Source organism: Gordonia marina (assembly GCF_052036135.1).
Classification (GTDB): Bacteria; Actinomycetota; Actinomycetes; order Mycobacteriales; family Mycobacteriaceae; genus Gordonia.
Map to the genome: position 1 here is coordinate 44,876 of NZ_JBPSDN010000001.1, position 57,149 is coordinate 102,024.

Annotated in this window: 50 protein-coding genes and 1 tRNA gene; 24 read left to right on the forward strand and 27 right to left on the reverse strand. The window is 70.3% G+C overall.

Features of this window, described 5'->3' with window-relative positions; genetic code table 11:
• Window positions 1–103 precede the first annotated feature (103 nt).
• Together ACSEEN_RS00125 and mce are read right to left on the reverse strand one after the other, a co-directional pair.
• On the reverse strand, window positions 104–1,069 hold the full coding sequence (locus tag ACSEEN_RS00125) for a hypothetical protein (RefSeq protein WP_247867211.1): 966 nt from the start codon (window positions 1,067–1,069) through the stop codon (window positions 104–106).
• A gap of 99 nt (window positions 1,070–1,168) precedes the next feature.
• Window positions 1,169–1,651 (reverse strand): methylmalonyl-CoA epimerase, encoded by a 483-nt coding sequence (mce, locus tag ACSEEN_RS00130; RefSeq protein ID WP_440711911.1) that lies wholly within the window; start codon window positions 1,649–1,651, stop codon window positions 1,169–1,171.
• Between the two features lie 82 nt (window positions 1,652–1,733).
• Here mce and ACSEEN_RS00135 point away from each other — a divergent pair, with 82 nt between their 5' ends.
• From ACSEEN_RS00135 to ACSEEN_RS00150, 4 genes are all read left to right on the forward strand, one after another.
• On the forward strand, window positions 1,734–2,927 hold the full coding sequence (locus tag ACSEEN_RS00135; protein ID WP_440711912.1) for an acetyl-CoA C-acetyltransferase: 1,194 nt from the start codon (window positions 1,734–1,736) through the stop codon (window positions 2,925–2,927).
• Window positions 2,924–3,541: a DUF3817 domain-containing protein gene (locus ACSEEN_RS00140; protein ID WP_283255284.1), complete on the forward strand. Its 618-nt coding sequence runs from the start codon at window positions 2,924–2,926 to the stop codon at window positions 3,539–3,541. Before ACSEEN_RS00135 ends, ACSEEN_RS00140 begins: the two co-directional genes overlap by 4 nt.
• A 91-nt stretch (window positions 3,542–3,632) precedes the next feature.
• Window positions 3,633–4,517: a tetratricopeptide repeat protein gene (locus ACSEEN_RS00145; protein WP_440712010.1), complete on the forward strand. Its 885-nt coding sequence runs from the start codon at window positions 3,633–3,635 to the stop codon at window positions 4,515–4,517.
• A 263-nt stretch (window positions 4,518–4,780) separates the two neighbouring features.
• Window positions 4,781–6,670 (forward strand): HNH endonuclease signature motif containing protein, encoded by a 1,890-nt coding sequence (locus tag ACSEEN_RS00150; RefSeq protein WP_440711913.1) that lies wholly within the window; start codon window positions 4,781–4,783, stop codon window positions 6,668–6,670.
• Here ACSEEN_RS00150 and glgB read toward each other — a convergent pair.
• Genes glgB through ACSEEN_RS00170 form a run of 4 tightly spaced genes read right to left on the reverse strand, consistent with a single transcriptional unit; the run spans window position 6,667 to window position 12,435 of the window.
• Window positions 6,667–8,508: a 1,4-alpha-glucan branching protein GlgB gene (gene glgB, locus ACSEEN_RS00155; protein WP_440711914.1), complete on the reverse strand. Its 1,842-nt coding sequence runs from the start codon at window positions 8,506–8,508 to the stop codon at window positions 6,667–6,669. The genes ACSEEN_RS00150 and glgB overlap by 4 nt on opposite strands.
• Complete coding sequence (locus ACSEEN_RS00160) at window positions 8,505–10,538, reverse strand: ATP-dependent DNA helicase (RefSeq protein ID WP_440711915.1); 2,034 nt, start codon at window positions 10,536–10,538, stop codon at window positions 8,505–8,507. The genes glgB and ACSEEN_RS00160 overlap by 4 nt, the downstream gene beginning before the upstream one ends.
• Window positions 10,535–11,122, reverse strand: a complete 588-nt coding sequence (locus ACSEEN_RS00165) for an isochorismatase family protein (RefSeq protein ID WP_440711916.1) — start codon at window positions 11,120–11,122, stop codon at window positions 10,535–10,537. Before ACSEEN_RS00165 ends, ACSEEN_RS00160 begins: the two co-directional genes overlap by 4 nt.
• Window positions 11,119–12,435, reverse strand: a complete 1,317-nt coding sequence (locus ACSEEN_RS00170) for a nicotinate phosphoribosyltransferase (protein ID WP_440711917.1) — start codon at window positions 12,433–12,435, stop codon at window positions 11,119–11,121. Before ACSEEN_RS00170 ends, ACSEEN_RS00165 begins: the two co-directional genes overlap by 4 nt.
• 19 nt (window positions 12,436–12,454) lie before the next feature.
• Here ACSEEN_RS00170 and clpS point away from each other — a divergent pair, with 19 nt between their 5' ends.
• The 6 genes from clpS (at window position 12,455) to ACSEEN_RS00200 (ending at window position 16,712) form a co-directional block, all read left to right on the forward strand.
• The gene (gene clpS, locus ACSEEN_RS00175; protein WP_247867219.1) at window positions 12,455–12,757 is read left to right on the forward strand and encodes an ATP-dependent Clp protease adapter ClpS; all 303 of its coding nucleotides are present in this window, start codon (window positions 12,455–12,457) and stop codon (window positions 12,755–12,757) included.
• Entirely contained in the window at window positions 12,757–13,338 is a 582-nt protein-coding gene (gene aosR, locus ACSEEN_RS00180; RefSeq protein WP_247867220.1) for an oxidative stress transcriptional regulator AosR, read from the forward strand. Before clpS ends, aosR begins: the two co-directional genes overlap by 1 nt.
• Complete coding sequence (locus tag ACSEEN_RS00185; RefSeq protein WP_440711918.1) at window positions 13,332–14,414, forward strand: P1 family peptidase; 1,083 nt, start codon at window positions 13,332–13,334, stop codon at window positions 14,412–14,414. Before aosR ends, ACSEEN_RS00185 begins: the two co-directional genes overlap by 7 nt.
• Window positions 14,415–14,479: 65 nt before the next feature.
• Complete coding sequence (locus ACSEEN_RS00190) at window positions 14,480–15,058, forward strand: rhomboid family intramembrane serine protease (RefSeq protein WP_298441026.1); 579 nt, start codon at window positions 14,480–14,482, stop codon at window positions 15,056–15,058.
• The gene (murI, locus tag ACSEEN_RS00195; protein WP_247867222.1) at window positions 15,055–15,849 is read left to right on the forward strand and encodes a glutamate racemase; all 795 of its coding nucleotides are present in this window, start codon (window positions 15,055–15,057) and stop codon (window positions 15,847–15,849) included. Before ACSEEN_RS00190 ends, murI begins: the two co-directional genes overlap by 4 nt.
• Before the next feature lie 83 nt (window positions 15,850–15,932).
• Window positions 15,933–16,712 (forward strand): cyclic nucleotide-degrading phosphodiesterase, encoded by a 780-nt coding sequence (locus ACSEEN_RS00200; RefSeq protein WP_440711919.1) that lies wholly within the window; start codon window positions 15,933–15,935, stop codon window positions 16,710–16,712.
• A 28-nt stretch (window positions 16,713–16,740) separates the two neighbouring features.
• Here ACSEEN_RS00200 and ACSEEN_RS00205 read toward each other — a convergent pair whose 3' ends face one another.
• Complete coding sequence (locus tag ACSEEN_RS00205; RefSeq protein ID WP_440711920.1) at window positions 16,741–17,139, reverse strand: HicB family toxin-antitoxin system; 399 nt, start codon at window positions 17,137–17,139, stop codon at window positions 16,741–16,743.
• A 47-nt stretch (window positions 17,140–17,186) separates the two neighbouring features.
• Window positions 17,187–17,396 carry a type II toxin-antitoxin system HicA family toxin gene (locus tag ACSEEN_RS00210; RefSeq protein ID WP_440711921.1) on the reverse strand — a complete coding sequence of 70 codons (210 nt, stop codon included), beginning with the start codon at window positions 17,394–17,396 and terminating at the stop codon, window positions 17,187–17,189.
• 325 nt (window positions 17,397–17,721) lie between these two features.
• Between ACSEEN_RS00210 and rph the strand changes: the two genes are divergently transcribed.
• Together rph and rdgB are read left to right on the forward strand one after the other, a co-directional pair.
• Window positions 17,722–18,477 carry a ribonuclease PH gene (rph, locus tag ACSEEN_RS00215; RefSeq protein WP_298440937.1) on the forward strand — a complete coding sequence of 252 codons (756 nt, stop codon included), beginning with the start codon at window positions 17,722–17,724 and terminating at the stop codon, window positions 18,475–18,477.
• Between the two features lie 7 nt (window positions 18,478–18,484).
• Window positions 18,485–19,105, forward strand: coding sequence for an RdgB/HAM1 family non-canonical purine NTP pyrophosphatase (gene rdgB, locus ACSEEN_RS00220; protein ID WP_440711922.1), 621 nt, complete (start codon window positions 18,485–18,487; stop codon window positions 19,103–19,105).
• Between the two features lie 16 nt (window positions 19,106–19,121).
• On the opposite strand, the gene ACSEEN_RS00225 is transcribed toward rdgB, so the two are convergent.
• The 3 genes from ACSEEN_RS00225 to ACSEEN_RS00235 form a co-directional block, all read right to left on the reverse strand.
• Window positions 19,122–19,475, reverse strand: a complete 354-nt coding sequence (locus tag ACSEEN_RS00225; RefSeq protein ID WP_247867227.1) for a DUF3817 domain-containing protein — start codon at window positions 19,473–19,475, stop codon at window positions 19,122–19,124.
• Window positions 19,472–19,894: a transcriptional regulator gene (locus ACSEEN_RS00230; protein WP_247867228.1), complete on the reverse strand. Its 423-nt coding sequence runs from the start codon at window positions 19,892–19,894 to the stop codon at window positions 19,472–19,474. Before ACSEEN_RS00230 ends, ACSEEN_RS00225 begins: the two co-directional genes overlap by 4 nt.
• A gap of 95 nt (window positions 19,895–19,989) precedes the next feature.
• Window positions 19,990–20,607 (reverse strand): LysE family translocator, encoded by a 618-nt coding sequence (locus ACSEEN_RS00235; RefSeq protein WP_440711923.1) that lies wholly within the window; start codon window positions 20,605–20,607, stop codon window positions 19,990–19,992.
• A gap of 99 nt (window positions 20,608–20,706) precedes the next feature.
• On the opposite strand from ACSEEN_RS00235, the gene ACSEEN_RS00240 reads away from it, so the two are divergent.
• Window positions 20,707–21,168, forward strand: a complete 462-nt coding sequence (locus ACSEEN_RS00240) for an Lrp/AsnC family transcriptional regulator (protein WP_298440944.1) — start codon at window positions 20,707–20,709, stop codon at window positions 21,166–21,168.
• A 38-nt stretch (window positions 21,169–21,206) separates the two neighbouring features.
• Window positions 21,207–21,291: transfer RNA gene (locus ACSEEN_RS00245), tRNA-Leu, on the forward strand.
• Window positions 21,292–21,317: 26 nt separating this feature from the next.
• Here the strand turns inward: ACSEEN_RS00245 and ACSEEN_RS00250 are convergent.
• Both ACSEEN_RS00250 and ACSEEN_RS00255 read right to left on the reverse strand, forming a co-directional pair.
• A complete protein-coding gene (locus ACSEEN_RS00250; RefSeq protein ID WP_440711924.1) occupies window positions 21,318–21,725 on the reverse strand; it encodes a cupin domain-containing protein in 408 nt (135 codons plus the stop codon).
• Between the two features lie 20 nt (window positions 21,726–21,745).
• Window positions 21,746–23,413: a hypothetical protein gene (locus ACSEEN_RS00255; RefSeq protein ID WP_440711925.1), complete on the reverse strand. Its 1,668-nt coding sequence runs from the start codon at window positions 23,411–23,413 to the stop codon at window positions 21,746–21,748.
• A 127-nt stretch (window positions 23,414–23,540) separates the two neighbouring features.
• On the opposite strand from ACSEEN_RS00255, the gene ACSEEN_RS00260 reads away from it, so the two are divergent.
• A complete protein-coding gene (locus tag ACSEEN_RS00260; protein ID WP_440711926.1) occupies window positions 23,541–25,043 on the forward strand; it encodes a DUF7782 domain-containing protein in 1,503 nt (500 codons plus the stop codon).
• A gap of 629 nt (window positions 25,044–25,672) precedes the next feature.
• On the opposite strand, the gene ACSEEN_RS00265 is transcribed toward ACSEEN_RS00260, so the two are convergent.
• The 3 genes from ACSEEN_RS00265 to ACSEEN_RS00275 all read right to left on the reverse strand — a co-directional run bounded on the left by ACSEEN_RS00265 (window position 25,673) and on the right by ACSEEN_RS00275 (window position 29,995).
• Entirely contained in the window at window positions 25,673–26,899 is a 1,227-nt protein-coding gene (locus ACSEEN_RS00265; RefSeq protein ID WP_440711927.1) for a trans-sulfuration enzyme family protein, read from the reverse strand.
• Window positions 26,814–28,079 (reverse strand): OpgC domain-containing protein, encoded by a 1,266-nt coding sequence (gene opgC, locus ACSEEN_RS00270; RefSeq protein WP_440711928.1) that lies wholly within the window; start codon window positions 28,077–28,079, stop codon window positions 26,814–26,816. The genes ACSEEN_RS00265 and opgC overlap by 86 nt, the downstream gene beginning before the upstream one ends.
• Before the next feature lie 128 nt (window positions 28,080–28,207).
• Entirely contained in the window at window positions 28,208–29,995 is a 1,788-nt protein-coding gene (locus tag ACSEEN_RS00275; RefSeq protein ID WP_440711929.1) for an AMP-dependent synthetase/ligase, read from the reverse strand.
• 132 nt (window positions 29,996–30,127) lie between these two features.
• Here ACSEEN_RS00275 and ACSEEN_RS00280 point away from each other — a divergent pair, with 132 nt between their 5' ends.
• Entirely contained in the window at window positions 30,128–31,885 is a 1,758-nt protein-coding gene (locus ACSEEN_RS00280) for a DEAD/DEAH box helicase (protein ID WP_298443682.1), read from the forward strand.
• A gap of 162 nt (window positions 31,886–32,047) precedes the next feature.
• On the opposite strand, the gene ACSEEN_RS00285 is transcribed toward ACSEEN_RS00280, so the two are convergent.
• Entirely contained in the window at window positions 32,048–32,632 is a 585-nt protein-coding gene (locus tag ACSEEN_RS00285) for a TetR/AcrR family transcriptional regulator (RefSeq protein WP_298443680.1), read from the reverse strand.
• A 90-nt stretch (window positions 32,633–32,722) separates the two neighbouring features.
• Here ACSEEN_RS00285 and ACSEEN_RS00290 point away from each other — a divergent pair, with 90 nt between their 5' ends.
• Entirely contained in the window at window positions 32,723–33,808 is a 1,086-nt protein-coding gene (locus ACSEEN_RS00290) for an ABC transporter permease (RefSeq protein WP_247867238.1), read from the forward strand.
• On the opposite strand, the gene ACSEEN_RS00295 is transcribed toward ACSEEN_RS00290, so the two are convergent.
• The 5 genes from ACSEEN_RS00295 to ACSEEN_RS00315 form a co-directional block, all read right to left on the reverse strand.
• A complete protein-coding gene (locus ACSEEN_RS00295; RefSeq protein ID WP_371308066.1) occupies window positions 33,801–34,544 on the reverse strand; it encodes an NAD-dependent deacylase in 744 nt (247 codons plus the stop codon). The two genes, ACSEEN_RS00290 and ACSEEN_RS00295, sit on opposite strands and share 8 nt — an antisense overlap.
• Entirely contained in the window at window positions 34,541–34,744 is a 204-nt protein-coding gene (locus ACSEEN_RS00300; protein WP_247867240.1) for a hypothetical protein, read from the reverse strand. Before ACSEEN_RS00300 ends, ACSEEN_RS00295 begins: the two co-directional genes overlap by 4 nt.
• A gap of 58 nt (window positions 34,745–34,802) precedes the next feature.
• Entirely contained in the window at window positions 34,803–35,219 is a 417-nt protein-coding gene (locus ACSEEN_RS00305; RefSeq protein WP_247867241.1) for an HIT family protein, read from the reverse strand.
• Between the two features lie 73 nt (window positions 35,220–35,292).
• Complete coding sequence (locus ACSEEN_RS00310; RefSeq protein WP_247867242.1) at window positions 35,293–35,682, reverse strand: DUF4189 domain-containing protein; 390 nt, start codon at window positions 35,680–35,682, stop codon at window positions 35,293–35,295.
• Window positions 35,683–35,715: 33 nt separating this feature from the next.
• Window positions 35,716–36,516: an LppX_LprAFG lipoprotein gene (locus ACSEEN_RS00315; RefSeq protein WP_247867243.1), complete on the reverse strand. Its 801-nt coding sequence runs from the start codon at window positions 36,514–36,516 to the stop codon at window positions 35,716–35,718.
• A gap of 298 nt (window positions 36,517–36,814) precedes the next feature.
• Here ACSEEN_RS00315 and ACSEEN_RS00320 point away from each other — a divergent pair, with 298 nt between their 5' ends.
• From ACSEEN_RS00320 to ACSEEN_RS00330, 3 genes are all read left to right on the forward strand, one after another.
• On the forward strand, window positions 36,815–46,024 hold the full coding sequence (locus ACSEEN_RS00320; RefSeq protein WP_440711930.1) for a fatty acid synthase subunit beta domain-containing protein: 9,210 nt from the start codon (window positions 36,815–36,817) through the stop codon (window positions 46,022–46,024).
• Complete coding sequence (acpS, locus tag ACSEEN_RS00325; protein WP_440711931.1) at window positions 46,021–46,410, forward strand: holo-ACP synthase AcpS; 390 nt, start codon at window positions 46,021–46,023, stop codon at window positions 46,408–46,410. Before ACSEEN_RS00320 ends, acpS begins: the two co-directional genes overlap by 4 nt.
• A 64-nt stretch (window positions 46,411–46,474) precedes the next feature.
• Window positions 46,475–48,124, forward strand: a complete 1,650-nt coding sequence (locus ACSEEN_RS00330) for a hypothetical protein (protein WP_440711932.1) — start codon at window positions 46,475–46,477, stop codon at window positions 48,122–48,124.
• A gap of 4 nt (window positions 48,125–48,128) precedes the next feature.
• Here the strand turns inward: ACSEEN_RS00330 and ACSEEN_RS00335 are convergent, their stop codons facing one another.
• The 3 genes from ACSEEN_RS00335 to ACSEEN_RS00345 form a co-directional block, all read right to left on the reverse strand.
• Window positions 48,129–48,749 (reverse strand): TetR/AcrR family transcriptional regulator, encoded by a 621-nt coding sequence (locus ACSEEN_RS00335; RefSeq protein WP_298446450.1) that lies wholly within the window; start codon window positions 48,747–48,749, stop codon window positions 48,129–48,131.
• A 26-nt stretch (window positions 48,750–48,775) separates the two neighbouring features.
• Window positions 48,776–49,249 (reverse strand): thioredoxin-dependent thiol peroxidase, encoded by a 474-nt coding sequence (bcp, locus tag ACSEEN_RS00340; RefSeq protein WP_440711933.1) that lies wholly within the window; start codon window positions 49,247–49,249, stop codon window positions 48,776–48,778.
• 156 nt (window positions 49,250–49,405) lie between these two features.
• The gene (locus tag ACSEEN_RS00345) at window positions 49,406–49,693 is read right to left on the reverse strand and encodes a hypothetical protein (RefSeq protein WP_440711934.1); all 288 of its coding nucleotides are present in this window, start codon (window positions 49,691–49,693) and stop codon (window positions 49,406–49,408) included.
• Between the two features lie 3 nt (window positions 49,694–49,696).
• Here ACSEEN_RS00345 and ACSEEN_RS00350 point away from each other — a divergent pair, with 3 nt between their 5' ends.
• The gene (locus ACSEEN_RS00350) at window positions 49,697–50,437 is read left to right on the forward strand and encodes an LGFP repeat-containing protein (protein WP_440711935.1); all 741 of its coding nucleotides are present in this window, start codon (window positions 49,697–49,699) and stop codon (window positions 50,435–50,437) included.
• A 313-nt stretch (window positions 50,438–50,750) separates the two neighbouring features.
• Here ACSEEN_RS00350 and ACSEEN_RS00355 read toward each other — a convergent pair whose 3' ends face one another.
• A complete protein-coding gene (locus ACSEEN_RS00355) occupies window positions 50,751–50,972 on the reverse strand; it encodes a hypothetical protein (protein WP_440711936.1) in 222 nt (73 codons plus the stop codon).
• 928 nt (window positions 50,973–51,900) lie between these two features.
• On the reverse strand, window positions 51,901–53,124 hold the full coding sequence (locus ACSEEN_RS00360) for a hypothetical protein (protein WP_440711937.1): 1,224 nt from the start codon (window positions 53,122–53,124) through the stop codon (window positions 51,901–51,903).
• 753 nt (window positions 53,125–53,877) lie between these two features.
• Here ACSEEN_RS00360 and ACSEEN_RS00365 point away from each other — a divergent pair.
• From ACSEEN_RS00365 to ACSEEN_RS00375, 3 genes are all read left to right on the forward strand, one after another.
• On the forward strand, window positions 53,878–54,078 hold the full coding sequence (locus tag ACSEEN_RS00365) for a helix-turn-helix domain-containing protein (RefSeq protein WP_440711938.1): 201 nt from the start codon (window positions 53,878–53,880) through the stop codon (window positions 54,076–54,078).
• Between the two features lie 169 nt (window positions 54,079–54,247).
• Window positions 54,248–55,063: a hypothetical protein gene (locus tag ACSEEN_RS00370; RefSeq protein WP_440711939.1), complete on the forward strand. Its 816-nt coding sequence runs from the start codon at window positions 54,248–54,250 to the stop codon at window positions 55,061–55,063.
• A complete protein-coding gene (locus tag ACSEEN_RS00375; protein WP_440711940.1) occupies window positions 55,060–56,235 on the forward strand; it encodes a hypothetical protein in 1,176 nt (391 codons plus the stop codon). Before ACSEEN_RS00370 ends, ACSEEN_RS00375 begins: the two co-directional genes overlap by 4 nt.
• Window positions 56,236–57,149: the final 914 nt, after the last annotated feature.

Here is a 57,149-nt window from a genome sequence, read left to right on the forward strand (position 1 = left end):
CCCCCCCCCCCCCCCCCCCCCCCCCCCCCCCCCCCCCCCCCCCCCCCCCCCCCCCCCTTGTCCCGGGTTCCCCGGGAGCGAGCCGGTCGTCGCGGATGGGCCGCTAGGAAGCGCGGGCGCCGGGCTCGTCGTTCGCGGGGCGGATCAGTGCCTCGGGCTCGTCGTACTCGTCGTCGAGCGCATCGAGCACGTCGGTGGTGTCCAGGCCCGGCCGGTAGGCCTCCGCCTCGAAGCGGTCGCGCCCGGCGAGAGTGCGGTTGAGCAGTTCCAGGTCGTCGGTCTCGGTGAGCCCGACCAGCGCCTGCTCGTCGTCGGACAGTTCCAGCGCGTCGGGGAGCGCGGTCAGGTGCTCGCGCAGTGCGGCGAGGTGATCCAGGATCTGCTGGTGCGCGTCGTGGGCGACACCGGCCAGATCACGCGAGCGGGCGAGCCGTGCGGCGGCGACGTGGTGGGCGGCCCCGCGCAGCCCGGCGGCGTCGGCCTCGGCGGCGGCCAGGAGGCTCCGGGCCTGCTCGCGGGCATCGGACATCAGCTCGGCGATCTCGCGCTGCGCCTCGGCGCGGTCGCGGGCCGAGTACTCCTTGGTCTCGGCGGCGGCCTCGTCGATCACGGCCGCGCGGGCCTCCGCATCGGTCACCAGCTTGTCGGCCTGCTGCTGCGCCAGCTCCAGGGTGCGGGCGGCATCGGCCTGTGCGTCGCCCCGCAGGTCGTCGGCCTCCTGGCGGGCCACCGACACCAGTTCGGCGGCCTCGTCGCGTGCGGTGGAGCGGATCTCGTCCGCCTCCTCGGTCGCCAGGGTGAGCATGCGGGCCAGGCGATCGCTCATCCCGGCGACGGTCGTCGGCGGTTCGGACAGCGCGTCGACGTCCTGCTGCAGATTGCGCACGCGGGCGCGGGCCTGATCGAGGTGGCCGAGCAATTCGTCGGCGTGCGCGTGCGCGGAGTCGCGGTCCGCGGCCATCATCGCCAGCTCGGCCTCGAGCTGGCGAATGTGATCGGTGACCTGATCGCGGTCGTAGCCGCGCATGACGATGGCGAAGGGGCTCTGGCGATGGCCGGGTGCTGACATGTGGGCAACACTAAGCCCGGCCGGAGGTGATGTCGTGGATCACCTTCGGCGTGTTGCGCTGCGTTTTGGTAACGGAGTGACTGGTGTGACTCGGCCCTGTCAGTGCCCGGCGGCCGGCTCGACCAGTTCCAGCAGCACGCCGCCGGCGTCCTTGGGATGCACGAAGTTGATACGCGAGCCCGCGGTGCCGCCCTTCGGAGCCGGGTAGAGCAGCCGGACGCCGTTCGCGGTCAGGTGGGCGACGACGGCGTCGATGTCGGTCACCCGGACGGCCATCTGCTGCAGTCCCGGACCGTTGCGGTCGAGGAACTTCGCGATGGTCGAGTCGTCGTTCAGCGGGGCGAGGATCTGGATCATTGCGCCGTCGCCGGAGGCCGGGCCGACCATCGCCTCGCGGACGCCCTGCTCGGCGTTGACCTCCTCGTGATGGTTCACGAAACCCAGGTTGTCGCGGTACCACGCGATCGCGGCATCGAAGTCGGGAACGGCGACGCCGACGTGGTCGACGGCGATGACGAGATCGCCCGCGGCGGACAGCGGATTCGTGGTCGGAGTCACGTCATCGGATGCGGAATCGCTCATGGCCTCACGGTAGCGTTGAAGCGGTCGCACCTGTTCGCCGGGTGCCGGTGATCACATTCGGTTTCACAAGGAGATCTGCCCCATGTCTGACAACACGACCGTCATCGTCGGTGGTGCCCGTACCCCGTTCGGCCGCCTGCTCGGCTCGCTGAAGGGCCAGTCCGCCGTCGACCTCGGCGCCGTCGCCATCAAGGGTGCGCTGGAGAAGTCGGGTGTGAGCGCCGACGCCGTGGACTACGTGATCATGGGTCAGGTCCTCACCGCCGGCGCCGGGCAGATGCCGGCCCGGCAGACCGCCGTCAAGGCCGGTATTCCGTGGGACGTCCCGGCGCTGAGCATCAACAAGATGTGCCTGTCCGGGATCGACGCCATCGCGCTCGCCGATCAGCTGATCCGCGCCGGCGAGTTCGAGTGCGTCGTGGCCGGCGGCCAGGAGTCGATGACCCAGGCCCCGCACATCCTCCCGGGCAGCCGCAGCGGCTTCAAGTACGGCAGCACCGAACTCCTCGACCACCTGGCGTTCGACGGCCTGCACGATGCCTTCACCGACCAGCCGATGGGCGCGCTCACCGAGCAGTACAACGACACCGACGGCTTCACCCGCGAGCAGCAGGACGAGGTCGCCGCCCGTAGCCATCGCCTGGCCGCCGAGGCCGCCGCGGCCGGCCGCTTCGACGACGAGATCGTGCCCGTCGAGATCCCGCAGCGGGGCAAGGACCCGATCGTGTTCTCGGCCGACGAGGGCGTCCGGGCGTCGACCACCGTCGAGTCGCTGGCCGGCCTGCGTCCGGCGTTCCGCAAGGACGGCACCATCACCGCGGGCAACGCCTCGCAGATCTCCGACGGCGCGTGTGCGGTGGTCGTCATGAGCAAGGCCAAGGCACAGGAGCTGGGTCTGGAGTGGCTCGCCGAGATCGGTGCGCACGGTGTGGTGGCCGGCCCGGACTCGACGCTCCAGGAGCAGCCGGCCAACGCGATCATCAAGGCGTGCGACCGCGAGGGCATCGCCCCGGCCGACCTGGACCTGGTGGAGATCAACGAGGCCTTCGCGGCCGTCGGCCTGGCCTCGACCCGCAAGCTGGGCATCGATCCGGAGATCGTCAACGTCGACGGCGGGGCGATCGCGCTCGGCCACCCGATCGGCACCTCGGGCGCGCGCATCGTGCTGCACCTGGCGAACGAGCTGCGCCGTCGTGGCGGCGGCATCGGTGCGGCGGCGCTCTGTGGCGCCGGTGGTCAGGGCGACGCCCTGATCGTCCGCGTCGCCGCGAAGTGAGCGGACTCAAGGCGCTGTTCGACGTCTCCACCGCGGCCCGGCGTTTCCGCCTGGTCGCGGTGATCGAGGCGATCACCTGGGCGCTGCTGCTGATCGGCATGGGCGTCAAGTACGGCGCCCATATCGAGTCGGCGACGGCGGTCGTCGGTGCGTTGCACGGTGTGGCCTTCATGGCGTACGTGGTGGTGACGCTGCTGTCGGCCCGCGCGCTGAAGTGGGACTGGACCGTCACGCTGCTGGCGCTGTTCGCGTCGATCCCGCCGTTCTTCACGATCCTCTTCGAGAGCTGGGCCAAGCGCCAGGGCTACCTCGCCGAGCTCTCGGCCGACGACGGCGACGTGCGCGCCGAGGACGCGGTGCCCGAGCGTGAGCCCGATGATCTGCTGCTGTGGACCATCCTGTCCACGGTGCTGTGCTTCTTCCCGCTGGGCATCGCGGGCATCGTGAAGTCGGCCGCCGTGGGTCGCCGCTGGGCCGAGGGCGACTACGCCGGGGCGCAGCGGGCCGCCGTGCAGGCACGCAACCTGGTGATCCTGACCGCGATGGTCGGCTTCGTGGTGATCTTCCTGATCGCGATGGTGGCGACCGTCGGGCCGCCCGGCGGATCGTCGTAGCCGCGCCCGAACACAACATGGAAGACTGGTCGTCGTGAGTAGTCCCCGAAATCGCCAGCAGGCCGCCGCCGGTCTGCAGGCCGCCGCAGCCATGTCCGGTGCCGTCGATCTGTCCGGTCTCGCCGCCAAGGCGGAGGCCGCGCGCCGCGCTCCCACTCGTCCGCCGGGCGGCGGCGCACCGGGCGCCGCCGGCCCGGTCGTCGTCGACGTGACCGATGCGAGCTTCGAGACCGAGGTCATCGGGCGGTCGTCGCAGCAGTTGGTGATCGTCGAGCTGTGGGCGGCGTGGTCGCCGGAGTCGCAGCAGTTCTCACCGCTCCTGGAGGCGCTCGCCGAGCGCGCGGGTGGCGAGTGGGTGCTGGCTCGGGTCGACGTCGACGCCAGCCCGGGGATCGCGCAGGCCTTCGGTGTGCAGTCGGTCCCGATGGTGGTCGCGCTCGCCGCCGGTCAGCCGGTCGCGGCCTTCAACGGCCCGCAGCCGGCCGCGCAGGTCCAGGGCTGGATCGACGAGGTGCTCGCCAAGGTCGGCGGGGTGCTGACCGGTGCGCCGGGCGGCGCACCCGAGCCCGAGCAGGACCCGCGGATGGCCGCCGCGGAGCAGCTTCTGAACGACGGCGACGTCGACGGCGCGCTCGCGCTCTACCGTCAGGTCGCCGAGTCGGACCCGAACGACGTGGAGGCCGCCTCGACGGTCCGCAACCTCGAGTTCATCGTGCGGGCGCAGGGCCACGACCCGTCGATCATCGACACCGCGGCCCCCGGTGACCTCGACGCCCAGCTCGCCGCCGCCGACGTGCTGCTGCTCAGCCAGCAGCCGGAGGCCGCGTTCGACCGGGTCCTCGCCGCGGTCCGCGGCTTCACCGGCGACGACAAGGACCGCGCCCGCAAGCGACTGCTGGAGCTGTTCGAGCTCTTCGAGCCGACCGACCCGATGGTCGCCGCCGCACGCCGCAAACTGGCGGCCGCCCTCTACTGATCGCGTCTCGACTCGAGCAACGTTCTCGCACAACGCGGCTCCGACCTGTTCGAACACCTAACCCCTGAGGTCTCCCCATCAACGGCTGCATCGCCGCTGAATCGGTGGCCTCGGGCGACCGTGGCCACATCGGCAATTGTTGTCGTACCCAGGTCTTATAGTCATCGTGACGGTACAGAAGACTTGAGTGGCACACACCACGATGTGTCTGTATCGTAGAACATAGACATATCGAACACATCACTTCGGGGGAGGTGACCGCCGTGGGGACCGACACGATCGCCGACGCGTTCGCTGCCCGCTGGACGGGGGTCGATCTCACCGCGGCCGGGATGGTCCCCGCCGACCAGGCCGACAGCGAGAAGGCTCAGTGCCGGTCGTGGGCGGTGTACGCCGAGGCCGCCTGGCGGGGTCAGACGTTCCTGTACTGGCAGCAGTTGTTTGCCGTTGGCCAGTTCCTCGACATCGCTCTGGCCACCCTCGACGACCGCGTCTGCGGCGGCGAAGACCAGCATGACTTGTTCGACCCGTACACGGTCGCGGTGGAATACTTCGCGCTCTGCTTCGCCGGGAACCGGCGGGCCTCCCGCGCTCTGGTCGGGGCGGCGATCGCCGCCGCCGAACGGCTCCCGGCGACTGCAGACCTGTTGCGCCGGACCGTGATCAGCCCGGAGATGTTCGAGAAGGTGGCCTATCGCACCGACATCGTCGACGATCCGGCGGCAGTGGCGCAGGTCGATGCCGATCTGGCCGGTGCGCTCGCGGTGGCCGGGCACATCTCGGAGAAGGCAGCCGAGCGGATTGCCGACCGGGTCGTGAACACCCGGGATGCCGAGGCGGACCGGAAACGGCGGGACAAGGCGCGGCGCCGGAAGAACGTCACCAGCCGTGATTTCACCGACGGTCTGGGTGGGGTCACGATCACCGCCGATGCCGAGGAGGCCCGTCTGGCGTATGAAGCGGTGGAGGCGATGATCGGCGGGGTCTGCCCGAACGACCCCCGCAGCAAGGGGATGTTGCGGTCGGCGGCGGCGATCGCGCGGCTGCGGCGGCTCCCGTTCACCTGCGCGTGCACCGACAAAGAAGTCTGCACCGCGACCCTTGGTGAGGAGGAGATATCTGAGCGGCAGGCCCGGATCATCGTGCATGCGGTCTGTCAGAAAACTACCCTGACCGGCGACGACGATGAGCCGGCGTTCCTCGATGGACACGGCCCGATCAGTGCCGGGCATGTCCGGGACCTCGCGCAACGCCCCGACGCCCTGGTCCGGGACCTCGACCTGGGTGCTTTACTGAACCCTCGGCTCGGTGCGGGGACCCCCGAGGATGGCGACGCCCCGGCCGGTGCTCCCGCGGATCCGGACGAGTACACCATTGACCCCGACACCGATGCCCCGGGCGGCGGACACGGCGCCGGAACCCGGCCCCGCGCCGCCGCCACCGGCCGGTCCGACGATCCACACCCCGGCCGGTCGGCCGAGTTCCGGCCCACTGACGACCGCAGACCGGCCGAGGGCCGCGGACAAGCCGCGAACAACGACCCAGAATCCGGTGGCGGGGTCCCGGCGGCGTTTCTGGCCGGTCAGGCACTGCCGAGTGACCCCTACCGGCCCACTGAAGCCCTCAGCGTCTTGGTACGGGCGTTGTTCGGGACCTGTACCGTGCCCGGGTGCGAGCAGCCGGCCTGGAACTGCGAACTCGATCACTGCGAGGAGTTCGACCAGCTCTGTCCCGCCTCCGGCGGCCCGACCTGTTTGTGCAATATCGGACCCAAATGCAAACGCCATCACCTGCTGAAAACGTTCCTCGGCGCGGCCAACCCCGAGGACGGTTGGGTCGACGAGCAATGGATCGACCAGCAGGGTGTGGTGTGGACGGCGATCACCGTGCACGACACCACCGTCGAGACCCGCGCGGAGAATCAGTGGCTGTTCCCCCAACTCGCTGGGGTGAGCTGTGCCCACCAAGCCCACCCGCCACCCGAACCACCACTGCGGGGCCCATGCCGGCCGGACGGTGCGGATGGGAGCGTGGCAGGGGGCGGTCTGCGAGCCGCTACCGCGTACAAACACGCCTGGCGTTGCCGCGAACGTGCGCGCTTGCGCCGCGCCCGGGAACGTGCCGACGTCGCCGACGGCCCACCACCGTTCTAAAGACCAGGCGGAGGCGAGCCTTGTGGACACTGTGGCGTGAAGAAGACCGCGGACTCGGCGGCGAGGGTGAGGCACGCGCTGAACGGGCGGCCGTGGCTGGGTATCTCCTCGGCGGTCACCGCGCCGAGGTTGCCGACGCCGCGGCCGTCGTAGTCGCGCGCGCCGGTGTTCAGGATCTCCCGCCAGCGGCCGCCGGACGGGAGGCCCAGCCGGTAGTCGTACAGGTCGCGGGGCGAGAAGTTGAACACGCACGCGACGGTGCCGCCGGGGGCCTCCGGATCCACCGCGCGGCGCAGGAAACCGATCACCGTGTTGGTGGTGTCGTTCGCGTCGAGCCAGGCGAAACCGTCCGCGTCGCAGTCGAGTTCGCCCAGCGCGGGCAGTTCCCGGTACAGCCGGTTCAGGTCGGCGGTCACCCGGGCGATACCGGCGTGCGCGGGGTCGTCACGCAACGTCCAGGCGGGACCGTCGACGTCCGACCACTCCGCGGGCTGGCCGAACTCCTGGCCCATGAAGAGCAGCTTCTTACCCGGGTGCGCCCACTGGTAGGCGAGGAGCGCGCGGACGCCGGCGGCCCGGTCTGCGCCCGCGGGCAGGCGGGTGAACAGCGTGCCCTTGCCGTGCACCACCTCGTCGTGGCTGAGCGGCAGCAGGAAGTTCTCGGCGGTCGCGTAGCTCAGTGAGAAGACGAGACGGTCCTGGGCGCGGTGCCGCTCGCGGTGGGGGAGAGCGATGAAGTCGAGGACGTCGTGCATCCAGCCGAGGTTCCATTTGAGGTCGAATCCGAGTCCGCCGCGCCCGGTCGGTGCGGTGACCCCGGGCCACGCGGTGGATTCCTCGGCGATCATCAGTGCGCCCGGAATCCGTTGGTGCACAGCGTCGTTGAGTTCCCGGAGGAAGTCGACGGCGTCGTCGTTCTCGTGGGTGCCGCGGGCGTTGGGGCGCCACTGGCCGGGGCCGCGCGAGTAGTCGAGGTAGAGCATCGCGGCGACGGCGTCGACGCGCAGCCCGTCGACATGGAACTCCTCGCACCAGAACAGCGCGCTCGCGATGAGGAAGTCGCGGACCTCGGCGCGCCCCCAATCGAACGCATAGGTGCCCCAGTCCGGCTGCTCACGGCGCAGCGGATCGGCGTGCTCGTAGAGCGATGTGCCGTCGAACCGGCCGAGCGCGAACTCGTCCTTGGCGAAGTGCGCGGGCACCCAGTCGAGCAGCACCCCGATCCCGGACGTGTGCAGATGGTCGACGAAGAAGCGGAAGTCGTCGGGCGTGCCCAGCCGCGCGGTCGGCGCGAAGTACGAGCCCACCTGATACCCCCACGACCCGCCGTACGGATGCTCGGTGATCGGCAACAACTGCACGTGGGTGAAGCCCAGTGCCGCTACGTGATCGGCGAGCAACGGCGCCAGCTCCCGGTATCGCAGGCCGGGCCGCCACGACGGCAGGTGCACCTCGTACATCGAGATCGGCCGGCACCGCGGGTCCGTGCGTGCGCGGCGCGCGAGCCAGGCGTCGTCGTGCCACGGGTACGACGACGCCGGGGTGACCACCGACGCGGTCTCCGGCGGGCACTGCGCGGCCCGGGCGAGGGGATCGGCCTTGTCGCGCACCACCCCGTCGGCGCCGGTCACCCGGTACTTGTAGCGGTCTCCCGGTCGTGCGCCGGGGACGACGGCCGACCACACACCGTCGCGGCCCCGGGACATCGGGTGCCGGCGGCCGAGCCAGGAATCGAAGTCGCCGAAGACGGTCACCGCGTGCGCGTTCGGCGCCCACACCCGGAACTCGACGCCGTCGCCGAGAACGAAGGCGCCCTGGCGTTCCCAGAGCGGGATCACGAGTGGTCTCGGCGCGGAGGTTCCGGCGCGGACAGCCTGCGCAGGGCCGAGCGCACGACGGCCGGGTCGACGGTCCGCCAGAACGGCGGCAGCCCGGCCGCCAGGTAGCCGCCGTAGCGAGCGGTGACCAGCCGGGAATCGAGCACGGCCACCACGCCGCGGTCGCCGTCGGCGCGCAGCAGGCGGCCCGCGCCCTGGGCCAGCAGCAGCGCCGCGTGGTTGGCCGACACGGTGAGGAAACCGTTGCCGCCGTGCGCATCCACGTCGCGCTGACGCGCGGCCAGCAGCGGGTCGTCGGGCCGGGGGAAGGGGATCCGGTCGATCAGGACCAGACTCAGCGACCGGCCGGGAACGTCGACGCCCTGCCACAGCGACAGCGTTCCGAACAGGCACGTCGGCTCGTCGGCCGCGAACTTCTCGATGAGGCTCGACGTGGTGTCGTCGCCCTGGCAGAGGATCGGCATTCCCAGCCGCTCGCGCAGCGCTTCGGCCGCTTGCTTGGCGGCGCGCATCGAGGAGAACAGGCCCAAGCTGCGACCGCCCGCGGCGTTGATCAGGTCGGCCATCTCGTCGAGGGTGGCCTCGGCCGGTCCGTCGCGGCCCGGTGCCGGAAGCTTCTTGGCGACGTACAGGATCGCCGAGCGGGGATAGTCGAACGGGGAGCCGACGTCCAGTCCGCGCCAGGTCGCGTCGTCGTCGCCCTCGGTGTGCGCCGGGAGCCCCCAAGTCCGCGCGAGCGCGTTGAAGTTGCCGCCGATGGTCAGCGTGGCGGAGGTCAGGATCACCGTGGCGTTCTCGAACAGCGAGGTGCGCAGCAGCCCGGCCACGTTGAGCGGAGCGATGAAGAGCGCACGACGGGTCGCGCCGCCGCGGGGCAGGCGCTCTTCGGACAGCCAGATCACGTCGCGGCGCTTGGCCGGATCGGGTTCGGTGAAGACGGTCAGGATGCGCACGACGGTGTCGTGCAGGTTCTCCGTGGCGCTGATCGCCATCTGCCGGGACGCCGCCGCATCGGCGTCGGCGGGCTGCGACTTGTCGGTGGGCGCGATCTCGGTCCGCGCCTCCCAGAGGCGATCGCGCAGCGAGGCGAGGACCTCGGCGGCACCCGCGGGCAGCCGCAGCCATTCGCCGACGCGGGCATCGTCGAGGAGGAGTTCCAGCTGCTGCGCGGCCCCGGCCAGGGTCTCGGCGGTCTCGGTGGAGATCAGTTTGCCTGCCCGGCGGCTCACGTAACTGACGCCCGCGGCCGACAGTTCCTCGGTGGAGACCGAGGTGATCCGGTCCACCAGCTCGTGCGCCTCGTCGATCACCACCACGTCGTGCTCGGGCAGGATCGTCGCCGGGCTCATCGCGTCGATGGCCAGCATGGCGTGGTTGGTGACCACGACGTCGGCCTGCGCGGCCCGGCGGCGCGCCGCTTCGGCGAAGCAGTCCTCGCCGAACTCGCAGGCGGACGCGCCGATGCACTCGCGGGAGCTGACGCTCACCTGCCGCCACGACTTGCCGTCCACGCCCGGGTTCAGGTCGTCCCGGTCGCCGGTCTCGGTCTCCGAAGCCCATTTGCGAATGCGCTTGATGTCCCGCCCCATCCGGGAGAGCTCGAACGCGTCGAACATGCCCTCCTCAGGCTCCTCCGCGGCGCCGGAGTGAATCTTGTTGAGGCACAGGTAGTTCGCGCGCCCTTTGAGGATCGCGAACGACGGTTCACGACCGACCGGCCCGGACAGTGCGCCGCTGAGCCGGGGCAGGTCGCGCTCGGTCAACTGCCGCTGCAATGCGATGGTCGCGGTGGAGACGACGACGGTGTCGCCGGTCTCGACGGCGTGCCGGACGGCCGGCACCAGATAGGCGAGCGACTTGCCGGTGCCGGTGCCGGCCTGCACGGCGAGGTGCCGCTCGTCGTCGATCGCCTCGGCGACGGCCGACGCCATGGTCAGCTGCCCGTCGCGGCGGGAGCCGCCGAGCGCGGACACCGCCGCCTCGAGCAGCGCGGGCACGTCGGGCAGTGTGGACTCGGTGCGCTCGCTCACTCGGCCACGGCGCCGGTGTACAGCAGTTCGCCCTCGAATGTGACGCCGGCCTCGCGCAACCGCGCCTCGGCGCGCTCCCACGACCGCGGGGAGATGGCCGCGGTGAAGTTGAGCAGCACGCGCGTGTCGAAACCGGCGCGGGCCGCGTCGAGCGCGGTCGCGGCGACGCAGTAGTCGGCGGCCAGCCCGGCCACGTCCACCGCCCGGATACCCCGGGCCCGCAGCCAGTCGGCGAGCGACTCGCCGTCGTCGGTGGTGCCCTCGAAGCCCGAGTACGCCGCGCTGTAGGCGCCCTTGGAGAAGACCGCGTCGAAGTCCACGTCGTCGAGTTCGGGGTGGAAGCCGACGCCGTCGGTGTGCACCACGCAGTGCGGCGGCCACGAATCGACGTAGTCGGGGTGCTCGGAGAAGTGGTCGCCCGGATCGATGTGATAGTCCCGGGTGGCGACGACCACGTCGTACTCGCCGACCAGCGTGGTGACCGCGACCGCGACCGCACCGCCGCCGGACACGGCGAGCGAGCCGCCCTCGCAGAAGTCGTTCTGGACGTCGACGACGATCAGTGCGCGGTGCGGATGGCTCATGGGGTCTCCGGGGTCGGGGTGTCGGCGAAGCGGGTGCCGATGGCCGGTTCGCCGTGGCTCAGGCCGAGGCCCTCCCACGGCAGGCTCACCAGCCCGCGGGCCAGATGGGTGCGCGCGTCGGTGAGCGTCGGCAGCCCGTCGACCCGATCCCCGCCGCGGACCAGCGGGATCTGGAGTTCGCGCACGTTCAGGGTACCGGCCGCGTCCGGCGGCAACGCGGTGCCGTCGCGGTAGAGGATCTCCTCGACCACCGTGCCGGTGTCGCGGGCCGTGCGGACCGCCCGCTTGGCGCCGCCGCGGCTCTCCTTGTGGCTGGCCCGCTTGGATACCGGGATGCCGTCCACTTCCACGAGCTTGTAGACCATGCCCGCGGTGGGCGCGCCGCTGCCGGTCACCAGCGACGTCCCCACGCCGTAGATGTCCACCGGTTCGGCGCGCAGCGACGCGATCGCGTACTCGTCGAGGTCGCCGCTGACGACGATCTTGGTCCGCGTCGCCCCGAGGTCGTCGAGCTGCTGGCGGACCTGCCGGGCGAGCATGCCGAGGTCGCCGGAGTCGATGCGTACCGCGTTGAGTTCGGGCCCGGCCACCTCGATCGCGTTCCGCACGCCGGTGGTGATGTCGTAGGTGTCGACCAGCAGAGTGGTGCCGATGCCGAGCCGGGCGATCTGCGCGGCGAACGCGGCGCGCTCCCCGCCGCTCCCGGCGAACGAGAGCGTCCAGGCGTGCGCCGCGGTGCCCGCGCTGGGCACACCGTAGGTGCGGGCGGCCTCCAGATTGCTGGTGGCGGTGAGTCCGGCCAGGTAGGCGGCGCGGGCGGCCGCGACGGCGGCGCGCTCGTGGGTGCGCCGCGAGCCCATCTCGATGATCGGGCGCCCGGCGGCCGCGGACACCATGCGGGCGGCGGCCGAGGCGATCGCGCTGTCGTGGTTGAGGATCGAGAGGACCAGCGTCTCCAGGATCACGGCCTCGGCGAAGCCGCCGCGCACGGTGAGCACGGGGGAGCCCGGGAAGTAGAGCTCGCCTTCGGCGTAGCCGTCGATCTCGCCGGAGAAGCGGTAGCCGGCCAGCCAGTCGAGGGTGGCCTCGTCGACGATGCCGGTCAGCGCGCGCAGTTCGTCGTCGGTGAACCGGAAGTCGGCGAGTTCGTCGAGCAGTCGCCCGGTACCGGCGACCACCCCGTAGCGGCGGCCGTCGGGCAGCCTGCGGGCGAAGACCTCGAAGACGCAACGACGGTCGGCGGTCCCGGCCGCGAGCGCCGCGGAGATCATGGTGAGCTCGTACTGATCGGTCAGCAGCGCGGTACTGGTCACATTCGCTACCCTATAGCTCATGGCGCTCGAGGAATCGGCACCCGGGACGAGCACCGGTACGGCGGTCGCCGAACCGGAAGCTGCCGTCGACCGACCCTGGGTCACCATCGTCTGGGACGACCCGGTGAATCTCATGAACTACGTGTCGTACGTGTTCCAGAAGCTCTTCGGCTATTCCGAGCCGAAGGCGCGCGAGCTGATGCTTCAGGTCCATCACGAGGGCAAGGCCGTGGTCTCGTCCGGCGACCGCGCGAAGATGGAGGGCGACGTCCGCAAACTGCATGCGGCGGGCCTGTGGGCCACCATGCAGCACGACTCCTGATGCGCACCTGGACGCGGCGCGGCACCGGCGGCGAGGCGCGGATCTGCTCCAATCTGGAGAGCTACGAATGCCAGCTCCTCGCGTCGATGGTCACCTCGACGTCGGAGATCCTGTCCGAACGGGCCGAGTCCGCGCCGCGCGATTCGCTCGCCGATCTGACCGGGATCCGGACCGGTCACACCACCGCGCCGAAGGACGTCACCCTCGGCCGTCTGCTGCCCGACTTCCATCGCCCCGACCAGGACGAACTGCTGGCCGCCGGGCCGGTCGCGGCCGACCTGAACGGCGCGCTGCGCAGTCTCAACGAGCCGCGGATCATCGACGCCAAATTGACCGCGGCGGCGGTGGTGCTCGACACGCTGCCGGCCGGGGGCGGCGACGTGGCCCTGACCGAGGAGGAGGCCGACGAGTGGCTCACCGCGCTCAACGACGTGCGGCTGGCCCTCGGTGCGATGCTCGGCATCACCGATGACCACGGCACCCCGGCCCCGGACGACCCGCACGCCGGTCACTACGACGTCTACCAGTGGCTCACCGTGGTACAGGAACTGCTGGTCGAGGCGTTGATGGGGCCGTGCTGACGCGGCCGGGCGACCGGATCACCGACATCGCCGGGATCACCGTCGGGAATCACACGCGGCTCGACGACGAGGTGGTGCTCGGCACGCTCACCGAACCCGGGACGGGGTGGGCCACCGGCACCACCGTGGTGGTCGTGCCGGACGGCGCCACGACCGCGGTCGACGTCCGCGGCGGCGGCCCCGGCACCCGTGAGACCGATCTGCTCGATCCGGTGAACACCGTCCGCGGCGCGCACGCGATCGTGCTGTGCGGCGGCAGCGCCTATGGGCTGGCGGCCGCGGACGGCGTGATGGCCGAGCTCGAGCGCGACGGCCGCGGGATCGGCATGGATCTGCTCGGGCACACGGTGCCGATCGTTCCGGCGGCGGTGATCTTCGACCTGCCGGTCGGCGGCTGGACGCAGCGTCCCGACGTCTCGTTCGGCGCCGCCGCCTACCGGTCCGCCGCGGCCGATTTCGCGATCGGGACCGCGGGCGCCGGCACCGGTGCCCGCGCGGGTGCGCTCAAGGGCGGGCTGGGGACGTCGTCCATCCGGCTCGCCGACGGGCCCGCGCGCGGACTGACGGTGGGTGCGCTGGTGGTGGCCAATCCGGTCGGCGCGGTGATCGATCCGGTCACCGGATTGCCGTGGCGCGGAGACGATCTGGCCCATCACGGACTGGTGCCGCCGGATCCCGGCGAGGTGGCCGCCTATGCGGCGCTCGATGCCAAGGGGACGGCTCTCAACACCACGATCGGGGTGGTCGCGACCGATGCGGCGCTGCCGGTCGCCGCGACCCGCCGGCTGGCGATGTCCGGGCACGACGGCCTGGCGCGGGCGGTGCGGCCGGCGCACTCGCCGCTCGACGGTGACACGCTGTTCGCGGTCGCCACCGGCGGCGTGGCCGCCGACCCCGGGGCGGCGGTGCCGATGCCGCCGGGCATGGATCCGGATGCGCCGGTGATCGCGGCGCTGTGCGAGGCGGCGGCCACCGCTGTGCAACGCGCCGTGGTGTCGGCGGTGCTTGCGGCGACGTCGGTGGCGGGTGTGCCCGCGTACCGGGACGTGCTGCCGTCGGCGTGGGCGGCTCGGTGACCGGGCGGAACGTCCCGGCGCGTACCGACGAGTCCTGGCCGCGGTGGCAGCGCAGCGCGGTGACCATGGCGGTGATCGTCGCCGGGCTCTTCGTGATCGAGATCGTCGACGCCGCCACCAGGTACCGGCTGGACCGGCACGGGATCGTGCCGCGGTCCGTCGACGGCCTGACCGGCATCCTGTGGGCGCCGCTGCTGCACACCGACTTCGCGCATCTGATCGCCAACGTGATCCCGGGTGCGGTGCTCGGCTTCCTGCTGCTCATGTCGGGGCGGTTCCTGGTGGTCACCGCGATCGTCTGGGTGATCTCCGGGCTCGGGGTGTGGCTCACCGCGCCGCCGCAGTCGGTGACCGTGGGCGCCTCCGGAGTGATCTTCGGCTGGCTGACCTATCTGCTGGTCCGCGGCATCTTCAACCGCGACGTCTGGCAGGTGCTGATCGGTCTGGTGATCCTGGTGGTGTACGGCGGGGTGCTGTGGGGAGTGCTGCCGTCCGCCGGCTCGGTGAGCTGGCAGGGGCACCTCTTTGGCGCGGCGGGCGGCGTACTGGCAGCCTGGACCCTGGCCGGGAACGACCGCCGCGGCCGTCGCCCGCGGGACGGTCGCCCGCAGAATGAAGGAGGCCCGAGATCTCTCTCGACGTGAACCAGGCCCCGATCGGGATCTTCGACTCCGGTGTCGGCGGCCTGACCGTCGCCCGCGCGATCATCGACCAGCTGCCCGACGAGGACGTGCTGTACATCGGTGACACGGCGAACGGGCCGTACGGTCCGCTCACCATCCCGGAGATCCGGCGGCACGCACTGGCCATCGGTGACGAACTGATGCGCCGCGGCGTGAAGGCCATCGTGATCGCCTGCAACACCGCCTCGGCGGCCTGCCTCAGCGACGCGCGTGAGCGCTACGCGCCGATCCCGGTGATCGAGGTGGTGCGCCCGGCGGTGCGCCGCGCGATCGTCGCCACCAAGAACCGCCGGATCGGGGTGCTCGGCACCGAGGCCACGATCGCCTCGCGCGCCTACCAGGACGCGTTCGGGGTGGTGCCGGATCTGGAGGTGACGGCGGTGGCCTGTCCGCGGTTCGTCGACTTCGTCGAGCGCGGCATCACCTCCGGCCGGCAGATCCTCGGGCTCGCCGAGGGCTACCTGGAACCGCTTCAGGAGGCGGGCGTCGACACCGTGGTGCTCGGCTGCACGCACTACCCGTTGCTGTCCGGCGTGATCCAACTCGTCATGGGCGACGACGTGACCCTCGTGTCGAGCGCCGAGGAGACCGCCAAGGACACCTTCAAGATGCTCACCGAGACCGACACCCTGCACCCGCACACCGGACGCGGCGCGGCCCGAATGTTTTCTGCCACAGGCGATCCCGCGTCTTTCCAGAGGCTTTCGACCCGGTTTCTAGGGCCGACCGTCGGTGATGTGACCCACGTGTAGGCGTGCCCGGGCCCGATGACGGGACGGGCGACAGGCGGGGGTTTGACGTCTCTCGTCAGGCGTGTCGTGGCAGAGTGGTCTCCATGCGTTTGACGGTCCTCGGATGCTCCGGCAGTGTGAACGGCCCGAATGGTCCGTGTTCGGGCTACCTTCTGCAGGCCGATGGACACGACCCGGTTCTGGTCGACTGCGGGCACGGCGTGTTCGGCGTGCTGCTGCAGCACGCGGACCCGAACCGGGTGGCCGTCATGCTCTCGCATCTGCACGCCGATCACTGCCTCGATCTGTCGGCCATGCTGGTCTGGCGACGCTGGGCGCCGGAGAAGGCCACCGAGCGCTCGCTGCTGTTCGGCCCACCCGGCACCGCGCTGCGGATCGGCTCGGCGTCGTCGGAGTATCCCGGCGAGGTGGACGACATCAGCGACACCTACGACGTCCACGAGTGGGTCGACCGCTCGCCGGTGACGGTCAACGGGCTGACCGTGGAGCCGTTCAAGGTGGCGCACCCGCCGTCGACCTTCGGGCTGCGCATCACCGGACCCGACGGGGAGGTCCTGGTCTACAGCGGCGACACCGGCTACGCGGACGTCGTCGTCGACCTGGCCCGTGACGCGGACCTGTTCCTGTGCGAGGCGTCGTGGACGCACGCCCCGGATCAGCGCCCGCCGGACATGCACCTGTCCGGCGTCGAGGCGGGCCGGCTGGCATCCCGGGCCCGGGTCCGCTCGCTCGCGCTGACGCATATCGTGCCGTGGTCCGATGCCGACGAGATCCTCGACGAGGCCAGCGGCGAGTACAAGGGCCCCCTCCAGCTGGTCCACCAGGGCCAGGTGATCGAGGTCCGTCCGCCGTTCCCGGGCTGAGTTCGCGACGCTCGGAAGAGCGTCGGGACTATCGGGCGACGAGTTGACCCGCGCGCTGAAAGCTGACTCCGATGATGTCGCCGATGTCTCGGAGCGTAACGCCGGCCGCTTTCAGCTCTCGTGCTGCTCGCGTGGACTCATCGAGGACTCGTCGCTCGGCCTCGGCGGCCGCTACGCGATCGGCGGCGATCTGCTCGGCGGTCGCGGTGATGTCGAGGTTCCGGGCGGTGACGTGGAGGTCGAGCTTGATGGTGGACGGAGCTACATCCGCGACGAGCGCGATGAGATCGCGAGCCTGAGGCTCGATCTCGGCGTATCGGCGGGCCTGCGAGATGACCTCGGCGATGCCCTGCGATCCGTCGAGTTCGGGAACTCGGATCATCCACCAACGGTCATCGCGGTAGACGTCGACGTGATAAGTGGTCATGGTTCTCTCCGTCAGGTGGTGGGGACCGGTTGGGACTGTACGGGCGGTCAGGGGCAGTTGCTTTCGCAGTCTTTGATCGCCTTGGTGATCCGTCGTAGGACCCCGGGTGAGGTGGTTCGGTGGCCGGTGACGACCGTGACGGTCACACGGCCGTGCGGACACGTATACAGCGCGTGACTTCCCTTCGCTTCCCGCTTGCCGAAACCGGCCTTCTTGAGACGGTCGAGGGTCTTCGCGGTGGGCTCCGGCGCGATCATCAGTCTATTCCAATTCGGTAGAAATAAATATTCAATCCCACTAGACAACATGATGTGTCGAGTGAGCCGGCGTGCGAGCTCATGGCCGGTACCAGCGCGGCCTGCCTGTGCGGAGGGCCGTGTCGATCGAAGTTCACCATGCATAGTTCGACGCACCAGCCCGCCGCTCGGTTCCATCTCCGCGACGGGAACGACAGTCAGCGCGTCAGCGCGACAGTCGTCGAGGGCGCGATGACCGCGGCTGTCGCTTCCTCGACCGGTGTCGCGCCGGTCCGACGGCTGTCGCGTCCGCCGCGATCGAACGGGACCCGATAGGGTCTAGGGCGTGACGACACGAGCAGACGGCCGCGCCGACAACGAACTGCGGCCCATCACCTTCACCCGCGGTTTCACCTCCAATCCGGCGGGCTCGGTCCTCGTCGAATTCGGCAACACCCGCGTCATGTGCACGGCGTCGGTGACGCCCGGCGTGCCGCGCTGGCGCCAGGGGTCGGGCCTCGGCTGGCTCACCGCCGAATACGCGATGCTGCCGGCCGCGACGCACGAGCGGTCCAGCCGTGAATCGGTGCGCGGCAAGGTCGGCGGCCGCACGCACGAGATCAGCCGCCTGGTCGGGCGTTCGCTGCGCGCCTGCATCGACCTCGCCGCCCTGGGCGAGAACACCATCGCGATCGACTGCGACGTCCTGCAGGCCGACGGCGGCACCCGCACCGCGGCCATCACCGGCGCCTACGTCGCGCTGTCCGACGCGGTCACCTGGCTCGGCGCCGCCGGGAAGCTGGCCGACCCGCAGCCGCTCAGCTGCGTGCTCGCGGCGGTCAGCGTGGGCGTCGTCGACGGCCGGGTCCGCCTGGACCTGCCGTACGAGGAGGATTCGCGCGCCGAGGTCGACATGAACGTGGTCGCCACCGACGCCGGGACCTTCGTGGAGATCCAGGGCACCGGCGAGGGCGCCACCTTCCCGCGCGGCACCCTCGACAAGCTGCTCGACGTCGCCCTGTACGGCATCGATCAGCTGGTGGAGGCGCAGCGCGCGGCACTGGCGCTGCCGTACCCGGGCGAGCTTCCGAGCGCGGAGTGACTCCGGCGTGACCGGTACCGTGCTGCTCGCCAGCAACAACGCCAAGAAGCTCGCCGAACTGCGCCGGGTGGTCGACGCCGCCGGGATCGAGGGTCTGACCATCCTCGGACTCGGCGACGTGCCGTCGTATCCCGAACCGGTGGAGAACGGCGCGACCTTCGAGGAGAACGCGCTGATCAAGGCCCGCGCCGCGGTCGCCGCGACGGGTCTGCCGTCGCTCGCCGACGACTCCGGCCTCACCGTCGACGCGCTGAACGGCATGCCCGGCGTGCTGTCCGCGCGGTGGAGCGGCGGCAAGGGCGACGAGGCCAACAACGACCTGCTGCTGGCCCAGCTCGCCGACGTTCCCGAGGCGCGCCGCGGGGCGGCCTTCGTGTCGGTGTGCGTCCTCCTCACCCCGGAGGGAGAGGACGCGATCGGCCGTGGCGAATGGCGCGGCCGGATCATCGCGGGGCGGCACGGTGCGAACGGCTTCGGCTACGACCCGCTGTTCGTGCCCGACGACGAACTCGCCGCGGGCCGCACCTCCGCGGAACTGACTCCGGGGGAGAAGGACTCGCTCTCGCACCGCGGCAAGGCGCTGTCCCGGCTGGTGCCCGCGCTACGGGCGCTCGCCGCCACGGACTGATCTCGCGCGGTGCCGGTCAGGACAGGTCGAACCGCTTCTTCACGTCCTGGGTGCGGATGTGCTCCATGTAGAACGACACGAACGGGATGGTGCCAGCGATCAGCGTGATGATCGTCTTGGGCAGCGACCAGCGCACCTTCATCGCGAGGTCGAGCGTCATCAGCAGGTAGACGAAGTAGATGGCGCCGTGCACCGGGCCGACCCATTGCAGGGCCTGATTCTGGAAGCCGTAGTTGAGGATCATCTCGACGCAGAGCACGAGCAGCCAGATACCGGTCACCCAGGCGAGGACGCGGTAGCGCATCAGGGCGCTCTTGATCGACTCGACCGAGGCGGTGACGGGCTTGTTCGTCGTGGGGGTCTGGGTCACGGGGTGTCCTTCGCGGGTGTCGGATGGGCGGTATCGAGCTCGGCGAGATAGCGGTTGTACTCGGTGAGCGCGGGGTCCTCGTCGTCGTGGGCGAGGGCGGCGACGGCCGGATCGGCGGCGGTCGGGCGCTCGGGCAGGATCCCGGCCGCGATCTCGGTCGGTCCGCCCCGCTTGCGCTCCGCCTCGACGGCGTTCGGGTCCGCCTCCAGGACCACGAAGCGGCGGTAGGCCCACACGAAGGCCACGGCGAAGACCGGCCATTGCAGTGCGTAGCCGAGGTTCTGGGCGGTGCCGGACGACGACTCGTAGCGGTTCCACTGCCACCAGCCGAGCGCGAGGCAGGCGAGCGCGGCGACCACGACGAGCGCGATCAGCGCCGGGCGATGGCGCCGCCGGGTCCGCGTCGGGGTGTTCTGCACACCCCCGACGGTACCCGCCTGGCGGATGTGACCTGTGCCGCGCCGGGTGGCACCGCCCTGTCGGCGGGTGGGGAAGCGCGGGGCGGGTGCCCTCCTCACCCCGCGAGCACGAACCGTTCGATCAGCAGGCTCGCGCCGACGGCCAGCATCGCGACCCCGGACACCCGCGAGATCATCCTGGCCGCGCGAGGCCGCCCGCCCACGACCCGGTCGGCCAGCAGACCCAGCGTGAGGTAGACGGTGCCGGCCAGTGCGATGTACAGGACGCCGAGGACGGCCAGTTGCGCCGGTATCGGCCAGCCGTCGCGATCGGTGAACTGCGGCAGGATCGCGAGAAACAGCAACAGCCCCTTCGGGTTCAGACCGCTCACCGTGATGCCCCGCCCGAAGTGGCCTCCGGTCCGGCCCGCGGCGCTCGCGGTGATCGTCGTCGACGACGCCGTGCGCAGGGTGCGGACGCCGAGGTACACCAGGTACGCCGCGCCGGCGACGGTCAGCAGAGTGAGGATCACCGGTGTGCGCGCGACGAGGGTCCCGGCGCCGCCGGCGACGAGCGCGGCGATCAGGACGTAACCCGCCATGACCCCGGCGACGGCTCGCAGCACGACTCGCTCGCGGGCGCCCGCGGCGAGGATGAACGCCCAGTCGGGGCCGGGCACGGCGATCAACGACAGTGCCAGAGCGGCGAAGGCGGCAGTGGTCGTGACATCCATGAGGGCTCCTTTCTCCTGGTAGAAAGGGTATTCGTGATCGACCGGAAGGTGTTCCCGACTTTTTCACCGATCGATCGCAGACGTGGAAAGATATTCACCATGGATCGCATCGACCGGAAGATTCTTGCTGTGCTGCAGGAAGACGGGCGGCTCAGTCTCACCGACCTCGCCGCGCGGGTCGGGCTGACGGTCTCGCCGGCGCATCGCCGGGTGCGCGATCTGGAGCGCTCCGGCGCGATCACCGGCTATCGGGCGACGGTCGATCCCGGCGTGCTCGGCCTGGGCTTCGAGGCACTGGTCTTCGTCACCATGAACCAGGAGGATCGCGCCACACTGCTCGCCTTCGAGCGGGAGGTGGCGGCGGTGCCGAACGTGCTCACGGCACAGCGATTGTTCGGCGATCCCGACTATCTGCTGCGGGTGCGCACCGTGGACATGGATGCCTACGCCCGGCTACAGGATGAGGTGCTCGGCGTCCTGCCCGGTGTGCAGCGCCTCACCTCGACGCTGGTGATGAAGACGATCGTCGAAGACCGCCCGTACCCGACCGAACTGGGCTGAATCCGGGACGGACCCGATGGGTAGACTGTGACCCGCAAGCGTGAGTGGCGGAATTGGCAGACGCGCTGGATTTAGGTTCCAGTGTCTTCGGACGTGAGGGTTCAAGTCCCTTCTCGCGCACCAGGTTTCGGGCGGCCAGGCGCCGTCGTTCAGGCTCCCGGTCTCCGGACGACGACGACGGCGGGCCGCTCGTCCAGACTCTCCACGGTGTAGCGGGCACCGGGGTCCACGCGGAACGCGTCGCCCTCACCGAACACCTCGCCGCGGGCGTCGTCGGCGACGACGCGCACCCGGCCCTCCGTGACGGTCAGCTCGGCGCCCGCCGAGCCGTGTCCGAGAAGCCGAGACACCCGGCCGGTGACCGCGGTCAGGCCGCTGGTCAGCGCCGAGATACGCGGACCGGGCCGGTGTGATGCCCCGGCACCCGCGGTCTCCGTCTCCGGTGCGGCGGGCGGGCCGTCGTTCTCCGCGGCGATCGCGCTCAGCGACAGGTTTCGGGCGGTACGGGCCTCCGCGAGTCGATCCCCGACCAGGCCGCTGAGTTCACGCTGCGTCACGCGCAGAACGGTACCCGAACTCAGCGCGCCGCCGGGGTATGGCGCGGTGTGGTCTTCGTCGTCGTCCGGCGCGGCGCATCGGTTTTCGGCGTGGTCTTCGGGGCCTTCTTCGTGGGTGTCGCCGACGAGGTGGCACCCACCCGCCGCGTCCGCGCCGTGGTGTCGGCGTCGGGGCGGACGCCGGCCTCGTAGTCCCGCTTGTTCTTCTCCGCGCCCAGACCGGTGCCGGTGGTGTCGTCCTCGATCAGGCACATCGACCGCACCACGTTGTGGTAGGTCACCAGGCCGTATTCGAGCGGCAGGGACAGGAGGGCCCCGGCGATCCGGAACGGCGACGGCGCGACACCCGCCGGGTTGGTGAGCGCGTCGCCGACCTCGGTGAACAGGTGTACCGCGAGGTAGTACGAGTAGTAGGCGGCGATCAGCGACTTGGTGACGGTGAGGCGGTCGAGGGAGACCGTCGCGCCCATGTTCGCCCCTGTGCCCATGTTGTGGCCCAGGCCGATCAGGATGTCCAGCGGGGCTCCGCCGACATAGGGGAGCATGCCGCCGACGTAGCTGCCGATGGTCTCCGCGGTGGAGAAGTCGGCCGGGTCGGCGGGGATCAGATTGAGCGGGATCGCCGTGGCCTTCATCTGCCGCAGGATCTGCGACACCTGAGCGTCGATCCGGCGCTTGGCGACCGCGTTCGGGGCCTGCGCCTTCGCCGCGTCACCGGTGCGCTTCACGATGCGGCCGAGCGTCAGATCGCCGACCGGAGTGCAGGTGTCCTCGTCGGCCAGCCCGAGCTGATTCGCGATCGACTGAATGATCGGGTGGATGGGGATGTCGTAGACGACGGTCTCGCTCGGCTTGCCGGCGAGCGACTTCTGCTCCTCGGTCACCCGCGCCACGCAGCGCTCGAGGATCGCGTTGCTGATCGCCGAATAGGCCTGCGTCAGACCCAGCCGGATCACCGCGAACCCGACCGACAGCAGGGTGCCGTAGGAGAGGAAGCTCAGCGAATCGACCGGCCCGCCGGTGAGATCGAAGATGTTCGGCGCCAGCCCCACGGCCAGCCGGGCCGGTGCCAGGACGCCCGTGAAGAAGTACAGCCACGCCGTCTCGACGGCCTCGGACAGCGTGATGTTGGCGACCGGGATCGCGTCGTTCTGCTTGCCGTCCCGGATCTTCAGCAGATCGGACACGATCAGCTGGGACTGCGGCGACCGGTAGGCGACGGCGGGATCGTCGTCGTCGGCGCCCAGGGTCTTCGGATGCTCGGAGAGCGCGAGGGTGGAGACCGTGATGTTCGCCATCTCGCGACGCACGGTGGCGTCGTTCGCCAGCACCGCCTCGCGCACCGCGGGCGGTAGGTCCGGTAGCAGCGACTGCTTCAGCGACTCGTACACGACGGCGAGGGTGGTGAACTCGCCGCTCACACAGGTGGTCGGTTCCGGGGTCGGCGGCGTCTTCAGCAGCGGGTCGGTGGACTGGGCGATCCGGTCCTGCCGCTCGCCGTAGGTCTCCGCCGCGGGCGGCGCCGGTGGCGCGTGCTTCTTCGGTGCGGTTTTCGCGACCGGGCTCGGGGCGACGACCGCCGTCCGGATCACCTCGGCCGCCCGGGCATCGGGAACGGCACCCTGTGCCAGGAACGCTCCCGTGACGACGATGGTGGTCGCTTCGATCAGGACGCGCCTGCCGCGCATCCCGAAAACAGACTTGTGCACACTTCTCCCGTTCCCCGACGTTCCAGAACGGGTGACAGCGTAACCCAGAGTGAGCCGGGTCACCGTGTTCGACTGCCGGGATGGCACGGATAGTACGCTCGGCCCGGTGAACGGACTCCCGCTGAGCGATCCCGCCGTCGTCGACGCCCTGGGCGCCGTGCTGCGCGAGCGCGGCTATTCCTCGGACGGCATCGCGGCCCTGCTCGGCGACGACGCCGGGACCGCGCTGGTCGGCGGAACCTGGTGGCCGGCGTTGCGTGCGACGGCACGGGCCGACGGCGCCGAGCGCGATCTGGCCACCCTGATCCGCCTCTTCCTGCTCGGCAGCATCGAGGCGGAAGACGTTGTGGCACAGGCACTCTCGCCGATCAGTCCGGCGACACTCGTCGACCAGGGAGTGCTGGCCTCCGGCGACGGCGGGTACCGGGCCGTGCTCGACATCCGGCCGCACGGCAGCGACTCGCACGACTATCTGGTGGTCAGTGACCAGGACGCGTTGCTGCGCGCCCGGCCGCTCCGCCACGACCACGTCCTCGGTATCGGCGGTGCGTCGATGTCGTTGGCGCAGGCGGTCATCCGGACGCCGGTGGACCGGGTGCTCGACCTCGGCACGGGATGCGGCATCCAGGCGCTCCACCTCGACGGTCACTCCAGGGTCGTGGTGGCCACCGACACCAATCCGAGGGCGCTCGCCCTGGCCGCCGTCACCGCGCGCCTGAACGGGATGTCGTGGGACCTGCGCGAGGGCAGCCTGTACGAGCCGGTCGCCGGGGAGCGCTTCGAGCTGATCGTCGCCAACCCGCCGTTCGTCGTCGGCTCCGGCAGCCAGGACTACATCTACCGCGACTCCGGGATCTCCGGCGACGGCGTCAGCCGGCAGTTGATCGAACGGGCCGCCGACCACCTGGAACCCGGTGGGATCGCGCAGCTCCTCGCGAACTGGATCGTGTACGACGAGGAGCGCTGGGACGAGCGCATCGGGGAGTGGGTGCGCGCCAGCGGGCTCGACGCCTGGGTGGTGCAGCGCGAACTCGCCGATCCGATCTCGTACATCTCGCTGTGGGTCGCCGACGCGGGGGAGACCCCGGAGGGCGCGGCCCGCCGCGGCGCCGCGTGGCTCGACTGGTTCGAGCGCGAGGGCATCGCCGGCATCGGGATGGGGCTGGTGACGCTGCGCAAGCCGGTGACCCCGCGCGCGCCCGACGTGGTGATCGAGGAGATCACCGCGGCCGGCCAGGAGGTGACCGGCTTCGAGGCGCAGGCGTGGTGGGCGCGCCGCGACTTCCTCCGTGAGCACACCGACGACGACCTGCTCGCCGCCGCGCTGAGCACCTCGCCGGTCTTCCTGGAGAGCCAGTCGTTGCCGGGAGAGCAAGGGTGGCAACAGATCTCGGCGTCGGTCACCCGGCCGGGCGGACCCGGCGCGGTGCTGGGTGTCGATGAGGTGATGACCGCGCTCCTGGCCGGCTGCCGGGGCGAGGTTCCACTCGGCACGCTCATCGAGCTGCTGGCGAGCTATCACGGCGTCGAAGGCGCGGCACTCGCCGAGGCGGCGCTGCCCGTCGTGCGCGAGGCGATCGGCCGCGGGATCCTCTTCGCCGCGGAGTAGGCGCGCTCACTCGGGGTCGTTTCGACACGGGCGGGCGGCCACCGTCAGCCCGCCCCGACGGTCAAGCCGTTGGGCGCGGACCGTGTCGAAGACGTCTTTCTCGCCAGGTGGTCGTTTCGACGCGCCCCTCGCCCTTGCGGGCTCGGGTCGGCGGGGCGGGCTATGTGGGAGTCCGTTGTGCTGGTCGAAGGGGGCGGTCAGGACCAGCCCGTTGAGCAGGTCGCTATCAGCCCGTTGAGGCGGTCGCTGTTAGCCCGCCCCGCCGGTCAAGCCGTTGGGCGCAGGCCATGTCGAAACGTCTCCTGACTGGTGGTCGTTTCGACACGGACTCGGCTGGCGCCTCGTCCGGCTCAACGGGCGGCTGGGGCTCAACAAGGCTGCTGGAAGCGCAACGGGCTGCTGGGGCTCATCAGGCTGCTGGAGGCGCAACGGGCTGAGTGGCAGTCCGGTGTGCTGGTCGAAGGGGCGGTCATTGTTCGTCCGTTGAGCCGGTCAAGCCGCCAGGCGCAGGCCGTGTCGAAGCGTCTCTCTCGCCTGGTGGTCGTTTCGACACGCCCCGGGTCCTGAGCTGGCGCGGCGGAGCGTGCGACGACGCGGCGTCGAAGGGCGCCCTGCGGGCTCGGGGCGGCTCAACGGGCTACATGTGGAAGGGCCTCGTCCAGGGCCGCCGCGAGGTCGGCCCGCAGGTCGGCGACGTCCTCCAGGCCCACCGAGAAGCGCAGGTGGCCGTACTCGCGGAAGGGCTCGGGGTAGGCGGCGACGCGGGGGCCGGAGGTGCCCACGTGCACGATCAGCGACTCGTCGTGCCCGACCGACACCGCCGAGGTGATCACCCGCAGCGCCGCCACGAAGCGGTTCTGCACCGCGGCATCGCCCTTGAGCGCGAACGCCATGATCCCGCCGGAACCGCGCTCGCCGAACAGCCGGGTGGCGACGTCGTGCTGCGGGTGGCTCGCCAGGCCCGGATAGGCGACGTAGGCGATCCGCGGGTCGGCGGCCAGGAACTCCGCCAGACGCGCGGCCGAGGCCTGATGCTGGTGCAGCCGCAACGGCAGAGTGACCGAGCCCCGCATGATCAGCCAGGCGTTGAACGGCGAGATCACCCCGCCGACGTCGACCATCGCCTCGGCGCGGATCGGCTCCACCAGGTCGGCGCGCCCGATCACGGCACCGCCCATCGCGTCGCCGTGGCCGTTGACGTACTTGGTCAGCGAGTGGACCACCAGGTCGGCGCCGTGCTCCAGCGGCCGGAACAGCGGCGGCGGCGTGAACGTCGAGTCGACCATCAGGATCACCCCGCGGCTGCGGGTCAGCTCCGCGAGCGCCGGGATGTCGGCCACCTTGGTGGTCGGATTGGCGATCACCTCGGTGGCGATCAGCCGCGTGTTCGGCCGGATCGCGGCGGCGACGGCGTCGAGATCGGTGATGTCGACGAAGGTCGCGGTGATCCCGTACTTGCGCGGCAGCAGCGAGGTCCACAGCTTGTAGGTGGCCTCATAGGTGGTGTCCGAGACCACGACGTGGTCGCCGGAGTTCACGTGCGTGAAGAACACCGCGTGCAGTGCGGCGACGCCCGAGGCGAGCGCGAGCGCGTCCTCGCCGTGCTCGAGGGCGGCCAGCTTGTCCTGCAGGGCGATCTGGTTGACGCCGGTGTTCCGGGTGTATGTCAGGTGTTCGGGGTTGGACCAGTCCATCGTCGACGGGTCGTACGGCAGGTGATATGAGTTCGCCATCGTGATCGGTACCCGGATCGCGGCGCCCTCCCCGTGGTCACCGACCGACGAGTTCCCGCCGTGCACGCTGAGGGTGGCCTCGCCGAGACTGGCGGGATCGGTGCGGTCGGGTCGTGTCGTCATGGGTGCCTTCCTGTGCCGGGACGCCTTCGACCCTACGACGGCGTATCCGGGCGATCTCGGCCGGTAGGCGGTGCAGTTTGTCGATACCCGCCCGCTGCCGGAACCGCGCCCACCCCCAGCACGCGCCGAACACCGCGAGCACGATCAGCGTGGACACGCCCGGTCCCCACGGCCGGAACACCACGAGCACCGGGATCGCGAGCAGCGCTACCGCCTGGATCACGTACGCATCGAGACTGCGGGCGCCGACCGTCGCCAGCGGCGCGAGCCAGTCGCGGCGAGTACGGCGCTGCACCTGCCGGAACGCGGCGTAGACGGTGATCACCGCCAGCCAGGCGACGAGGGCCCGCAGCGGTCCGAGATCGACCTTGCCGATCAGTTCCGGTGCCCGCGCCAGGAGGCGCGGACCGTGCAGGCCGGTGTACAGCAGTGCGCCCACCGCGACGGTCGTCGCCGCGAGCACCCCGAACGACGCGTCCAGGCGCGCCGGCAGCTGCCAGTCGTGCCACTTCCAGCCGAGCACCATCGCCGGGACGAACAGCACCTGCCAGGCCAGCCAGTTCTGCACCGGGCCGCCGTCGGGTGAGGAGTTGAGGTACATCCACCAGGCCGGCGCCACCTGGCTGTAGACATAGAGCGCGCCGGAGACCGCGAGGACCGCGGCCCACGCGCCGCGGGCGAGGGCGGGCAGGATCGCGAAGGCGAGCGTCATCAGCACGAGGTAGACGACGAGGATGCTGCCGCCACCCGGCAGGAAGCACAGGGTCAGGGCCCACCAGACCTGCTGGACCAGCGGCTCGCCGGCCGGCAGATTCGTGATCGTCCGGAAATCGCGTCCGCTCAGCACGAGGCCGGCGGCCACCGCGGCGAGGGAGATGGTGACCTGGGCGACGTAGAGCACGAGCAGTCGCTGTGCCAGCCGGTGGTACGCGTAGCCGAGGGTCTGCCGCTCGATCCAGCCGCGGTAGACCAGACCCAGGATCAGCCCGGACAGCAGGACGAAGGCGCTCATCCCGTCGACCAGCGGGAAGCTGTGCGTCGGCCGGGCGATCAGCATGCCGTTGGCGAAGTGCAGGCTGATCATGCTCCAGATGGCGAGACCGCGGGTGGCGTCGATCGCCAGATCCCGGCCGGCCGGTGCCCGGCCGCTCCGCGGGGTGGCGTCGTCATGTCGTCTCATGGTGGCCCGACGCTACGACGCGCCGCCCCGGGGATCCGGAGCGGCGCGCCGCGTGCGTCGAGGACGCAACCGTCTTGTGACCTATGGGACTAGATGCCCCTTATGTGGCCGATGTGACTGGAGGGGATTCAGCTGTACAGATCGGCGATGGCCTGCTTGTACGTGTCGTGAATGACGTTCCGCTTGAGCTTCAGCGTGGGCGTCAACTCGCCGGTGTCGATCGTGAAGTCGGTCGCCAGGACGTCGAACTTCTTGATCTGCTCGGCCGCGGAGACCTTGGCGTTGGCGGCCTTGACCGCCTCGTCGAACTCGGCGCGCAGCTCCGGGTTCTTGGCGAGCTCCTCCATGCTGGTGTCGGCCGGGAGGCCGTGGCGCTCCAGCCAGCCGGGGGCGGCCTCGGCGTCGATCGTGATCAGTGCGCCGATGAAGGGCTTCTGATCGCCGACCACGAGGCACTGGCTCACCATCGGATGCGCGCGGATGGTGTCCTCGAGCTGGGCGGGCGAGACGTTCTTGCCGCCGGCGGTGACGATCAGTTCCTTCTTGCGCCCGGTGATGTAGAGGTAGCCGTCGTCGAGCCGGCCGATGTCGCCGGTGTGGAACCAGTCGTCGTGGATCGCCTCGGCGGTGGCGTCCGGGTTCTGCCAGTAGCCGGTGAACACGACCGGGCCCTTGAGCAGCACCTCGCCGTCGTCGGCGATCCCCACGCTGACACCCGGCACCGGTCGGCCGACCGAGCCGATACGGAAGTGGTCCTCGTTGTTCGCGGTCACCGCGGCGGTGGTCTCGGACAGGCCGTAGCCCTCGTAGACCGGGATGCCGACGCCGCGGAAGAAGTGACCCAGGCGCTCGCCCATCGGGGCACCGCCGGACACCGCCGCCTCGCAGTGACCACCGAGCGCGGCGCGCAGCTTGCCGTAGACCAGCTTGTCGAACAGGGTGTGCTTGAGGCGCAGGACCAGTCCCGGCCCGCCGCTGTCGAGCGACCGGCTGTAGTCGATCGCGGTGGCGGCGGCCTTCTCGAAGATGGCGCCCTTGCCGCCGTCCTCGGCGTTCTGCTGCGCCGAGTTGTACACCTTCTCGAACACGCGCGGGACCGAGAGCACGTAGTTCGGCTGGAAGACACCCAGGTCGGGGACCAGATTGGGGATGTCGTTGGTGTGACCGAGCACCACGCCGTTCTCCACGCAGCCCACCGCCACGACGCGCGCGAAGACGTGCGCCAGCGGCAGGAACAGCAGCGTGGACTTGCCCTCCACCAGGCCGGTACCGACCGCGTTGCGGACGGCTTCGGTCTCCGAGATGAAGTTGCGATGGGTCAGCACCACGCCCTTGGGGCGGCCGGTGGTGCCCGAGGTGTAGATCATGGTGGCCGCATCGGAGGCGCCGGCGGCGGCCTCGCGCTCGTCGAGCGCGGAGTCGGGCACGTCGGCGCCGCGCTTGCGCAGTTCGGCGACGGCGCCGTCATCGATGACGAGCGTCTCGTTCAGCGCGCTGGCCTCGGCGATCACGTCGCCGTGCTTGGCGCGCTGGGCGTCGTTCTCGATGAGCAGGAGCTTGGCCGCGGAGTCGCTGAGGATCCAGTGCACCTGGTCGGGCGCCGAGGTCTCGTAGATCGCGACGGTGATACCGCCGGCCCGCCAGATGGCGTAGTCCAGCAGGCTCCACTCGTAGCGGGTGGAGGAGAGCAGCGCGACACGATCGCCGCGCTCCACGCCGGCGGCGATCAGGCCCTTGGCGACCGCGTCGACCTCGTCGGCGAACTGGCCCGCGGTGACGGTGATCCAGTGGCCGGAGTCGCCGCGCCGCTTGAACAGCGGCAGCGTCGGGCGCTCGCGGCGCAGCCGCTGGATCCGCGTGATGGTCGTGACGTCGTCGGCGACGGTCAGGGTGGAGGGAGTGGTGTACTCCTGCATGCGGGTGATCTCCTTCGTAGAATGTCGGATGTGCGCGTTTAGCGACGTTCCGGCGGACCTCGTGCCTGCAAACCCTACCAGCGCGTTAAGTGGGGAGTATCACATCCCGCTTCCGGGGTACCATCATCAGCGATGAGTGACTCCGAAAACACCAGTTCACCGATAACGTTCGACGGCTTCGGCATCGACGACCGCGTTCGCGCCGCGCTCGACGAGGTCGGCTACGAGACGCCGTCGCCCATCCAGGCCGCGACGATCCCGCCGCTGATGGCCGGACGCGACGTCGTCGGGCTGGCACAGACCGGCACGGGTAAGACCGCCGCGTTCGCGATCCCGATCCTCTCCCGGCTCGACGTCTCCGCGCACAAGCCGCAGGCCCTGGTGCTGGCGCCCACGCGCGAGCTCGCCCTGCAGGTGGCCGAGGCCTTCGGGCGCTATTCGTCGAAGATGCCCGAGGTCAAGGTCCTGCCGATCTACGGCGGCCAGAGCTACGGCATCCAGCTGTCCGGGCTGCGCCGCGGCGCGCAGGTGATCGTCGGCACGCCGGGCCGCGTGATCGATCACCTCGACAAGGGCACCCTCGACCTGTCTGAGCTGGCCTTCCTGGTGCTCGACGAGGCCGACGAGATGCTGTCCATGGGCTTCGCCGAGGACATCGAGCGGATCCTCGCCGACACCCCCGACGACAAGCAGGTCGCGCTCTTCTCGGCGACCATGCCGTCGTCCATCGGCCGGCTGGCCCGCAAGTACCTCAACAACCCCGAAGAGGTGAAGGTCAAGGCGCAGACGTCGACCGCGTCGAACATCACCCAGCGCTACCTGCAGGTCTCCCACCAGCGCAAGCTCGACGCCCTCACCCGGGTCCTCGAGGTCGAGGACTTCGACGGGATGATCGTCTTCGTGCGGACCAAGTCCGCGACCGAGGAACTGGCCGAGAAGCTCCGTGCCCGCGGGCTGTCGTCGGCGGCGATCAACGGCGACATGGTGCAGGCCCAGCGCGAGCGCACCATCAACCAGCTCAAGGACGGCAGCCTCGACATCCTGGTCGCCACCGACGTCGCCGCCCGTGGCCTCGACGTCGACCGGATCTCGCACGTCGTCAACTACGACATCCCGCACGACACCGAGTCGTACGTGCACCGGATCGGCCGCACCGGCCGCGCCGGCCGCAGCGGCACCGCGCTGCTGTTCGTCAGCCCGCGCGAGCGCCACCTGCTGCGCGCCATCGAACGCGCGACGCGCCAGGAGCTCACCGAGATCGACCTGCCCTCGGTGGAGGACGTCAACGCCCAGCGTGTGCTCAAATTCGGCGAGTCCATCACCCGGAACCTCGAGTCGGACAACCTCGACCTGTTCCGCGGCCTGGTGGAGACCTACGCGCGGGACAACGACGTGGCGATGGCCGACGTCGCCGCGGCACTGGCCCTGGAGACCCGCGACGGCGGCTTCCTGATGGCGCCCGATCCGCCGGCCGGCGAGCGTCGTGAGCGGCCCGAGCGGCGTGAGCGCACCCCGAAGGACGGCGGGCGGTTCGCGCAGTACCGCATCGCGGTCGGCCGCAAGCACAAGGTGTCGCCGGGTGCCATCGTCGGCGCGATCGCCAACGAGGGCGGCCTCACCCGCGCCGACTTCGGCAACATCAGCATCCGCGACGACTTCTCCATCGTCGAGCTGCCCGACGATCTCGACAACGAGACGCTCGCCATGTTGAAGCACACCCGCATCGGCAAGAATCCGATCGACATCCGCCGCGACCAGGGCCCGCCCGGACAGCGCGGCGGCCGCAAGAGCGGTGGCTACGGCGGCGGCAAGAGCGGCGGCTACAAGGGCGGCAAGAAGGACCACTGGGGCAAGCGGCCCCCGCGCGTCGCCGGCCGCGGTCGCGACTGATCCCGCCGCGCCGACGGCCGAACTGTCGCCCTGCCGGGCTGATCCGTCATCCCGCCGGGCTGAGCTGTCATCCCGCCGGGCTGAGCTGTCATCCCGCCGGGCTGAGTCGCGGTCCCGCCGGGCTGAGTCGCGGTCCCGCCGGCTGAGCCCGTCGAAGCCCGTTCAGTCGGCGTCGATCACGGCCTGGACGCGCGGGGCGAAGGTCTCGATCAGATCGGCCGGTGACGGCTCGGTGAAGGCCGGAGCCTGCACGAGGTAGCGCATCGTCACGATGCCGAACAGGGTGCTGACCAGCACGCGGGAGGCCTCGTCGCTGATCTGCGCCTGCTCGGCGAGGAGTGGCAGCATCGCCGCGGAGGCGAACTCGCCGAGCGGGTAGGCGCCGGGCTCCCCGGAGATCGCCGAGCGAAGGGCGCCCTGCAGTGCGGGGCTGGTGCCCGGGTCGGTCCACGCGCTCACAAAAGCGGTGGTCAGGCGTCGTCCCAGCTCGTCCCGGGGCCCGGCGATCGCGGCGGCGAGTCGTTCCTCCGGGTTCACCGGAAGCGCCATCGCGGCGATGAACAGCCCGCGCTTGTTGCTGAAGTAGTAGGGGATCAGGGCGACGTCGACGCCCGCGCGCGCCGCCACGGCGCGCAGCGTGGTCGCCCCGAATCCACCGGAGGCGAAGAGCTCCCGGGCGGCGGCGAGGATGTCGTCGCGGGCCGTGCTGTCACCGGACCGCCGTCCGGTCCGTGCCGGGGTGTTCACGCCACCACCATAGCTGATTTCATCAACTGTTGACTTCTTGGCGGGCTCCCGCCTACGGTCGTATTCAACAATCGTTGAAATGAGGTCGCCATGTCTGCCGTCTCCGTCCGGAAGGTCGTCGCCCTGATCATCGGGATCGCGATCGTGATCCCGGCGATCCTGCTGATGTTCATCGGACCCGCCTCGCGCGGCACGCCGCACGAGTTGCCGATCGGGGTGGCCGGACCCGCACCGGCCGTCGCGCAGGTGGAGAAGGCGCTGGAGCAGCGGCAGCCCGGCGCGTTCGACGTCCACCGGTACGACGACCTCGGCGCGCTGGAACAGGCGGCCGCCGACCGCGAGGTCTACGGCGGCCTGGTCGTCGGGCCCGAACCCGCGACGGTGATCGCGACCGGTGCGAGCCCGGCGGTGGCGGGGGTGCTGACCCAGCTGGGCGGTCAGCTGGTGCGCGGTGCGCCGGGCGCGACGTCCGCGACGGCGGCCCCCGCCGTGATCGACGTGGCTCCGCCCGCCGGGCACGATCCCCGCGGTGCGGGCTTCGGCTCGGTGGTGATGCCGCTGTTCATGGCCGGAGCCGCGCTGGGAATGGCGTTGACGATGACCTTGCGGCGGGTCACGCTGGTCGCCGCGGTGCTGCCGGTCGCGGCGGCGGTGGTCGCCGCCACCTGCGTCGGCGCGGCCATGGCGGTGGGCGTTCTCCCGGGCGGATTCTGGGCGCAGTGGTTCGCCATGTTCGCCGGGATCCTGGCGATCAGCGCGGTGATCGCCGGCCTGGTGTCGCTGATCGGGATGGCCGGCATGGGGATCGCGGCGGTGGTGTTCATGCTGGTCGGCATGCCGCTCGCCGGAATCGCCTCGCCACCCGAGTACCTGCCGTGGGTCTGGGGGCACGTCGGTCAGTGGCTGCCGCTCGGCGCCGGCGGCACCGCTCTGCGCGGCGCGGCGTTCTTCGCCCGTGACAGCTTCCTCGGCACCGGTACCGGCCTGGCGTTCGTCGCTCTGGCGATGTGGATCGTGATCGGCTACGCGCTCCTCGGGCTGACCGTCGTGAAGCGCCGCCGGCTCACCGAAAAGGTTCTGACGGAGGAATCCTCGGAAGAGGAGGTCTCGGCGGAGGCCGCCCCGGGCGACGGTGCTTCGGCGGGCACGATTCCGGCCGCCGTCCCGGTCAGCTGACCAGCGCGGGCAGGCCGCGCGCGGCGGTCATCGGGATGCGCAGGCGGATCCCGCTCAGGTCCGACGGTTCGGGATTGACCTCGATCACCGGCACTCCCCGGTAGGCGGCCTTCGCGGGCAGCTCCGCGGCGGGATACACCACCCCGCTGGTCCCCACGACGATCACCAGGTCGGCGGCCTCGAAGGCCGCTTCGGCGTCGTTCCACGCGCCGGACGGGAGGCGTTCGCCGAACCAGACCACACCGGGCCGGAGTCGGCCCGGGCACGACGCGCATGCGCGCGGTTCCGGATCGACGGCGGCGTCGACCGGTCCCGGTGTCCCGCAGAAGTCACAGCGCGGGGCGAACAGGCTGCCGTGCAGGTGGACGGCGGGCCCGGACCCGGACCGTTCATGCAGGTCGTCGACGTTCTGCGTCACGACCGTGACACCGCCGCCGTCGCGCTTGCGCTCGGCCAGCCCGGCGACGGCGCGGTGTCCGTCGTTCGGCGCCACCGCCCGCACCCCGGCGGCGCGTTCGGCGTACCACGACCACACCAGCCGGTGGTCGCGGTCCCACGCCTCGGGGGTGGCCAGCCGCATCGGGTCGAAGGTCGCCCACAGCCCGGTCAACGCGTCGCGGAAGGTGGGGACACCGCTCTCCGCGGACATTCCGGCGCCGGTGAAGACGACGACACGGCGGGCCTCCGCGACCAGTTCGCGGCCAGCCGCCAGGTCGCCGGGGGACGGTCCGCTCATCCGACCTTCCGATACTTCTTGTGCATCGCCTGCTTGGAGGCGCCCAGGAGCAGCCCGATCTCGGCCCACGAGAGACCGGCGATCCGGGCGCGCCGCACCGCGGCCTCCTCTTCGCGGGCCAGATCGCGACGAAGCGCCGCGAGGCGGGTGAGCTGTTCGATCGGGGTCTCGCCGTCGGGCTGGTCGAATCCGGTCTTCATGGGATTCAGGGTGCTCCCGGATCGCGGAATCGTCAACCATGGTTGACGATCGCGGGCTTCATCGCGTGAGTTCGGCGCGCAGGGCCGCGGCCACGGCGTCGGGATCGCCGGCGCGGCGGGTGAGCAGTCCCTTCGCGAACTGCAGCTTGTCGCCCGAATGCCGGGGGACCACGTGCAGATGCGTGTGGAAGACGGTCTGGAAGGCGGCGCGACCGTCGTTCATGACGAGATTGACCCCGTCGGCGTCGAGGGCGGACTTCGCGGCCGCGGCCACCCGCTGACCGGCCTGGAACACCCGCGCGCCGGTCTCCGGCGGCAGGTCCGCCAGTCCGGTGGAGTGCGCACGCGGGACCAGCAGGGTGTGGCCGGCGGTCACCGGGCGGATGTCGAGGAAGCCGAGGACGTGCTCGTCGTCGTACACGATCCGGGCGGGCGCCGTGCCGGCGACGATGGCGCAGAAGATGCAGTCGCTCACGGGGTACAGCCTCTCAGAACGGCCCGAAGGCGGCATCCGTGATCGGATGCCGCCTTCGGTGGGAGTGGCGTGCTCAGGCGTGGCCCGACGTGCACAGCCAGTCGTAGATGTAGCCGCCGCCGGCGTTGTACAGCGCGTTCGACTGCGCGGTGTACAGGTCCGACGCGCCGCCGTAGCCCCAGTACGACGGGCTCGACGCGATCGCGCCGCAGCCGTTGACGATGTGCACCACCACCTTGCAGTCGGTGTAGCCGCAGGCGCCGACGGCCGCGCTGGAGGCACTGGCGGCGTCCTGGTAGTCCCAGGCGCGGCCGGTGGCCCCGGTCGAGGGCGAGAGGGCCAGCGCACCGTAGTACGCGTAGGCGTGCGCCGGAGCGGGATCGGCGACGGCGGAGACGGTGAGTGCGGTACCGGCGCCCAGGACGGCGAGACCGACGACGGCGAGTCGTTTGCGGATGTTCATGGGATTCTCCTCGGGGTTCGCGCTGACCGGAGGTCAGTTCGCGGCCTTCTCGCCGCGGGTCGGTCCGCCGCCGGCGGGCGGAGCGGTGGGCTTGGCGGACGGGGTCTTGACGTTGTCGGGCTTGGTCACCTCGACGCTGCTGTTCCACTTCGAGATGCCGACGGTCAGGGTGACCTTGTCGGACGGCGCGACGACGACCTTGGCGACCTGGTTCTGGTCGGTGATCCAGACGGTGGTCTTCATCGACTCGGTGCTCTCGGTGGCGTTCTTGCCGGAGGCGCCGGTCAGCGCGGTGACGTCCTTGGCCGCCACGGTGCCGGTGACCTTGGTGGCCTTGGCGCCGTCGACGTCCTCGGTGCCGTCGATCTTGGCGCCGGTGATGCTGCGCAGGATGTGGGGGACGCCCTTGTCCGGGTTCAGGACCTGGGAGACGTCGTAGATGGAGCGGCCGTCGCCGTAGTTGATCCAGCCCTGGTCGTCGATGTTCGCGTAGAAGCTCTCATCCAGATAGACGAACGGGGCCTTCACGGTCTTGTTGCCCATGTTGAGCGTGGCGGTGCCTTTGCCGGAGACGTTCGGCTTGGTGTTGACGTCGGCCTCGACGGCGGTGGCGTTGAGGCTCTGGAACGCCGGGCCGTCCACGTTCACCGTGAGGTGGGCGCCGGTGAGCGCGGCGGTGGCGTCGGCGGCCTTGTTCAGCAGTTCGGTGGCGGCTGCGTCGGATGCGGCGGGCTTGGAGCCGGAGTCGTCCGAACTCGAGCACGCGGTCAGCGTGAGGGCGGTGGCTGCACCGAGGGCCATGACGGCCCCGAGAATGCGGTGGCGTCGTTTCATGCGAATCTCCTTGTTGCTCGGGTGGAGTGAACCTAACAAGCGCGCCGGTCCGGCGGCTACGTCCCGCGCGGAAGTTGAGTGTTTCTACTCATCGGCCCGCCCGCGGAAGATAACGATAATATAACGATTTTTCGCCGGTTGAATGCGCTGGTGAGAGGGGTGACTCACCGTTCTACCAGTGGGTATACTGCGAGGTCGCGGTCAAACATGAGGAAAGCCTCACATTTGCGTGTCATGATGGGGCGGTCGACGACGACCCACGCCGACCGCCTACGACCGCTCATTTTCAGGAGAGCCTGTGACCCTCGACCAGTTCCGTTCCCGTCAGCGCCACGAACGCCCCGCCGCACCGGAACCGAGCCTGCTCGATCGTCTCGCCGCCGGTGAGGCCTACGCCGTCAGCTTCGGTGGACAGGGCGGCGCCTGGCTGCCGACGTTCACCGAAGCGGTGATCGACGCCGATCTGGAAGCGCCGATGGCGGAGGTCCTGGAGTCGGCGCGCGCGATGCTCGCGCCGGTCGCCGAGGACCTGGCGCGTGCGGGCACGCTGCCGTTCACCCCGCTCACCTGGATGCACGACCTCGACGAGGATCGCCCGGTGCCCAGCGACGCCGACCTCGCCGAGGTCACCGTGTCGCTGCCGGGTGTGCTCCTGAGCCAGCTCGCGGTGATCTCCTCGGTCACCAAGCAGGGCCTGGACACGGCGGTGGTCCCGCCGATCGCCGTCGTCGGACACTCGCAGGGCGTTCTGGCCACCGAGGCGCTGCCGGCCGGCGATCAGCAGCGCGACGCCGACGACGCGCAGCTCCTGGTGCTGGCCCAGTTGATCGGTGCGGCCGCCGCGCTCACCGCGCGCCGCCGCGGTCTGACCGGCACCGCCGACTCCTCGCCGATGCTCTCCGTCTCGCAGGTCGCTCCGCAGGACATCGAGGTGCTGCTGGCGCAGTATGTGTCGGCACTGCCCGCCGATCAGCGGATCGGTGCGCCGGCCGTCGCCGTGCACAACGGCCGTCGCGCCGTCGTCATCTCCGGCGCTCCCCGTCACCTGGCCGCGTTCGCGATCCTGTGCGAGGAGAAGGCCGCGGTCGCGGCCGACGAGCACAAGCGGAAGCTGACCGGCGGCAGCCCCTTCGCACCCGTCTTCGAGAACGTCATGACGACCGTGCCCTTCCACCACCCCGACATGGCCCCGGCGATCGCCCTGGTGACCGACTGGGCGCAGCGCTGCGGCCTCGACCCGGCGCTCGCGCACCGCTACGCCTCCGCGATCCTGGTGGAGCCCGTCGACTGGGTCTCGCAGGTCGGCGAGGTCGTGGCCAGCGGCGCACGCTGGCTGCTCGACTTCGGGCCGTCGGACCTGGCCACCCGCCTGGCGTCGTCGCTGGTCCGCGGGCAGGGCGTCGGCGCCGTGCCGGTCGCCACCCGCGGCGGACAGCGCAACCTCTTCGTCCCGGGCAACGTCCCGGAGGTGTCGGCACCGTGGGCGCTCTACGCGCCGCGTCTGGCCGAGCTGCCGGACGGCCGCGTCGTCGTCGACACCCCGTTCACCCGGCTGACCGGACGGTCGCCGATGATGCTCGCCGGCATGACCCCGACCACGGTCGACCCGGCCATCGTGGCCGCTGCGGCCAACGCCGGTCACTGGTCGGAGCTGGCCGGTGGCGGCCAGGTGACCGAGGCGATCTTCGCCGAGAACGTCGAGCGGCTCACCGCGCTCCTCGAGCCGGGCCGCGAGGTGCAGTTCAACTCGCTGTTCCTCGATCCCTACCTCTGGAAGCTGCAGCTCGGCGGCAAGCGGCTGGTGCAGAAGGCACGCGCCGCCGGCGCCCCGATCGACGGCGTGATCATCACCGCGGGCATCCCCGAGCTGGAGGAGGCCGTCGACCTGGTCCACGAGCTCAACGAGGCGCAGCTGCACTACGTGGCGTTCAAGCCCGGCACCGTCGACCAGATCCGCTCGGTGATCCGGATCGCCACCGAGGTGCCGGAGTTCCCGGTGATCGTGCAGATCGAGGGCGGCCGCGCCGGTGGACACCACTCGTGGGAAGACCTGGACGACCTGCTGCTGTCGACCTACGGCGCGCTGCGTGACCGGCCCAACGTGGTGCTCTGCGTCGGTGGCGGCATCGGCACGCCCGAGCGCGCCGCGGACTACCTGACCGGCGAGTGGGCCGCCCGCCACGGCTACCCGCTGATGCCGCTGGACGGCATCCTGATCGGCACCGCCGCGATGGCCACCCTGGAGGCCACCACCGCACCCGAGGTGAAGCAGCTGCTGGTCGAGACCGCCGGCTGCGAGGACTGGATCGGCGCCGGGCACAGCGAGGCCGGCATGGCTTCCGGGCGCAGCCAGCTCGGCGCCGACATCCACGAGATCGACAACACCGCCTCCCGCTGCGGCCGCCTCCTCGACGACGTCGCCGGTGATGCCGAGGCCGTCGCCGAGCGTCGCGACGAGATCATCGCCGCGATGGCCGGCACCGCCAAGCCGTACTTCGGCGATGTCGACACCATGACCTACCGGCAGTGGCTCACCCGTTACGCCGACCTCTCGGTGGGACCGGCCGACGCCGACCCGCTGCCCTGGGCGGACATCACCTGGGCGCAGCGCTTCACCGACATGTGCCGCCGCACCGAGGCCCGGATGAACGACCTCGACTCGGGAACCTTCGTCTCGCTGTTCGACGGCGACGTCGACAGCCCGCACGCCGCGATCCTCGCGCTGGCGGCCGCCTACCCGGCGATCGACGACGACATCCTGCACCCGGCCGACGTCGCCTTCTTCCTGGAGCTGTGCCGGACCCCGGGCAAGCCCGTCAACTTCGTGCCGGTGATCGACAAGGACGTCCGGCGCTGGTGGCGCAGCGACTCGCTGTGGCAGGCGCACGACGCCCGCTACCGAGCCGACGAGGTCTGCATCATCCCGGGACCGGTCGCCGTCGCCGGCATCACCGAGGCGAACGAGCCGGTCGGGGATCTGCTGAACCGCTTCGAGGCGCACACCGTCGACCAGCTCAAGCAGGCCGGCGAGCACGTCTGGCCGGCCGACGCCCGCCGTCGCACCGGGACCGTGCCGTCGGCCGGAGCGATCACCGTGCTGCTGGAGTCGGTCGACGTCTCCTGGGCCGGGCGCATCGTCGCCAACCCGATCGCGCTGCTCGGCGACCTCGACGCCTGGGAGGTGTACGACGGCCAGGTGGCCGATCACGGGCCCACCGGCGCACGACTGACCCGGCTGTCCGACGAGGGCGCACTGCCCGCGTCGTTCGAGCTGGCCGTGCCGGTGTCCGGCACGCACGTCCGTATTCCGCTGGCCGTGGACGCCTCGGTGCTCGACGGCGGCGTGCCGCGCGTCGGCGTCGACGAGGCCGCCACCGCCATGCGCGAGCTGCTGACCGTCGCCGCCGGTGGTTCGCTGGCCGCGATCGACGCGGGCGCCGCCACCGTCACGGTCGCCTGGCAGGCCGACTCGGTCGCCGATCACAGCGGTGTCACCGCGGCCACGCTGCCGCGCAACCTGACTCCCGTCACGCCGGCCATGCCGCTCGGCTTCGCCGTGCCGGACACCCTGGTCACCACGTGCTGGCCCGCCGTGTTCAGCGTCATCGGCGCCGCGACCACCGACGCCGGACTCCCGGTGGTGGAGGGTCTCCTCGACCTGGTCCACCTGGATCATGCGATCGAGCTGACCGGCGACATCCCGGCGTCGGACACCGAGCTGACCGTGACCGCGCGACTCGGCGGGGTCTACGACAGCGCCGTCGGCCGCGTCGTCGAAGTGACCGTCACCGTGGAGCAGGCCGACGGCGCACCGGTCGCGACCCTGCACGAGCGCTTCGCCATCCGCGGCCGTTCCGGTGACGCCGACCTGGCCGATCCGCTGCGCGCCGGCGGCGCGCCGGACGACGAGCGCACCGGAACCCGCAAGCACGTCCGGACCGCGGCCGTCACGGCGCCGGAGCACATGGGCGGCTTCGCCGTCGTCTCCGGCGACCGCAACCCGATCCACGTCGATGCGCTGGCCGCGAAGCTGGCCGGCCTCGGCGACCCGATCGTGCACGGCATGTGGCTGTCGGCCGCCGCGCAGCAGGTGGTGACCGCCGCCGACCGGGACAACCCGGTGCCCAGCCCTCGCGCGATCCGCGGCTGGACCGCCCGCTTCCTCGGCATGGTCCGCCTCGGTGACGAGATCACCATCCGCGTCGACCGGGTCGGCATGGACGCCGGACGCGACGTGATCGAGGTGACCGCCAAGGTCGGCGACGACCTGGTGATGGCCGCGACCGCGCTGCTCGACGCCCCGCGCACCGTGTACGCTTTCCCCGGCCAGGGCATCCAGAGCAAGGGGATGGGCCTGGAGGCGCGCTCGCGGAGCAAGGCCGCCCGCGCCGTGTGGGATCGCGCCGACGCGCACACCCGTGAGGCTCTCGGCTTCTCGATCCTGGCGGTGGTCCGCGACAACCCGACCACCTTGATCGCGAACGGCGAGACCTACCACCACCCCGACGGCGTGCTGTTCCTGACCCAGTTCACACAGGTCGCGATGGCGACGCTGGGTGTCGCGCAGGTCGCCGAACTGCGTGAGGCCGGTGGCTTCGTCGAGGGCGCCATCACCTGCGGCCACTCGGTCGGTGAGTACAACGCCCTCGCCGCGTGCGCCGGAGTGCTGCCGCTGGAGGCCGTCCTGGAGGTCGTGTTCCAGCGTGGCTCGGCGATGCACCACCTGGTGCCGCGTGACGAGAAGGGCCGCAGCGACTACCGCATGGCCGCGATCCGGCCGAGCCAGTTCGGGCTCGCCGACGCCGACGTGACCGGTTTCGTCGCCGAGATCGCCGACCAGGCCGGGGAGTACCTCGAGGTGGTGAACCTGAACCTCCTCGGTTCCCAGTACGCCATCGCGGGCACCGTCCGCGGGCTGGAGGCGCTGGAGACCGAGATCGTGCGCCGGGTCGCCGAATTCGGTGGCAAGCGCGCCTTCATCCTGGTGCCGGGCATCGACGTGCCCTTCCACTCGACGGTGCTGCGCGCCGGGGTGCCGGAGTTCCGCGGCAAGCTCGATGAGCTGCTGCCCGCCGACATCGACCCGGACATCCTGGTCGGCCGCTACATCCCGAACCTGGTGCCGCGCCTGTTCAATCTGGAGCGCGAGTTCGTCCAGGAGATCGCCGATCTGGTGCCCTCCGAGCCGCTGGACGCGGTGCTGGCGGACTGGGACTCGTGGTCGTCGCGCCCGGGTGACCTGACCCGCGTGATGCTGATCGAGCTGCTGGCCTGGCAGTTCGCCAGCCCGGTGCGCTGGATCGAGACGCAGGATCTGCTGTTCTCGCCGCCGGAGGCCGGCGGTCTGGGGACCCAGCGTTTCGTGGAGGTCGGCGTCAAGACCGCGCCGACCATCACCGGCCTGGCCCGCAACACCCTGAAGCTGCCGCAGTACGCGGCATCGACGGCCGAACTCCTCAACGCCGAGGCCGACGCGCTGCTGCTCACCGGGCAGGACCAGGGCGCCGAGCCCGAGCCCGACGTCGCCGACGAGGCCCCGGCCGCCGAGGCCGCTCCCGCGGCATCGGCTCCGGCCGCGGCGCCCGCCGCAGCCGCCCCGGCCGCGGCCGCCGGTCCGCGCCCCGCCGACATCGCGTTCGGTCCGTCCGACGCGGTCCGGTCGGTGATCGCCCTGTGGACCAAGATGCGGCCGGACCAGATCGGTGCCGTCGACACCATCGAGGCATTGTGCGACGGCGTGTCGTCGCGCCGCAACCAGCTCCTGCTCGACGTCGGTGCCGAACTCGGGCTCGGCGCGATCGACGGTGCGGCCGAGGCGGACATGACCGCTCTCGCCACCACCGTCGACTCGCTGGCCCGCGGCTACCGGCCGCTCGGCGACGTGCTCACCGACGCGGTCGGCGACCAGTTCCGCAAGATCGCCGGCCCGCTGGGCAAGCGCCAGTCGTACGTGACCGACCGGGTCACCGGTGCCTGGCAGCTCGGATCGGGCTGGGCCCTGCACACCCTCGTCGCGCTGGCGCTGGGCACCCGCGAGGGCGCCTCGGTGCGCGGCGGTGACCTCGGTGACCTGCTCGACGGTCCGGTCGCCAACGCCGAGGCCCTCGACGCGGTGATCGACCGCGCCGTCCGCGGTGTCGGTGCCGCCCGCGGGATCGCGGTGGAGTTGCCGGTGGCCGCCGGCGGTGGCGGTGCCACCGTCGACGCCGCCGCCCTCGGCGAGTTCGCCGACCAGATCACCGGCCCGGACGGCGTGCTGGCCGCGACCGCGCAGACCATCCTGGCCAAGCTCGGTCTCACCGACACCTCGTCGGCCCCGGAGGCTGATCCGGAGGCCGGCGCGCTGGCCGACCGGGTCAGTGCCGAACTGGGCGCCGACTGGGCGCGCACCGTGGCACCGGTGTTCGACGAAGAACGTGCCGTGCTGATCGATGACCGCTGGGCGTCGGCCCGCGAGGATCTGGCGCTGCTGTGGCTCACCGACGCCGAGGAGCTTTCGGCCGAGGCGGCCCGCTTCACCGCGGCCGGGGAGACCGTCGCCGCACACGCGCGGTGGTGGGAGAACCGGGCCGCGGTCGAGGGCCGGCCGGCCCACGCGGAGCTGTACGCCGCGATCGCCGACGCCGCCGTCAGCGCGGAACCCGGCGCGTTCGCCGGCGACATCGCGGTGGTGACCGGTGCGTCGGCGGGCTCGATCGCCGCGGCCGTGGCCGGTGAACTGCTGGCCGGCGGCGCCACCGTCGTCGCGACCACGTCGCGGCTGAACTCCGAGCGCCTGGCGTTCTACAAGAAGCTGTACCGCGACCACGCCCGGACCGGCGCGGCGCTCTGGGTGCTGCCGGCCAACATGGCGTCGTACACCGACGTCGACGCCCTGACCGAGTGGCTCGGCTCCGAGCAGACGGAGAACCTCGGTGCGAGCACCGCCGTCGTGAAGCCGGCGATGCGGCCCACGCTGCTGTTCCCGTTCGCCGCGCCGCGCGTCGCCGGTGACCTCACCGACGCCGGTGCGCGCGCCGAGCTGGAGATGAAGGTGCTGCTGTGGTCGGTCGAACGGCTGATCGCCGGGCTGTCCGAGATCGGTGCCGACCACGACATCGCCGGGCGGCTGCACGTGGTGCTGCCGGGCTCGCCCAACCGTGGCATGTTCGGCGGCGACGGCGCCTACGGCGAGAGCAAGGCCGCGCTCGACGCGCTGGTCAAGCGCTGGAGCGCCGAGGACTCGTGGAGCGGTCGCACCAGCCTGGCGCACGTCCTGATCGGCTGGGTGCGCGGCACCGGGCTGATGGGCGGCAACGACGTGCTGGTCGAGGCCGTCGAGAAGGCCGGTGTGCGCACCTGGAGCACGCAGGAGATGGCCGAGCAGCTGATCGGGCTGTGCAGCGCCGAGCAGCGTGCGGCCGCGCGGATCGCTCCGGTGGAGGCCGACTTCACCGGCGGCCTCGGTGAGGCCACCCTCGACATGAAGGCTCTCGCCGAGGAGGCCCAGCAGACCGCGGCCGCCGCCACGTCCGACGACGCCGTCGAGGACGGCGTCGAGGTCGCCGCGCTGCCCGCACCGGCCCGCGCGGCCACCGGACACCGGATCGACTGGCCCGAGCTGAACGCCCGGCCGGAGGATCTGGTCGTGATCGTGGGCGCCGGCGAGGTCGGCCCGTACGGCTCGGCCCGCACCCGCTTCGAGATGGAGGTGGACGAGAAGCTCTCCGCCGCAGGCGTGCTGGAGCTCGCCTGGACCACCGGCCTGATCCAGTGGGACACCGCGCCGAAGCCGGGCTGGTACGACGTCGAGACCGGTGACCCGGTCGCCGAGTCGGACATCGCCGAGCGCTATCACGACGCGGTTCTGGAGCGCTGCGGCATCCGCCGCTACGCCGATGAGGGCGCGATGACCGACAACACCGCACCGCTGCTGGAGTCGGTGTTCCTGGACGAGGACCTGAGCTTCTCGGTGCCGTCGGAGGCGCAGGCCCGCGCGTTCGCCGCCGCCGATCCCGAGCGCACCCGGGTGACGCCGAACGAGGCCACCGGCGACTGGACCGTCACCCGGCTTGCCGGGACCGAGATCCGGGTGCCGCGCCGCTTCGCCCTGTCGCGGACCGTCGGCGGCCAGATCCCGACCGGCTTCGACCCGGTCCGGTGGGGCGTCTCGCCCGACATGGCCGAATCGGTGGACCGGGTGGCCCTGTGGAACCTGGTCGCCACCGTCGACGCGTTCCTGACCGCCGGCTTCAGCCCGGCCGAACTGATGCGCTGGGTGCACCCGGGACTGGTGGCCAACACGCAGGGCACCGGCATGGGCGGCATGACCTCGATGCGCTCGCTGTACGTCGACACCCTGCTGGGTGAGGCCAAGGCGAACGACATCCTGCAGGAAGCGCTGCCGAACGTGGTCGCGGCGCACGTCGTGCAGTCGTACATCGGCTCGTACGGCGCGATGATCCACCCGGTCGCGGCCTGTGCGACGGCGGCGGTCTCGGTCGAGGAGGGCGTCGACAAGATCCGTCTGGGCAAGGCGCTGTTCGCCGTCGCCGGCGGCTTCGACGACCTCGGCATCGAGGGGATCGTGGGCTTCGGCGACATGTCGGCCACCGCGGACTCGGCCAAGATGGCGGCCAAGGGGATCGACGAGCGCCGCTTCTCCCGCGCCAACGACCGGCGCCGCGGCGGCTTCGTCGAATCGGCGGGCGGCGGCACGGTGCTGCTGGCCCGCGGCGACGTGGCCGCGCAGATGGGCCTGCCCGTCCTGGGCGTGGTCGCCTGGGCGCAGAGCTTCGGCGACGGCGTGCACACCTCGATTCCGGCTCCGGGTCTCGGTGCGCTCGGCGCGGCTCGCGGGGCGGGCAGCTCGCCGCTGGCGAACTCACTCGCCACTTTGGGCGTCTCGGCCGACGACGTGGCCGTCGTGTCCAAGCACGACACCTCGACCCGCGCCAACGACCCGAACGAGTCCGAGCTGCACGAGCGGCTCGCGTCGGCGATCGGGCGCAGCGACGGCGCGCCGCTGTTCGTGGTGTCGCAGAAGTCGCTCACCGGTCACGCCAAGGGCGGTGCCGCCGCCTTCCAGCTGATCGGCCTGTGCCAGGTGCTCCGCGACGGGGTGATCCCGCCGAACCGCAGCCTCGACTGCGTCGACGAGAAGATGGCCGAGTATCCGCACCTGGTGTGGGCACGCGAGCCGCTGCGACTGGGGGAGCGCTTCCCGCTCAAGGCGGGCGTGCTGACCAGCCTCGGGTTCGGTCACGTGTCCGGTCTCGTCGCCGTCGTCCATCCGGAGGCCTTCCTGGCCACGCTGCCGGCGGCGGAGCGCGAGGAGTACCGGGCGCGGGCCGCCGAGCGGCTCCGCGAAGGACAGCAGCGGTTGCTGTCGGCGATGTGCGGCGTCGAACAGGCCTATCGCAGGCCGCCGAACAGGCGGTTCGACGAGGCGGTCGACGAGCACGACGCCGAGGCCTCGCTGCTGCTGGATCCGCAGGTCCGTCTCGACGCGGAGGGCGAGTACAAGTGAGCGTGATCGGAGTCGGACTGGACATCGTCGATGTCACGGAGTTCGCCGCGCTGCTGGATCAGGCGGGATCGACCATGCAGATGGGTTTCCGGGTCTCCGAGCGCCGCGACGCGGCGTCCCGGACCGGTGATCCGGCACGGCACCTGGCGGTCCGCTGGGCCGCTCGGGAAGCGGTGATCAAGGCGTGGTCGTCGAGCAGGTTCGCGCAGGCCCCGGTGCTGCCGGAGACCGCGGTGAACGACATCGAGGTCATCACCGACAACTGGGGACGCCCGCACGTCCGCCTGCACGGTGATCTGGTGAAGTACCTCGCGGGGGTGAAGATCCACATCTCGCTGACGCACGACGGCTCCACGGCCGCCGCCGTCGCGATCCTGGAGGAATAGCGCCGGCGTCCACCGTGCGATGATCGTCGTCGTGGCGGAAGGCGGGGCGGACGGATCGATTTCGGTGGCGCGGGTCATCGGGGTGCTTCTGCTCGGCGTCGGCGCGGGGATACTGGTCGGCGCGCTGTGGACCGCCGCCGGTGCGCTGTGGCGGGGGACGGCCAACGATCCCCAGGAATTCGCCGAGCGCACCGAACCGATCTTCGGTGACGTGCGGGTCCCGGTGAACGTGACGATCATCGTGGTCGCCGTCGTCGCGGTGATCGCGGTCGCCGTGAGTGCGGCCGCATCCGCCCGGGCGGCCATCGCGACGATCACCGTCGCCGTCATCGGAGCGATCGCCGTACTGGTCGTCGGCTCGACGACCGGCCTGCGCGGGGCGCCGGAATCGGCGCGCGGCCCGCTGGGGTCGGGACTGCCCGCGACCGTCACCGCCTGGTACCTCGCGCTGGCCGGTCTGGCGCTGGTGCTGGTGGGGGCGATCCTGCGTGGGAGCGGTTCACCGCTGCGCGCGAGCCCGCGGGTGGCCGGTGCGGTGGTGGCGGTGGGGGCCGCGGTGACGACGATGGCCGTCGTGGGCCTGCCGCAGACCTATGCCTCCGCGGTCACCCTGGTGACCGGTGATCGGCACCCGGTGACCACGTCGATTCCCGCACGTGTGGTGACCACCCCCGAGTCGCTGGCGGACCGGGGTGTCCGGGCCGCGGCGACCGCGACCGCGATCGGCCCGGGATTCGTCACGTCCGACTCGCACGGCGTCACCGTCTACAACGGCGACAGCCTGACCGAGCGGTGGCGGCTGGAATCGGCTGGCCGGATCTTCCGCGGGGTCACCGTGCAGGCGTTCCCGGACGCCGGAATCGTCGCCGTCGCACTGATCCGGCCGGACGGCGCGGTCCAGACGCGCGGAGTCGACGCCGCCACGGCCGAGACGGCGTGGGTCAGGTCCGGCCGCTGGTGGGTCGACGGTCACGGCGCCGACAACGGCCGCCCGCCCGGACCCGGATTCCATCTCCTCTCGCTCAGCGACGACGAGACCGTGCTGCGGGCCGCCGATCCCCGGACCGGCGCGGACCGCTGGCGGCACGTCGTCGCGCCGGGTTGCACCCTCGGCGAGGTCCAGGACGACCCGCGCGAGGTGGTGATCGTCGAGAACTGTGCGGCGGGCTCGTCCTTCGTACGCCTCGCGGCCGATACCGGCGCGGTCACCGGGTCGACGCCGGTGCCGAGGTGGGGACCCCAGCCGGAGCTGGACATCATGCGGGGCACGTCGCCGATCGCCGACCGCTACCGGGTGAGTATCGAGGGAGTGCCGGTCGCCAACCGGGAGTTCGCGGTGGTGATCACCGAGCGGCGGACCGGCCGGGAGGTGCTTCGGTCGCCGAACCTCTCGATCACCTGCAACGCCGAGGCCGAATGCCTGTGGTCGAATGCCGATCGACAAGCGGTACTGACCTCGCTGACCGGCGTGTTCGGCGACGTCGTCTTCGATGACGAGTATGTCCAGGAGACCGCGGACCGGCCGGTCATCCTCGCCGATCAGGTCCTCTGGCCGTCCGCTCGCGAATCGGCGCTGATCGTCGGCGACCGCGGCACCGGGCGGACCACCGTGCTGCCCTCGCTCACCCTCGCGCAGGCGATGCCCGGCGGTGTGGTGACCCGGGCGGAGTATTACGACGAGCCGGGCGGCCTGCTCCGCGGTCAGGCGGGGTGAGGGCTCAGTCCAGCTCTTCGAGCAGCAGGTAGCCGGCGAGCATGCGTTTGAGCTCGTGCACGGTCTGGTCGTGGTCGTGCCCGTCCTGCACGGAGAAGCTCAGCAGCGAGTAGGCGGTGTGCACCAGCACCTGGGCCATCATCTCCCGGCGGGACCGCTGGCTGGGCGTCAGCGGCGCCAGCAGCCGGGCGACCTGGGTGGCCAGGAGCTGTTCGTTGAGCGAGGCGGTGGCGCGGGTGGCCGGCGTCGACTGCACGGCCAGCCAGACCGCGCGGCGGGACGGATCGGTGCGCCACAGGGCGGCCAGGTGGTCGAGGAACTTCTCCAGCAGCGCGGGCCATTCCAGCGAGGGGATCTCCTCGGAGAACGCGGTCAGCTCGTCGCGCACCGAGGTGGTGTCGACGCGATCCAGCTCGCAGACGATCACGTACTTGTTCGCGAAGTACTGGTAGAGCGTGCCGATCGGGACGTCCGCGCGCTGGGCGATCTGCTCGCAGGTCAGCGAGTCGAACCCGACGTCGATCAGTACCTCCCGGGCCGCGGTGAGGATGTCGGTGAACTTGCGGCGGCTGCGTTCCTGGGTGGGCCGCTTGCGCGGCACCAGTGGCTCGGTGAGATCGGGCACGGTGGCGGGTCGTGACTCGGCGGCCGCTACAGCGACAGGTCGCGGCGCAGCTTGGCGACGTGCCCAGTGGCCCGCACGTTGTACTGCGCGGCGGCGATGTGGCCGGTCTCGTCGATCAGGAAGGTGGACCGGATCACGCCGGTCACCACCTTGCCGTAGAGCTTCTTCTCGCCGAACGCCCCGTAGGCGGTCAGCACCTTCTTGTCCGGATCGGACAGGAGCGGGAAGTTGAGGTCGTCGCGGGCGACGAACTTGGCGAGCTTCTCCTGCTTGTCGGGGGAGATACCGATCACGGCGACGCCCTCGCCGTTCAGCTCCGCGAGGTTGTCGCGGAAGTCGCACGCCTGCTTGGTGCACCCCGGCGTCATCGCGGCGGGGTAGAAGTAGACGATCACCTTCCGGCCGGCGTACTCGGCGAGGGAGACCAGATCGCCGTTCGCGTCGGGGAGCGAGAACGGGGGAGCGATGTCACCGGGTACCAGGCGTCCGTCTACAGGCATGACCTCACCCTATCCGGGCGGCTCCCCGGGCGGAACGGCCGAGTCCGGCGAACCCTGCATGACGCCGGTGCGGCAGCGGCTTACACGTGCGTTTCCGGATCGTGAGTCGCGACGGCGCCGTCGTGGTGCGGCCGGGCGCGACGGGCTGGGTGTGGACTATCGTCCGGGCAGCCCGGTGTCTCCTCGCTGCGTCCGCAGCTCGGTGATCCCGAGGATCTGGACCTCGTCGATGGCCGGAGCGCTCGAGTACCGGGGACCCTCACCGGTGAACAGGATCAGGGTGTCGAGCGCCCGGTCGTCGAGATCGTCAGTGGTTGGTGCTGGGACCTCGACAGCGAGGACGTGGTCGAAGACGTCGCCTGTGGCGTAGGCGTTCTCGGTAGGGATGGTCAGCGGAATGGTCGGGGACAATGCGGCCTTGAGCACCCCGGACCCGACCAGCATCCAGTGACGCCGATCTCGCCGGACGCACGCAGCGAGATCGGGCGCAAGTACGCCGCACTCGGTGGTGATAAGGGGGTTCTCGGGGCGCCGGTTACCGCTGAGTCGAGACTGGCCGACGGGCAGGGGCGGAGGGCAGACTACGAACATGGTTCTATCTTCTGGTCCGCGTCCACGGGGGCGCATTGGGTTAGTCGGCTGATTATGCAGTCATGGAATGGCGAGAATTACGAAAGCGGCCGCCTTGGCTACCCTACTGCCGACACGCTCATCCATACGCCGAAAGTTCATAAGCAACGGTTTGAACGCGGCTCAATACTCGCGGAGCGAATGAACGAGTATCAGATTCCGATCCGCAATAACGCGAGGTCCGATGTGTGCGTCGCTGGCGTGAACTTCGATACGATTCACATATCTACCTGGGATCCGAAGAACCCGGACACCGTTTCTCAGCATGCCGCATGGTACGACCTCAATAAAGCATGCCCTCGGGGGATGAAGATTCGTCTGCAGCTACAGTCGCAGACTCGGAACCCCGATGGAGTGTGGGCCCACCGTGGGGAGCGTGGACAGAAAGATGTCTACGCAGGTGGCGGATCCGCCAACAGGGTTGCTGCGAATTTTGTTTGCATCGGCTCCCAGCGGAACACTTGGCGTGGCGAACTCGACGCCGACATGCTTGGCCGCATGGACCCTCCTGGCAAGCAACGGTCTAAGTCTGAGGATCTAAATTGTGGAATCATGTGAACAGTATCACCGTTGATGTTGACGGGCAGCTGTTTGTTGTCACCAACGAGGGCGGGGGCCGTTTTCAGTTCGATTGGGTGGATTCACCGAATCCGGGATACGGATTCTCGATGTTCGTCGTTGGCAACGAGGAATATGAACTGACACTGGAGCAGTGCCGCAATTCTATTGAGAATTTCCTAAAGGAGGTCGACCCTAACACTGGGTACATACAGTAGATACGAGAGACGCTCGGCTGATCGGTTTAGGGTCAGGGGTGCGGCTCGGTGAGGATGGCCCCTGGACGGGACCAATCCTCGGTCCTTCTGTGACCTCACGCTCGGGGGGAGTCCTGACATGGCGCCATTCGAGAGCGTGCGCCTACCGGCATCGACGGGGCGGCGCGGGCGGTCTCCTGCGTCTGGCCGAGCGACCAGAGGAAGTTCGGGCCGGTCTGGTCCAGCGCGTCGGCGGCGTTGCGCTGGTCGGCCGCCTCGGCGCGGCTGAGGTCGCGGGCGCCGGGAGCGAGCCGGCGGCGATCATGCGGTCGATTCATGGATCGGCGAGCACCGCGGACAGGTCGGCCGGCGTCTCCGGGGCGAAAGCCATGACCTCGCCGTCATCGGCCATCACAGCGACGAGGGGTGCGGCGTCGTCGCGCACCGCAGCCTGGCAGCGATCACTCGCATCGAACTCGTCGAAGCTCGGCGGGTCCCCGTGGAACGAGTCCTCGTAGAGCCGCGCGTAGGCAAGGAGAGGTCGGTGGCGCGATCGACGGGCGCGGAGTTCGACACGTTGCCGACCGCGACGCTGTAGGCGCGGGCCTTGCCGCCGCGGGTGTTTCGATGGCGTTCGGTGACGGAGGCCCAGTCGGCGCGTATCTTCGCGTTCGCCCGCGCAATGCGATCGTCGGCCTGATCGGTCAGGGCGTCGGGAGAGTCGATGACCCTATCTATGCCCATCGAGGTTCCGTCGGTGCGTGTAGAGACGAGGAGCTTGATCTCGGCTGCGCAGAGCTTGCGGACCCGCTCACCCTCCGTCGGCGGCGATCGGCGGGGGCCTCGACGCGACGCAGGCGATGAACGAATGCGAATGGCTACTTACTCATGCGGTGCGGATGCCGCAAGGCGTGAGCATGGTCGCCGATCCGAGCAGGTCGTCTATGTAGAAAAAAGGTGATGCGAGCAGTTGCCCCGCTGGCCTGAGCGTTCCTGGTCGGCCCTCCAATCGCATTGGAGGGGCCACAAAGAGGTCAGGCCCCTACCGGATTTCTCCGGTAGGGGCCTGACCTGCTGTTATGGTGCGCCATCAGGGACTCGAACCCCGAACCCGCTGAGTATGCCCAACATGGGCGGTGAATCCGCTGGTCGCGGACTCGAATTAGCTGGTCAGAGCGTCCCCAGAGGGTCGAGAGCTAGCCCTAGTCGTCCCTGGTGGTACCCGCGTCGTCCCGCCAATAGAGGGTTTATTAGAGGGTTCGTGGTTCATTCGCCGACGACGCGCAGCCGGCGCTCCTTGGCTGCGGCGACCATCGGTGAGAGGTCGGCGGTCGGGTCGACGTAGTGAGCGGCGTTGACAGCCTCGGAGTGGCCGAACCACTCGGCTCGGACGTGTGCGGGCAATGCGTAGAGGATGATGTTGAGCGTCGTCCTCCACCCGTGGCTCCTGATGTCTTCCCTGAGTTCCTCGATACCCAGCTCGTCCGCCAGGGACACGTACAACTTCTCGATCTCGCGGGTGCAGTTGCGGCGGTCCCAGACTTTCGTACGATCGGCTGGTGCGCCGTAGAGATAGGCACCGGCTGGTGTCGCGTCGCGCCGCGCCTTCACCCGCTCGGCGACGCGATCGTCGAGAACAGTGAACATCTTCGCAGCCTTACGGCCCTTGATCTTGTTCGCGGGGATGAAGACGTTCACCCCACCGCTGGCGTTGTCGATGACCTCGTGTGGCTCAACCTGACGAGCCGATCCGAGCCTCATCCCAGTCGTCATCTGAAGAAGCGTTATTTCGACGGCGCCGCGGATCTTGTCGCGCGCGGCCTCCCTGCTGCGCTTGGGCAGTTCGACGGTGTCGACGTCAATCATGAGCAGGTGGTCGAGCAGCCTGTTGTAGTCGACTTCGGTGAGGGCCGTGTCGTTGGCGCTCTTCTTTGTCGTCTTGACGTTGCCGAGGTCGACGTCCATGCCGGCCAGCGGCGACTGCACGATGATGCCGTCACGCCTCATCTGCCCGAAGATCCAGCGATTCAGGACGTTTCTCGCGGTCTTACCGCTCGCCCGCCCGTTCTTGGCGGCGATCGCAGTGACGACCTTCTCCGCCTGGCGAAACTGCGCCAGGTCGGCGAGGGTGCGGGGCGACTGCTCCTCGATCAGGACCAGCGACCTCTTGTACAGGGCCTTGCTGTCGTCGCTGAGCTTCGTCGACGACTCGATGGCGGGCTTGACGACGTCCTTGATGTAGGCGCTCACCGTGCTGGCCTTGGTCCAGCGACCGTCGCCGCCGGCTCCCTCCTTCAATTCGTCGAGCTTCTCCAGGGCGGCCGCCCGCGCTTCGCCCTTGGTGCGTCCCCGCGACCGGTAGTCCTTGGCCGCGCTGCCGTCATACGGCCACCAGCGCCACCGCATGACGTAGGAGCCGTCGGCCTGCCTCTTCGGTTCGACCTCGTGGATAGACGAGTCTCCGGGTTCGTGTTGTGCTGTTTTCGCCATGGATTAGAGGGTATCAGATTGTGAGGTTTCAGTCGGGGGCGGCAGAGCCTCCCTCCCTGAGCGTCGACAGCTCCAGCCTCGTCCCGGAAGTCCCGTCCCAATGTGATTGGGACAGCGAAGTGCCTCGTGACCTGGGCGTTTACCCGAAGCGCTCTGCGACTGTCCCAATCCCAAAACGGCCCATGAAGCGGGATTGGGACGCACTTTGGGACGCAAGAATCGCCGTGACCTGGGGCGATGGCAGAGCGTCCCGGATACCGCCCACCGTCCCAACGAAAAAGCAGAAGTCCTAAGGCCGAGGATCTCCTCGGAACATCATTTTTCCTACCCAAAGTGTGACAACGGTGCACGAACAGCCCGGACGACCAGCACAGACGCGCGCGAGCGCTACGTGTTTCTTCTCGATAAGGAACTGTGACAAGGTGTGACAACCCAACGGCGGGCCCACGCCTACCTGCGGCGATGTCATCGAGTTGTCACAGTTTCCGGATCACCTAAAACTGGGACAACTGTGACAAGCATGGACCCGTCGCGCCGCCCGTGGGATCACGACTCGCGGCGGCTGGGGTGCTTGAAGCGACCACTAGGGACGGGTAGTGTCGGTGAGGATCGCTCATTCGCGATGCGCATCAAGCACCCCACACAGCCACCCGACACAGTCACCCCACACGCGGTTCTGAGCTACGACTCCCGCGATCCACCTGACGCACCACTGTCGAATGCGCTTCTTCTTCTCCTGGAAGGAGCGGGCTGATGTCTGCTACCAACACCGCCACCGCTGTTCCCCGTCTGGCCCTCACCGCGGCCGAGGCCGCCCAAGCGATCGGCGTCGCGCCGAAAACGCTGAGGAATTGGCGCAATCGAGGCCAGGGTCCGAAGTTTCGCCGTGTCTCCCCGACGCTCGTCCTGTACCGCGTCGAGGACCTCGAAGCCTTCCTGGCCGACGCCGGCTGACCCCCCTGCACCACAGAACTGAAAAGAAAAAGCACCTGGGCTGTCGGGCCCAGGTGCTCTTCAAGAAAGGAGTTGGCGGATGCCTCGCCAACACTCAGATCGTACCCCGGCGCGCTCTCAGCGCGCCAGCACCGACGTTCCGACCCCGAAGAAGCGCAAGCGCTGCCGGATGTTCGGGCTCGTCCGGCAGAACAAGAGCCTGGCCGCCGTCGACGCACGCGTGCTGGAGCGGACCCTCCGCGACCTGCCGCTCAAGGCGTGGGTCTTCGGTCGGCACGGCGCCTCGACCGGCTGCGTCGACTGCGCCGGCACCGAGGACCACTTCCAGTGCGCCATCCGCTTCACTGAGGTCCGCGACCTGCACGTCGTCGAGGCGCTGTTCCCGGGATTCAAGGTCATCCCGCTGGTGGGTGCGACGGCGTGGCGCGACTACGTCAAGTACCTGCCGCACGGCACCGAGCACGAGGTCGTCGCGTCCTTCGACTTCGAGGAGTTCCTCGCCAAGTACGGCGGCACGCCGGTCAAGAGCCTGTTGTACCGAGACATCAAGCGCATGGTCTACGAGGGCGAAATGACGCTGTTGGCGGTTCACCGCGACCACCGCGAGGTTTACATCAACCACTGGAGGGCGCTCGAAGCGCTCGCGGCGAAGGGTGAGGAGATGCGCAAGGCCGAGCGGGAGGCCACGGCCGCCCGAGAGCGCGCCGAGCGTGCCGCGGCCTCCCGACGGGAGGCAGACCGGGTCCGTCGGTGGGAGCGGACGCTGGAGGGCCAGGCGCACGTGCGCGATGTCGCAGAGACCTTCGCGCAGGTGGAAGCGGAGGAGATGCACGCGCATCTCATGGAACTGAAGATCGAGAAGCACATCGAAGAGCAGGAGCACGCCGCTCTGCACGAGAAAGGCCTCCATTGCAACCAGTTCGGGTGCACTCGTGGCTGGGACATGCAGATCCGGCGTGCGGCTGAGAACGGGACGCTGCGATGAACAAGAACACCACCGCTACCCCGGAGGAGCACCGCTGGGGGTTCTACGCTGCGATCCTGGCCGGCTTCCTGTTGCTGTCGATGATCGGCAACGCGCTGCACGTGTGGGCGGTCTGGGGCGCCGACATCACGACAGGCACGGACCGGGGCGGTGTGCCGGTCGGCGTGCCGATCGCCGCGATCGTCCTGGTGCCGGTGGCGGTCGCCGTCATGACGGAGATGGTGGCCGTCGCCAGTCGACGTAATCGAGGGGCTGTCAGAGCCTTCATCGTCGTCTCGGCCGCTTTCGTCGGGTCGATCGCATTGGTCACGAGCTACATCGGCTTGGTCTACGTGTGGGCGACGATCGTCGGCTTGCCGACGGCTCTCGCCTGGATGGCGCCGTTGATCATCGACGTGCCGATCATTGCCGCAACGATCGGTCTGTGGGATGTCCACTCGACGATCCGAACGGACCGTGAGCGGGCGAGCCGGACCGCCGAAGAGGTGACGAGTTCGACCGACGAGGTCGTCACCCAACTCGTCACCCCCGACGAGTTGGCCGTCGAGTTGCCGACCGAAGCGGTGTCGACCGCCGGACAGAGGCGGTCTGTCGTCGGTAACTCGACGGTCCGTCGAGTTACCGACGAGTTCGAGGACGCCGGTGACGAGTTGTCCGACGAACTCGTCACCTCAGGTGACGAGTTGGGTGTCGAGGTCGTCGCCAACTCGTCACTTCCTGCTCGTCACCCCGCTGAGCTGGGCGTTCAGGGTGACGAGTTGGTCGACACCCCCGACGAGTTGAGCGACGAGTTGCCGACTGAGGCGCCGTCGACAGCTGGGCAGAAGTGGTCTGTCGACGGTAACTCGTCGGTGCCGACGAGTTACCGTCGAGTTGCCGACGAACTCGTCACCCCCAGTGACGAGATGGGTGACGAGCCCGACGAGTTGGCCGGAGCCGGTGACGAGTTGTGGCGCGCACGTGCCGCCGAACTCGTCGCCACGACGAAGGTCAACGCGACCCCCGACGAGCTGGCGACCGTGCTCGCCCTCGATGAGCAGGGCGCCTCGAAGGTCGCGATCGCCGAGGCTGTCGGCCGGTCGCGCTCGACCATCACCGGCTGGCTCAAGGCCGCTGCTGACGACGCCGATCGGGAGGGGCCTCCGGCCCTGACCGTGGTCAGCGGCCGGTAGCAGCACCCCCGTCACCGACACCCCGCCACCTGCTGGTGGCGGGGTGTCGTCGTCTGTGGGCGCCCACGGCGGCGACCTGGGCTGACACCCGGCCGCGGAGGGCCCGTGCAAAGTGCCGGAAGTTTGTTCTGGGCCCCTGCGAGCCCGCCTCTGCGTTTGTCCAGGCCGCTACTCAGGTGTCTGATTAGTCCGACCCGCAGAGCCGCCCTCTCCCAACGCGTCGACACCTCCCGACTCGTCTCGACGGGCACGTCGACCGTGACCGACTGGGCCCGGACCCCCGTCACCGTCCCGCAGACCCCGGGCGCGGCTGATCACGGGACTCTGTGATGATCCGACGATCACGACGTCGCCGCGGACCCAGCCGCCGGCGTCACCGGGCCGAACCCACCTTGACTGCACTCATGAGGCCGGCTCCCGCGCAGCCATTCGGCGCGGGCTCTTTCCTGGGTGCGGCGTGCGAGCGGAGCGAGTGCGCAGTGCCCTCCCGGGCCCGTCAGGGCCGGGGCCATCCAGTAGTCGCCGCCCGAGCGGGACGGGCGAAGCCTCGGCCTGCGTCACGAGCGCGCTTCTCTCGACGGCCGTAACCGCCGCCGGGTATCACGGTCCACGCCCGCGCACCTCCGAGCGGTCGACATGTCGCGGGTCGAGGTGGCCTGCCATCGGCCGGCCAGCGAGGCGCACGCGGTCCAGGCGCAGCGCGGAGTGCGAGCACCCGCAGGGAGGGTGAATCGGCCGTCAGGCCGAGAGGGAGGGGCCGCAGGCCACCTCCCTTTAGCAGGGCACAAGTGATAGGAGGCCCGCGCAGCGGGCAAGTGTCACACACTTGTGCGTTTCTAGCCGTGCTGTTTCCCACTGCGCAGCTGAGGTAGCATCAACGACGAATCAGGTAGGGGCAAGAACCCCAGGAGCCG

Excerpts from the sequence above, each read along its gene's own strand:
- ACSEEN_RS00125 (WP_247867211.1), bottom strand. The coding sequence starts at position 1,069 with ATGTCAGCACCCGGCCATCGCCAGAGCCCCTTCGCCATCGTCATGCGC.
- mce (WP_440711911.1), bottom strand. The coding sequence starts at position 1,651 with ATGAGCGATTCCGCATCCGATGACGTGACTCCGACCACGAATCCGCTG.
- ACSEEN_RS00135 (WP_440711912.1), top strand. The coding sequence starts at position 1,734 with ATGTCTGACAACACGACCGTCATCGTCGGTGGTGCCCGTACCCCGTTC.
- ACSEEN_RS00145 (WP_440712010.1), top strand. The coding sequence starts at position 3,633 with ATGTCCGGTGCCGTCGATCTGTCCGGTCTCGCCGCCAAGGCGGAGGCC.
- ACSEEN_RS00165 (WP_440711916.1), bottom strand. The coding sequence starts at position 11,122 with ATGAGCCATCCGCACCGCGCACTGATCGTCGTCGACGTCCAGAACGAC.
- clpS (WP_247867219.1), top strand. The coding sequence starts at position 12,455 with ATGGCGCTCGAGGAATCGGCACCCGGGACGAGCACCGGTACGGCGGTC.
- aosR (WP_247867220.1), top strand. The coding sequence starts at position 12,757 with ATGCGCACCTGGACGCGGCGCGGCACCGGCGGCGAGGCGCGGATCTGC.
- ACSEEN_RS00190 (WP_298441026.1), top strand. The coding sequence starts at position 14,480 with ATGGCGGTGATCGTCGCCGGGCTCTTCGTGATCGAGATCGTCGACGCC.
- ACSEEN_RS00200 (WP_440711919.1), top strand. The coding sequence starts at position 15,933 with ATGCGTTTGACGGTCCTCGGATGCTCCGGCAGTGTGAACGGCCCGAAT.
- ACSEEN_RS00205 (WP_440711920.1), bottom strand. The coding sequence starts at position 17,139 with ATGACCACTTATCACGTCGACGTCTACCGCGATGACCGTTGGTGGATG.
- ACSEEN_RS00210 (WP_440711921.1), bottom strand. The coding sequence starts at position 17,396 with ATGATCGCGCCGGAGCCCACCGCGAAGACCCTCGACCGTCTCAAGAAG.
- ACSEEN_RS00235 (WP_440711923.1), bottom strand. The coding sequence starts at position 20,607 with ATGGATGTCACGACCACTGCCGCCTTCGCCGCTCTGGCACTGTCGTTG.
- ACSEEN_RS00240 (WP_298440944.1), top strand. The coding sequence starts at position 20,707 with ATGGATCGCATCGACCGGAAGATTCTTGCTGTGCTGCAGGAAGACGGG.
- ACSEEN_RS00255 (WP_440711925.1), bottom strand. The coding sequence starts at position 23,413 with ATGCGCGGCAGGCGCGTCCTGATCGAAGCGACCACCATCGTCGTCACG.
- ACSEEN_RS00265 (WP_440711927.1), bottom strand. The coding sequence starts at position 26,899 with ATGACGACACGACCCGACCGCACCGATCCCGCCAGTCTCGGCGAGGCC.
- opgC (WP_440711928.1), bottom strand. The coding sequence starts at position 28,079 with ATGAGACGACATGACGACGCCACCCCGCGGAGCGGCCGGGCACCGGCC.
- ACSEEN_RS00275 (WP_440711929.1), bottom strand. The coding sequence starts at position 29,995 with ATGCAGGAGTACACCACTCCCTCCACCCTGACCGTCGCCGACGACGTC.
- ACSEEN_RS00280 (WP_298443682.1), top strand. The coding sequence starts at position 30,128 with ATGAGTGACTCCGAAAACACCAGTTCACCGATAACGTTCGACGGCTTC.
- ACSEEN_RS00290 (WP_247867238.1), top strand. The coding sequence starts at position 32,723 with ATGTCTGCCGTCTCCGTCCGGAAGGTCGTCGCCCTGATCATCGGGATC.
- ACSEEN_RS00295 (WP_371308066.1), bottom strand. The coding sequence starts at position 34,544 with ATGAGCGGACCGTCCCCCGGCGACCTGGCGGCTGGCCGCGAACTGGTC.
- ACSEEN_RS00300 (WP_247867240.1), bottom strand. The coding sequence starts at position 34,744 with ATGAAGACCGGATTCGACCAGCCCGACGGCGAGACCCCGATCGAACAG.
- ACSEEN_RS00310 (WP_247867242.1), bottom strand. The coding sequence starts at position 35,682 with ATGAACATCCGCAAACGACTCGCCGTCGTCGGTCTCGCCGTCCTGGGC.
- ACSEEN_RS00315 (WP_247867243.1), bottom strand. The coding sequence starts at position 36,516 with ATGAAACGACGCCACCGCATTCTCGGGGCCGTCATGGCCCTCGGTGCA.
- bcp (WP_440711933.1), bottom strand. The coding sequence starts at position 49,249 with ATGCCTGTAGACGGACGCCTGGTACCCGGTGACATCGCTCCCCCGTTC.
- ACSEEN_RS00345 (WP_440711934.1), bottom strand. The coding sequence starts at position 49,693 with ATGCTGGTCGGGTCCGGGGTGCTCAAGGCCGCATTGTCCCCGACCATT.
- ACSEEN_RS00355 (WP_440711936.1), bottom strand. The coding sequence starts at position 50,972 with ATGAATCGACCGCATGATCGCCGCCGGCTCGCTCCCGGCGCCCGCGAC.
- ACSEEN_RS00360 (WP_440711937.1), bottom strand. The coding sequence starts at position 53,124 with ATGGCGAAAACAGCACAACACGAACCCGGAGACTCGTCTATCCACGAG.
- ACSEEN_RS00365 (WP_440711938.1), top strand. The coding sequence starts at position 53,878 with ATGTCTGCTACCAACACCGCCACCGCTGTTCCCCGTCTGGCCCTCACC.
- ACSEEN_RS00370 (WP_440711939.1), top strand. The coding sequence starts at position 54,248 with ATGTTCGGGCTCGTCCGGCAGAACAAGAGCCTGGCCGCCGTCGACGCA.
- ACSEEN_RS00375 (WP_440711940.1), top strand. The coding sequence starts at position 55,060 with ATGAACAAGAACACCACCGCTACCCCGGAGGAGCACCGCTGGGGGTTC.